General features: G+C 71.6%; 47 protein-coding genes and 1 tRNA gene (1 of these 48 only partly in view). 14 read left to right on the top strand and 34 right to left on the bottom strand.

Annotated features, from left to right (window positions below):
• Positions 1-351: 351 nt before the first annotated feature.
• Positions 352-1542: an FAD-dependent oxidoreductase gene (locus ACZ4XD_RS20340; protein WP_468043904.1), complete on the bottom strand. Its 1191-nt coding sequence runs from the start codon at positions 1540-1542 to the stop codon at positions 352-354.
• Positions 1543-1802: 260 nt separating this feature from the next.
• Between ACZ4XD_RS20340 and ACZ4XD_RS20335 the strand changes: the two genes are divergently transcribed.
• On the top strand, positions 1803-2423 hold the full coding sequence (locus ACZ4XD_RS20335; RefSeq protein WP_468043902.1) for a TetR/AcrR family transcriptional regulator: 621 nt from the start codon (positions 1803-1805) through the stop codon (positions 2421-2423).
• A 3-nt stretch (positions 2424-2426) separates the two neighbouring features.
• Here the strand turns inward: ACZ4XD_RS20335 and ACZ4XD_RS20330 are convergent, their stop codons facing one another.
• From ACZ4XD_RS20330 to ACZ4XD_RS20320, 3 genes are all read right to left on the bottom strand, one after another.
• On the bottom strand, positions 2427-3305 hold the full coding sequence (locus ACZ4XD_RS20330; RefSeq protein WP_468043900.1) for an alpha/beta fold hydrolase: 879 nt from the start codon (positions 3303-3305) through the stop codon (positions 2427-2429).
• A gap of 133 nt (positions 3306-3438) precedes the next feature.
• On the bottom strand, positions 3439-4614 hold the full coding sequence (locus tag ACZ4XD_RS20325; RefSeq protein ID WP_468043898.1) for an MBL fold metallo-hydrolase: 1176 nt from the start codon (positions 4612-4614) through the stop codon (positions 3439-3441).
• A gap of 427 nt (positions 4615-5041) precedes the next feature.
• A complete protein-coding gene (locus ACZ4XD_RS20320; protein ID WP_468043896.1) occupies positions 5042-6448 on the bottom strand; it encodes an NAD(P)/FAD-dependent oxidoreductase in 1407 nt (468 codons plus the stop codon).
• A 414-nt stretch (positions 6449-6862) separates the two neighbouring features.
• Here ACZ4XD_RS20320 and ACZ4XD_RS20315 point away from each other — a divergent pair, with 414 nt between their 5' ends.
• Positions 6863-7879: a carbohydrate kinase family protein gene (locus ACZ4XD_RS20315; RefSeq protein WP_468043893.1), complete on the top strand. Its 1017-nt coding sequence runs from the start codon at positions 6863-6865 to the stop codon at positions 7877-7879.
• A gap of 41 nt (positions 7880-7920) precedes the next feature.
• Here the strand turns inward: ACZ4XD_RS20315 and ACZ4XD_RS20310 are convergent, their stop codons facing one another.
• The 3 genes from ACZ4XD_RS20310 to ACZ4XD_RS20300 are packed head-to-tail and all read right to left on the bottom strand — an operon-like array spanning position 7921 to position 9974.
• Entirely contained in the window at positions 7921-8829 is a 909-nt protein-coding gene (locus tag ACZ4XD_RS20310; protein WP_468043891.1) for an SAM-dependent methyltransferase, read from the bottom strand.
• The gene (locus ACZ4XD_RS20305; protein ID WP_086718198.1) at positions 8826-9104 is read right to left on the bottom strand and encodes a DUF397 domain-containing protein; all 279 of its coding nucleotides are present in this window, start codon (positions 9102-9104) and stop codon (positions 8826-8828) included. Before ACZ4XD_RS20305 ends, ACZ4XD_RS20310 begins: the two co-directional genes overlap by 4 nt.
• A gap of 3 nt (positions 9105-9107) precedes the next feature.
• Entirely contained in the window at positions 9108-9974 is an 867-nt protein-coding gene (locus ACZ4XD_RS20300; RefSeq protein ID WP_468043889.1) for a helix-turn-helix domain-containing protein, read from the bottom strand.
• Positions 9975-10084: 110 nt separating this feature from the next.
• On the opposite strand from ACZ4XD_RS20300, the gene ACZ4XD_RS20295 reads away from it, so the two are divergent.
• Positions 10085-10573, top strand: a complete 489-nt coding sequence (locus ACZ4XD_RS20295) for an ATP-binding protein (RefSeq protein ID WP_468043929.1) — start codon at positions 10085-10087, stop codon at positions 10571-10573.
• Positions 10574-10640: 67 nt separating this feature from the next.
• On the opposite strand, the gene ACZ4XD_RS20290 is transcribed toward ACZ4XD_RS20295, so the two are convergent.
• The gene (locus tag ACZ4XD_RS20290) at positions 10641-11441 is read right to left on the bottom strand and encodes an SGNH/GDSL hydrolase family protein (RefSeq protein WP_042160982.1); all 801 of its coding nucleotides are present in this window, start codon (positions 11439-11441) and stop codon (positions 10641-10643) included.
• Between the two features lie 255 nt (positions 11442-11696).
• On the opposite strand from ACZ4XD_RS20290, the gene ACZ4XD_RS20285 reads away from it, so the two are divergent.
• The gene (locus ACZ4XD_RS20285) at positions 11697-12506 is read left to right on the top strand and encodes a tyrosine-protein phosphatase (protein ID WP_468043886.1); all 810 of its coding nucleotides are present in this window, start codon (positions 11697-11699) and stop codon (positions 12504-12506) included.
• A 15-nt stretch (positions 12507-12521) separates the two neighbouring features.
• On the opposite strand, the gene ACZ4XD_RS20280 is transcribed toward ACZ4XD_RS20285, so the two are convergent.
• From ACZ4XD_RS20280 to ACZ4XD_RS20205, 16 genes are all read right to left on the bottom strand, one after another.
• On the bottom strand, positions 12522-13688 hold the full coding sequence (locus tag ACZ4XD_RS20280) for a serpin family protein (RefSeq protein ID WP_468043884.1): 1167 nt from the start codon (positions 13686-13688) through the stop codon (positions 12522-12524).
• 22 nt (positions 13689-13710) lie between these two features.
• Positions 13711-15093, bottom strand: a complete 1383-nt coding sequence (locus ACZ4XD_RS20275; protein ID WP_468043882.1) for an aspartate aminotransferase family protein — start codon at positions 15091-15093, stop codon at positions 13711-13713.
• A 115-nt stretch (positions 15094-15208) separates the two neighbouring features.
• Positions 15209-16234, bottom strand: coding sequence for an adenosyl-hopene transferase HpnH (gene hpnH / locus ACZ4XD_RS20270; RefSeq protein ID WP_468043880.1), 1026 nt, complete (start codon positions 16232-16234; stop codon positions 15209-15211).
• A 5-nt stretch (positions 16235-16239) separates the two neighbouring features.
• Positions 16240-16908 (bottom strand): phosphorylase family protein, encoded by a 669-nt coding sequence (locus ACZ4XD_RS20265; protein WP_468043878.1) that lies wholly within the window; start codon positions 16906-16908, stop codon positions 16240-16242.
• Positions 16908-18926 carry a squalene--hopene cyclase gene (gene shc / locus ACZ4XD_RS20260; protein WP_468043876.1) on the bottom strand — a complete coding sequence of 673 codons (2019 nt, stop codon included), beginning with the start codon at positions 18924-18926 and terminating at the stop codon, positions 16908-16910. The genes ACZ4XD_RS20265 and shc overlap by 1 nt, the downstream gene beginning before the upstream one ends.
• A gap of 107 nt (positions 18927-19033) precedes the next feature.
• Complete coding sequence (locus ACZ4XD_RS20255; RefSeq protein ID WP_468043874.1) at positions 19034-20155, bottom strand: polyprenyl synthetase family protein; 1122 nt, start codon at positions 20153-20155, stop codon at positions 19034-19036.
• Positions 20152-21606 carry a hydroxysqualene dehydroxylase HpnE gene (gene hpnE / locus ACZ4XD_RS20250; protein WP_468043872.1) on the bottom strand — a complete coding sequence of 485 codons (1455 nt, stop codon included), beginning with the start codon at positions 21604-21606 and terminating at the stop codon, positions 20152-20154. The genes ACZ4XD_RS20255 and hpnE overlap by 4 nt, the downstream gene beginning before the upstream one ends.
• Positions 21607-21706: 100 nt before the next feature.
• The gene (gene hpnD, locus ACZ4XD_RS20245; protein ID WP_468043870.1) at positions 21707-22660 is read right to left on the bottom strand and encodes a presqualene diphosphate synthase HpnD; all 954 of its coding nucleotides are present in this window, start codon (positions 22658-22660) and stop codon (positions 21707-21709) included.
• Positions 22657-23523 (bottom strand): squalene synthase HpnC, encoded by an 867-nt coding sequence (gene hpnC / locus ACZ4XD_RS20240; protein ID WP_468043927.1) that lies wholly within the window; start codon positions 23521-23523, stop codon positions 22657-22659. Before hpnC ends, hpnD begins: the two co-directional genes overlap by 4 nt.
• Before the next feature lie 449 nt (positions 23524-23972).
• Complete coding sequence (locus tag ACZ4XD_RS20235; protein ID WP_468043868.1) at positions 23973-24776, bottom strand: ABC transporter ATP-binding protein; 804 nt, start codon at positions 24774-24776, stop codon at positions 23973-23975.
• Positions 24769-25698 (bottom strand): ABC transporter permease, encoded by a 930-nt coding sequence (locus tag ACZ4XD_RS20230; protein ID WP_468043866.1) that lies wholly within the window; start codon positions 25696-25698, stop codon positions 24769-24771. The genes ACZ4XD_RS20235 and ACZ4XD_RS20230 overlap by 8 nt, the downstream gene beginning before the upstream one ends.
• A 78-nt stretch (positions 25699-25776) precedes the next feature.
• Positions 25777-26649: a glycosyltransferase family 2 protein gene (locus tag ACZ4XD_RS20225; protein WP_468043864.1), complete on the bottom strand. Its 873-nt coding sequence runs from the start codon at positions 26647-26649 to the stop codon at positions 25777-25779.
• 14 nt (positions 26650-26663) lie between these two features.
• Positions 26664-27443, bottom strand: a complete 780-nt coding sequence (locus tag ACZ4XD_RS20220; protein WP_235467384.1) for a CDP-alcohol phosphatidyltransferase family protein — start codon at positions 27441-27443, stop codon at positions 26664-26666.
• Positions 27421-28482 carry an iron-containing alcohol dehydrogenase family protein gene (locus tag ACZ4XD_RS20215; RefSeq protein WP_468043861.1) on the bottom strand — a complete coding sequence of 354 codons (1062 nt, stop codon included), beginning with the start codon at positions 28480-28482 and terminating at the stop codon, positions 27421-27423. Before ACZ4XD_RS20215 ends, ACZ4XD_RS20220 begins: the two co-directional genes overlap by 23 nt.
• A complete protein-coding gene (locus ACZ4XD_RS20210; RefSeq protein WP_262042451.1) occupies positions 28470-29207 on the bottom strand; it encodes a phosphocholine cytidylyltransferase family protein in 738 nt (245 codons plus the stop codon). The genes ACZ4XD_RS20215 and ACZ4XD_RS20210 overlap by 13 nt, the downstream gene beginning before the upstream one ends.
• Positions 29204-31009: a DUF5941 domain-containing protein gene (locus ACZ4XD_RS20205; RefSeq protein WP_468043925.1), complete on the bottom strand. Its 1806-nt coding sequence runs from the start codon at positions 31007-31009 to the stop codon at positions 29204-29206. The genes ACZ4XD_RS20210 and ACZ4XD_RS20205 overlap by 4 nt, the downstream gene beginning before the upstream one ends.
• A gap of 547 nt (positions 31010-31556) precedes the next feature.
• Between ACZ4XD_RS20205 and idi the strand changes: the two genes are divergently transcribed.
• Positions 31557-32168, top strand: coding sequence for an isopentenyl-diphosphate Delta-isomerase (gene idi / locus ACZ4XD_RS20200; RefSeq protein ID WP_085922555.1), 612 nt, complete (start codon positions 31557-31559; stop codon positions 32166-32168).
• On the opposite strand, the gene ACZ4XD_RS20195 is transcribed toward idi, so the two are convergent.
• The 3 genes from ACZ4XD_RS20195 to ACZ4XD_RS20185 all read right to left on the bottom strand — a co-directional run bounded on the left by ACZ4XD_RS20195 (position 32143) and on the right by ACZ4XD_RS20185 (position 34653).
• On the bottom strand, positions 32143-32634 hold the full coding sequence (locus tag ACZ4XD_RS20195) for an ATP-binding protein (RefSeq protein ID WP_468043859.1): 492 nt from the start codon (positions 32632-32634) through the stop codon (positions 32143-32145). The genes idi and ACZ4XD_RS20195 overlap by 26 nt on opposite strands.
• Before the next feature lie 215 nt (positions 32635-32849).
• Positions 32850-32923, bottom strand: a tRNA-Met gene (locus ACZ4XD_RS20190).
• An 86-nt stretch (positions 32924-33009) separates the two neighbouring features.
• Positions 33010-34653, bottom strand: a complete 1644-nt coding sequence (locus tag ACZ4XD_RS20185; RefSeq protein WP_468043857.1) for an ABC-F family ATP-binding cassette domain-containing protein — start codon at positions 34651-34653, stop codon at positions 33010-33012.
• Positions 34654-34707: 54 nt separating this feature from the next.
• On the opposite strand from ACZ4XD_RS20185, the gene ACZ4XD_RS20180 reads away from it, so the two are divergent.
• On the top strand, positions 34708-35478 hold the full coding sequence (locus tag ACZ4XD_RS20180; RefSeq protein ID WP_468043855.1) for an enoyl-CoA hydratase/isomerase family protein: 771 nt from the start codon (positions 34708-34710) through the stop codon (positions 35476-35478).
• Positions 35479-35514: 36 nt separating this feature from the next.
• Here ACZ4XD_RS20180 and ACZ4XD_RS20175 read toward each other — a convergent pair whose 3' ends face one another.
• Together ACZ4XD_RS20175 and ACZ4XD_RS20170 are read right to left on the bottom strand one after the other, a co-directional pair.
• Positions 35515-36159, bottom strand: coding sequence for a DJ-1/PfpI family protein (locus ACZ4XD_RS20175; RefSeq protein WP_468043853.1), 645 nt, complete (start codon positions 36157-36159; stop codon positions 35515-35517).
• Between the two features lie 80 nt (positions 36160-36239).
• Complete coding sequence (locus tag ACZ4XD_RS20170) at positions 36240-37211, bottom strand: GlxA family transcriptional regulator (RefSeq protein ID WP_468043851.1); 972 nt, start codon at positions 37209-37211, stop codon at positions 36240-36242.
• Positions 37212-37346: 135 nt separating this feature from the next.
• Between ACZ4XD_RS20170 and ACZ4XD_RS20165 the strand changes: the two genes are divergently transcribed.
• From ACZ4XD_RS20165 to ACZ4XD_RS20145, 5 genes are all read left to right on the top strand, one after another.
• The gene (locus tag ACZ4XD_RS20165; protein ID WP_468043849.1) at positions 37347-38216 is read left to right on the top strand and encodes an SCO6745 family protein; all 870 of its coding nucleotides are present in this window, start codon (positions 37347-37349) and stop codon (positions 38214-38216) included.
• Between the two features lie 242 nt (positions 38217-38458).
• On the top strand, positions 38459-40900 hold the full coding sequence (locus ACZ4XD_RS20160) for a Tex family protein (RefSeq protein WP_468043847.1): 2442 nt from the start codon (positions 38459-38461) through the stop codon (positions 40898-40900).
• Positions 40901-41045: 145 nt separating this feature from the next.
• Positions 41046-42452, top strand: coding sequence for a DUF2201 family putative metallopeptidase (locus tag ACZ4XD_RS20155; RefSeq protein WP_468043845.1), 1407 nt, complete (start codon positions 41046-41048; stop codon positions 42450-42452).
• The gene (locus ACZ4XD_RS20150; RefSeq protein ID WP_468043843.1) at positions 42449-44347 is read left to right on the top strand and encodes an ATP-binding protein; all 1899 of its coding nucleotides are present in this window, start codon (positions 42449-42451) and stop codon (positions 44345-44347) included. Before ACZ4XD_RS20155 ends, ACZ4XD_RS20150 begins: the two co-directional genes overlap by 4 nt.
• Before the next feature lie 388 nt (positions 44348-44735).
• Complete coding sequence (locus ACZ4XD_RS20145; protein ID WP_468043841.1) at positions 44736-45995, top strand: Cmx/CmrA family chloramphenicol efflux MFS transporter; 1260 nt, start codon at positions 44736-44738, stop codon at positions 45993-45995.
• A 117-nt stretch (positions 45996-46112) separates the two neighbouring features.
• Here ACZ4XD_RS20145 and ACZ4XD_RS20140 read toward each other — a convergent pair whose 3' ends face one another.
• Positions 46113-46502, bottom strand: a complete 390-nt coding sequence (locus ACZ4XD_RS20140) for a DUF2267 domain-containing protein (protein WP_468043923.1) — start codon at positions 46500-46502, stop codon at positions 46113-46115.
• Positions 46503-46847: 345 nt separating this feature from the next.
• Complete coding sequence (locus tag ACZ4XD_RS20135; protein ID WP_468043839.1) at positions 46848-48857, bottom strand: FUSC family protein; 2010 nt, start codon at positions 48855-48857, stop codon at positions 46848-46850.
• Between the two features lie 268 nt (positions 48858-49125).
• Between ACZ4XD_RS20135 and ACZ4XD_RS20130 the strand changes: the two genes are divergently transcribed.
• Positions 49126-50133 (top strand): FAD-dependent oxidoreductase, encoded by a 1008-nt coding sequence (locus ACZ4XD_RS20130; protein WP_468043837.1) that lies wholly within the window; start codon positions 49126-49128, stop codon positions 50131-50133.
• A 166-nt stretch (positions 50134-50299) separates the two neighbouring features.
• On the top strand, positions 50300-51193 hold the full coding sequence (locus ACZ4XD_RS20125) for a D-alanyl-D-alanine carboxypeptidase family protein (RefSeq protein ID WP_468043835.1): 894 nt from the start codon (positions 50300-50302) through the stop codon (positions 51191-51193).
• A 109-nt stretch (positions 51194-51302) separates the two neighbouring features.
• Here the strand turns inward: ACZ4XD_RS20125 and ACZ4XD_RS20120 are convergent, their stop codons facing one another.
• The 3 genes from ACZ4XD_RS20120 to ACZ4XD_RS20110 all read right to left on the bottom strand — a co-directional run bounded on the left by ACZ4XD_RS20120 (position 51303) and on the right by ACZ4XD_RS20110 (position 56430).
• Positions 51303-53018 (bottom strand): BCCT family transporter, encoded by a 1716-nt coding sequence (locus ACZ4XD_RS20120; RefSeq protein ID WP_468043833.1) that lies wholly within the window; start codon positions 53016-53018, stop codon positions 51303-51305.
• 78 nt (positions 53019-53096) lie between these two features.
• A complete protein-coding gene (locus ACZ4XD_RS20115; protein WP_468043831.1) occupies positions 53097-54437 on the bottom strand; it encodes a M14 family metallopeptidase in 1341 nt (446 codons plus the stop codon).
• A gap of 76 nt (positions 54438-54513) precedes the next feature.
• Complete coding sequence (locus ACZ4XD_RS20110) at positions 54514-56430, bottom strand: Xaa-Pro dipeptidyl-peptidase (protein WP_468043921.1); 1917 nt, start codon at positions 56428-56430, stop codon at positions 54514-54516.
• 357 nt (positions 56431-56787) lie between these two features.
• On the opposite strand from ACZ4XD_RS20110, the gene ACZ4XD_RS20105 reads away from it, so the two are divergent.
• Positions 56788-57671 carry the 5' portion of a M1 family metallopeptidase gene (locus ACZ4XD_RS20105; RefSeq protein WP_468043829.1) on the top strand. 604 nt of this gene lie beyond the right edge of the window, so only the first 884 of its 1488 coding nucleotides appear in the window; it begins with the start codon at positions 56788-56790; its stop codon lies off the right edge, out of view.

Genomic DNA, 57671 nt, shown 5'->3' with positions numbered 1-57671 from the left:
CGTGGCAGTTCGCGGAGCACGCACGCTAGTTGTTGGCGGGGTGGGGTCCGGAGCCACTTCGGGGTTTCGCTACCCCACGCCACCTCCCTGAGTGGCCGCCACCCGCACGCCAGTACGGGTACCCCCGAACTTCCGTTCCCTCATGATGAGTTGAGGCCGCCGAGGGCGCCCCTTTCGATGACTTGCGAACGGCGCTCGGGGACGCGATGCGCGCCGGGGACATCGGTAAGAGCACGGGACTGGGCACCATCCCTCCAGGCGTCGGCGGGCTTCTCGCCCTGTGCCGGATCGGCGCCGGGGCCCGCGCGCCCGCCCGGCGTCTCAGGACCATGGCGGCTGACCCACACCCGCTCACCGGCTGCGATACGCGGCGGCTCCCTGCCGGTACTGCTCCTTGGCCCCGGCGAAGTCGGGGACATCGGAGCGGTCGCGGTCCCCCGGGCCGAAGACGCGCGCCAGGGCCTCGGCGCCGTCACCGACCGCGGCGGCGCGCGCCATCATGGTCCGTTCGTAGGCGGTGACGGCCTCGTCGGGGGTGTCATGGCGGGCGAGGGCCAGCGCGAGTTCGCACCCGTCGAGCATGGCGAAGTTGGCGCCGTAGCCACCCAGGGGAGCCATCAGGTGGGCGGCGTCCCCGAGCAGGGTGACGCCCGGGGTGTGGGGCCAGGCGTGCGGGGCCGGGAGGACGAACAGCGGCCGGTTGACGTACGGGCCGTCGTTGTCGGTGATCAGGACGAGAAGCCGCTCGTCCCATCCGGCGAAGGCCCGGAGCAGCACGGCGCGTACGGCGTCGGTGTCGGCCAGGTCGATACCGGCGGCGCGGTACCAGTCCGCGTCGTCACGGAGGGCGATGTACGCGCGGACGTGCTGGTTGCTGTTGCGCTGGCCGATCAGACCCTTGTGGTCGCCGGTGGCGAAGATGCTCCCGTGGCCGACGAGTTCGGCGACGGCGGGGTGCGCGGTGTCGACCTCGTCGTAGCGGGCCTCCAGGAAGGTCACGCCGGTGTAGACGGGCGTGGCATCGCTGACCAGCGGCCGCACCCGGGACCAGGCGCCGTCCGCGCCGATGACGAGGTCGACATCCCTGGTGACGCCGTGGTCGAAGGTGAGGCGGTGGGTGCCGGCCGGGCCCGGGGTGGCGGAGAGGAGGGTGTGGCCCCACTGGAGGGTGCCGGGTGCGAGGGAGTCCGCCAGCAGGGTGCGGAGTTGTCCGCGGTCGATCTCGGGGGCGGCGTCCTCGTCGCTGGTGGGGCGGTAGTCGACGAGCACCTCGCCATGGCGGGTGAGCATGCGCTGGGCCTGCCCCTCGGGACGGGCCAGGGCGTGGAAGTCGGCGAGCAGTCCGGCTTCCCGCAGGGCGATCTGCCCGGAGTCCGCGTGCAGGTCCAGGGTGCCGCCCTGGTTGCGGGCGTCCGCGGAGGTGTCCCGGTCGTAGACGGTGACGTCGATGCCGTGGCGCTGGAGGACGCGGGCGCAGGTCAGACCGCCGGGGCCGGCGCCGATGACGGCGATCCGCGGGGCGGGAGCGTGGGTGGTGGACATGGGTGATTCCTCCGCTGGGTGCGGTCGGGTGGGATGAGCGGGTGCACGCCGGACCGTCGGACCGTCGGACCGTCAGACCCGTCGGACCGGTCGAGGGCGTCAACGGGCCGGTGGCAGCGCTCGGTTCACCGGTGCGGTGGCTCCGGAGCCCGGTCGGGGCCCGGCCTGCGCTCCCGGCTCACCCAGAAGAGCACACCGATTCAAAAAGTGCAACGAGTCAACTTTTTCAATCGGGCAACCAGAGAGGGTAGGGTGAAGCCGTGAGTGAGACGACACAGCCCCTCGGCCGCCGCGAGCGCAAGAAGGCCGCCACCCGCCAGGCGCTGGCCGACGCGGCGCTTCGGCTGTTCCTCGAACGCGGCTATGACCAGGTCAGCATCAAGGACATCGCCGAAGCCGCCGATGTCTCCACCACGACGCTCTTCAAGCACTTCCCCGGTAAGGAAGCCCTGGTCTTCGACGCGGACAGTGACCATGAGGCCGCCCTCGTCGCGGCCGTCCGCGACCGCCCCGACGGCCGGTCCGTTCCCGCCGCTTTGCGTGACCACATCGTGCGCTGCCATCTCGGGACCGCCACCGACCCCGCGTTCGCCCGGTTCCGACAGCTCGTCATGAGCACACCGGCACTCCGCGACTACGGCCACCGCATGTGGATGCGGCATGAAACCGCCCTCGCACAGGCCATCGCCACCGACACCGGCGCCCCCGAGGACGACCCGGCCTGCGCCGCACTCGCGCACTTCGCCCTCGAAGCGCTCGCCCTCGCCCGCGGCCGGGACGACCCCCGCGCGGCCATCGACGCCGCCTTCGACCTGCTGGAACGCGGCTGGCAGCCACCTGCCCGGCGCACCGCCCGCACCTCGGAGCAGGGCACCGAATGAGCGTCAGACGGCGCGCCCGGCAGGCTCCTGGCCAATGGGCTCCTGGTCGAGGAACGTGGCGACGGTCCGGGTGAAGCGACGGGGGTCGTCGAGCCAGGGGTAGTGGCCGGCGCCCGGCTGGACGACCAGTTCGGCCCGGGGGATCAGCTGCGCGATGTCCGCCGCGATACGGGGCAGCGGGCCGCTGTCCACTTCACCGGCCAGCAGCAGGACCCGTGCGTCCATGCCCGCAAGGGCGGCGCGGGTCTGGTCGGGGGCGAAGGCGCCAGCGGACGCGTAGCTCTCCGCGGCCTCTTCGTGGGTCTGTGCCACGTCGGACGCGGCATGCGCCTGCGCGGCCGCGTCCCAACGGCCGTAGAAGAAGGGGGCGATGGCGTCCCAGTCGGCGTCGGCCAGGGAGCCGGCCCAGACCCGTTCATAGGCGTCGTACGCGGCACCGAACCAGGGCTCGGCGGTGCGTAGGGCCGCCGCCTCCCGGCGGTGTGCCTCGGTGAAGTCGACGCCGAGGGCGCGGGCGCGCGCGGTGATGAGGGTGAGGGTACGGATGCGCTGCGGGTGGCGGGCCGCGTAGAGAAGCGCGAGATCGCCGGCCGCCGAGTGCGCGAGGAGGTCGACCCGGGCCGGCCCGAGGTGCACACGGAGGGCCTCGACATCGGCGACCTGCCGGTCGCAGCGGTAGGTGGCCGGGTCGGCGGGGACGCCGGAGTCGCCGGTGCCGCGCAGATCGAGCTTGATCAGCCGGCGCCGCTCGGACAGTCCGCCGAGGTCGCCGAGGTAGTCGGACGCCCGCATGGGCCCACCGGGCAGACAGAGCAGCGGCTCGCCCTCGCCCACGACGTGATAGGCGAGGGGGGTCCCGTCCGGAGCGGCGAAGGCAGGCATGGCATCATCTTCATCGCCGTGTGCCGGGCGCGGCAAGGGGATTGTCGCCGGGGCGGGGCACGGCGAGCCCATTGCGCAGCGAACGAGTTGCCTCCGGGCCGGGCCCGGCAAGCGCATTGCCTCCGGGCCGGGCTCAACGGTCCGCGGCGAGGCCCACGTCGGTGGGGGACACCGCCGACGGCCAGGCCGGCCAGCCATGGACGGGCGGCACCGCGATCGCCCGCCACCACGGATAGACGGCCGCCGGGGCGTCCGGCTCGAAGGGCTCGCCGGGTCTGGGGTGGGCCGTGCCGACGCCGGACTTCCAGCCGGCGGCCAGGGTCCGTTCGGCAGGCTCCGCCCAGGGGTGCGGGGCGAGGTTGAACGTGCCCCAATGGATCGGCAGCAGCACCCCGCGCGGCTCGCCGCCCTGGAGGTCGAGGTGGGACCGGACGCCCTCTTCAGGCGTCATATGAATGTCCGGCCAGAAATCACTGTAGGCGCCGATCTGGATCATCGTGGCGTCGAACGGGCCGTGCGCCGCGCCGATCTCCGCGAAACCGGAGAAGTAGCCGGTGTCGCCGCTGTGGTAGATCCGGTGCTCGGGGCCCGCGACCACCCAGGAGGCCCACAGCGTGTGCTGCGGGCCGCGCAGCCCGCGGCCGCAGAAGTGCTGGGCGGGGGTGGCCGTGAGGGTCAGGCCGCCGACGCGGGTGGACTCGTGCCAGTCGAGCTCGGTGATCCGCTCCGCGGGCACCCCCCAGAATTCCAGGTCGGCGCCGACGCCGAGCGGTACGACGAAGGCGGCGCCGGTGCCGGCCAGACCCTGGACCGTCGCCATGTCGAGATGGTCGTAGTGGTCGTGCGAGATCACCACGGCATCGACCGGGTCCAGCTCGTCCAAGGCGAGAGGCACCGGGTGCAGCCGCTGGGGGCCGGCCCAGGTGAACGGCGAACAGCGCTCTCCCCAGACCGGGTCGAAGAGCACCCGCTGCCCGTCTATCTCGGCCAGCACGCTCGAATGGCCCATCCAGGTGAGCCGCAGCCCGGAAGCGGGCGGTTGGCCCCAGTCCGCGGCGGTCGGACGGTACACCGGAATCCGGCCGACCGGCGCCCGGCGCAGCCGGCCCTCCCGGCTCAGCTGGGTGCGCGCCATCGGCAGCGCGGAGCCGTGCAGCAGCTGCCTGGTCGGCACGGGATTGCGGAACTGGCCGTCCACGAACTGGGGCGACCTGCGCATCCTGGCCAGCCGCTCCCCGGTGGGTGCGATTCCGAAGCTCGCGGGCCGCAGCGCGGAAAGTCGAGTGCGGCGGGGTCGGGAACCGGTCACGGCACCTCCATGGTCAGGGCGGTCGCGAAGTGAACGGGCCGCATGAGCGGTGGGTTCCGGCACACCGCGCCACTCGGCACCGCCGTACGGTTTCCGCACCACGACACCCGGACTCAACACCATCACCCGCAGAGAGAAACCGCGCGACCGGCCGCCGCATTCCTGGCGGACGGTGTGACCTCTCCCGGCCTGCCGGGGAGGTCTTTCGGCGCGGCCACCGGGAAGCGCCCATTGCGGTGACGGGGGGCGGGGCGGGGGCCGGGGGCACGGGCGCGGGACGGAAGCCGGGCCACGGGGGCGGCGGATGGGCGGGAGCGCCCGCGGCCGCCGCCCCACTCCCCCTCCACACACACCCGAACCCGCCCCGCACCCTCCTACGGTCCCCCAGGCGGCCGCACCCCGCTCCCCCCCGGGGCCCGGCGGCGGATCAGACCGCCTCGATGACCGCGGGCGGGCCGGGCAGCCCGGGGCGGCGGGGCAGGAAGACGGTGCGCAGGAAGATCCGCGGGGCGACCAGACGCGTCGGCGGCGCGGTGAGGTTGAAGACGTCCCGGAAGGCCGCGCCGACGACCGGGTCGATGGCGGCGCGGGCGAAGAGCCGGTCGAGGTACCAGGTGGAGAGCCGCTCCCCGAGGCCCGCCTTGGTGTCGCCGGTGCTCACGTACGGGCGGTCCGCGCCGACCGCGGCGAGCCAGGCGGGCTCCGCGGCGCGGGCCACCGCCCGCTGCGCCTCGGCGGTGATCCCGGAGCGCAGCCCGCCGCCGTCCGCGAGCGTGCGGCGCACGGCCAGCGCACCGAGGGCGGCGACCGACATGCCCTGCCCGTACACGGGGTTGAAGGTGCACGCGGCGTCCCCGAGGACGAGCAGGCCGTCGGGGAGGGCGCCGGGCCGCTCGAAGTGCCGGCGGCGGTTGCGGGTGTCGCGGAAGCCGTGCACCGGAGACAGCGGCTCGGCCCGGTCGAGCAGTTCATGGATGTACGGGTCACCGATGGTGGCGCTGAAGGCGGTGAACTCCGCGGCGTCCGTGGGCGGATGGTGCCCGCGCACACCGGACATCGTCAGCAGCCACTTGCCGTCCTCCACCGGGACGTACACCGCGCCGCGCGGGCACTCGGGCCAGCCCGGGACGTTGATGCCCGCGTCCGGCGCCGTGGCCGGGTCCTTGGGGCGGTACATCCGGGAGGCGTAGGCGATCCCCGCGTCCACGGTCTCCTCGTGCGGCACGGTCCGGCCCAGCGCGGCGAGCCACTGCGGGGTGCGGGAGCCGCGGCCCGAGGCGTCCACGACGAGCACGGCCGGCAGCGCCCGCCCGGACCGCGCGCCCGTCGCCCCGTCCCGGGGCCGCACCCGGACCCCGGTCACCCGGCTCGCGTCCCCGGTCAGCCCGGTGACCTCGGTCGCTTCCAGGACCTCGACCCGGGTGGCCGAGCCGGCGGCCGCGCCCAGCACCCGCTCCCGTACGACCGCGTCCAGCACCGGCCGGGTGACGCTGAGGGTGAGATGCCGGCGCTCGTCGAAGCGGCGCTGCCAGCCGGTGGGGGTGCGGGTGAGGAGATCGCGGGACAGATACAGGCCGCGGGCGCCCGCCTCGCCGAGCGCGGCGACGGTGCCGGGCAGCAGCTCCTCCAGGGCGTGCCGGCCGCCGCTGAGGAGCACGTGCAGATGGCGGGCCTGCGGGACGCCCTTGCGGAAGCCGCGGCCCTCCGGATAGCGGTCCCGCTCGATGACGGTGACCGTCTCGACCTGGCCGAGCAGTGCGGTGACGGCCAGCATCCCCGCGAGCCCGCCGCCGATCACGATCGCGGTGCGCCCGCCATTGGAGTGCTCTGTCACCGTTGCCTCGCTCCCCCGACGGCGTGGTCCGGCCGCCGTACGGCCCGCTCGTTCCTGTCCCCGGCCCCCTGTGCCTGACCGGCATGGCACACCGTCCGCGGAAACTGATCACCGTCGGGCCCACACTTCAGTGCGCTCGGCGGCGGTGTCAACGGCCCTTTCCGCCAACCGATTCGCGGTGTCGGCATGGAGCCCGGCCACTCTCGCGGTCCTCCGCCGTCGCCCGTTCACCTTTGGCCACTGATCACCGGCCCGGCTACTTGTGCGTCCCTTCCTCCCTCGTGTCACCGGATTCCCTGACATCCCGTCATGGGACGAGCCTGCGTCTAGACTCCCGGCAGCGGATGCACCTCGTCCGCAAACGGTCTCACCAGCAAGGGATTCGTCTCACCAGCAAGGGATTCAGGGACGCTTGTGACATTCCAGCAGGTTTCTGAGCCGTATGACGCCTATGACGTCCTCGTCGTCGGCGGGTCGGGCGTGGACACCGTTGTGTCGGTCGGCGCGCTGCCGGTGCCGCTCGCCGATTCGTACGCGGTCCCGCCGCTGTACGAAGGGGCGGGGCACACGGGTACCGGCGTCGCGCTCGGCTGCGCGGCGCTCGGGCTCACCACCGGGTTCGTGGACTTCATCGGCGACGACCATGCGGGCACTCTGGTCCGCGAGCGGATGGCCGGCAGCGGCGTCGACTTCCGGCCGCTGATCTCTCCGCACGGCACCCGGCGGGCGGTCAACCTCGTCGCTCCCGACGGCCGCCGGATGTCGTTCTACGACGCCCGTGACCCGGCCGAGCTGCGGATGCCGCCGGAGCACTATCTGCCCCCGCTGCGCCGCGCCCGCCACGTCCATCTGTCGATCATGAACTTCGCCCGTTTCCTGTACGACGACATCGAGGAGCTGGGCCTCCCCGTCTCCACGGATCTCCAGGACTGGGACGGGCTGACGGACCACCAACGGGAGTTCGCCCTCCGCTCCGACCTGGTGTTCCTCAGTACGGCGGGGGCGGGTGAACGGATCGCGGCCGTGATGCGGGAGATCCTGCACGAGGGACGCGCCGAGGCGGTGATCGCCACGGCCGGTGCGGGCGGCGCCTATCTCCTCAGCGCCGACGACCGCACCCCACGCCCGGTGCCGGCCGCGGTCCCGCCCGGCCCCGTCGTGGACAGCAATGGCGCGGGCGACGCCTTCACCAGCGGCTTCCTCTACGGGCGGCTGGCGGGCCGGGGCCTGGAGGAGTGTGCCCGCCTGGGCGCCGTCGCGGGGGCGTACGCCTGTACCTCCCGGGGCACCCACACCGCCCTCGTCGGGCGGGAGGAGCTGCACGCGGCCCTCCGCGGCAAGGCGACGGCCCCGGCCACGGCGGCGCCGGGCGGTGACGGGCACCGGATCCCGGGCCCGCCGGATGCCCAGGCGTCGCCCACGCGGGCGTAGCCGGGGCGACGGAGCAGGGACCGGCCGGGCACCCCGGCCGGTCAGCTCGTGCGGCCCACTCCGCCGTAGAAAATGGTGTCGTTGAGCTCCTTCGCGCCGGGCACCGGGCCGTCCGGCCGCCACAGCGGCACCCGTACGACACCCGGCTCCAGCAGGGCGAACGGCCCGAAGAGCGACTCGACCCCGGCCTTCGACCGCAGATTGAGGGTGGCGGTGGCGCTCTTGTAGACGTTCACCACACCGTCGCGTGCCCGCTCGTCCGTGCGGCCCGCCGCGTAGTCCTCATAGGGCTCACCGGTCGCATGGGTCAGGACGAGATGGCTGCCCGCGGGGAGCGCCTCGGCGAGGGTGGCGATGAGCGCGGCGGGGTCCTCGTCGTCCCGGATGAAGTGGAGTACGGCCACCAGCAGCAGCGCCACCGGCCGGTCGAAGTCGATCAGCTCCCGGACGGTGGGGTGGTCCAGCAGCGCCTTGGGGTCGCGGACATCGCCGAGGACGAAGCCGGTGCCGTGGGCGTTGGTCAGCCGGGCCCCGGCGTGGGTGGCGACGATCGGGTCGTCGTCGACGTACACCACGCGGGTGTCGGGGGCGGTCTCGCGGGCCACCTCATGGGTGTTGGGCGAGGTGGGGATGCCGGTGCCGATGTCGATGATCTGGCGGATGCCGCCGGCGACCAGCTCGCGCACCGCCCGCCGCAGGAACGCGCGGTTGGCGCGGGCGCTGAGCCGTACCTGGGGGTGGACCTCGATGACCCGCTCCGCGGCCACCCGGTCGACCTCGTAGTTGTCCCAGCCGCCGAGGTAGTAGTCGTACATCCGGGCCGGGTGCGGCCGGCTGGTGTCGATCTCCGCGGCCGAGAAGCCCGAGTGCTCCGGCCCCTGGACGTACGGCCCCATCATCTCCGGGAACTCACCGTCCGGCGTCCCCTGCGACATGTCCTGCTCGCTCATGCCGTCCGCCGTTCGGTGCGCCGGCCCGGCGCCGCCGCGAGCAGGAAGTCGGCATGGCCGGCCTTCGCCCCCTCGATGAAGCTCACCATTTCGTGGTGGGTGTAGATCAGGGCCGGGCCGTCCGGGTCGGTCGACTGACGCAGCGCTATCCGGCCGTCCCCCAGCCGCATGGCCTCGACGCACTCGCCTCCGTTTCCGCCGCTCCACGGCTTGTGCCAGCCCTCTGTGCCCAGTTCTTTGGCGGGCATGCCGTTGTAGATGCGTATGCGATCCATGGTTCAGATCTCCTTGCGAAAGCCACCCAGAATGGCCTCGGTGGTGTGTGCCGGCGCGGCCTGTGCACACATCCGGTCCAGGGCCTCCAGGAACTGCGAGACGTCGTTGCGCTGGTCGAAGTACACGGCTCCGACGAGGCTTTCCGCGTATGCGATGTCCGGGAGTTCCGGGATCGGGAAGCGGAAGATGTGAAACGGGCCGTACATGGCGGGGTGCGGGCCCGCGGCGAAGGGCATGATCTGGAGCCGGACGTTCGGCAGCGCGGTGGCTTCCATGAGCCGGGTGACCTGGTCACGCATCACCTTCGGCCCACCGATCGGGCGCCGCAGCACGGTCTCGTCCATGACCACCCACAGCATCGGGGCGTGGTCACGGGTCAGCAGGGACTGGCGCTCCATGCGCAGCGCGACGATACGGTCGATGTCCTTGGCGGAGGCGTGCGGCATCCCGGCCTTCAGGACGGCGGCGGCATAGTCCTCGGTCTGCAACAGCCCGGGGATGTAGTGCGGTTGGTAGGCCCGGATGAGGTTGGCTTCGCTCTCCAGGCTGACGAACGCGCTGAACCACTCGGGCAGGACATCGCGGAACCGGTGCCACCAGCCGGGCTTGTTGGCCTCGCGGGCGAGGGAGACAAAGCCCTCGATCTCCTCGTCGTCGGTGACGCCGTAGGTCGCCAGCAGCTTCTCGACGTACGGGAGCTTGAGTCCGACCTCGGCCTTTTCCATCCGCCGTATCGTGGCGTGGGTCACATCGAGGGCCGCGGCGGCCTGCTCGAAGGAGAGGCCCGCTTTCTCACGCAGGTCCTGTAGCCGCTTGCCGAGCACCACCCGCAGGACGGTGGGCGCCCCTGCCGACCGTGGGTCCGCCACGTTCGATCGCCTCCAACTGACTTCAATGGTCAGCAGTGTGTCATGCCGTCAGCATCAACGAACAGACTGCACTTCCGATTCTGCAAATTACAGACTGATCCTTGCCATTGGTGACCGACATCGCACATAGTTACGGCGTGGCTTCCTCCAACAACGCTCCCTCGTTAGGGCGCTGTGGCGGCTTTGTCGCCCAGTACCCGCAGGACGCGTTCCACTTGCCGGCGCGACGCACGTCCGTTCCCGAGGCGCGCAGACGCGTCAGTGCGCTGCTGTGCGAGTGGGGCGCGGATCAACAAGTCCGCGACGACGTGGAGTTGGTGGTCTCCGAGCTGTTCACCAACGCGGTACGGCACACCGACAGTGAGAAGGTCGGCTGCGAGCTCGCGCTCTTCGGTGCGCACATACGCATAGAGATCACGGACCAGGGCGGCCCGCAGGACTCGGCGCCGCACATCCAGCCCGGCAGCGTGGACCAGGAGTGCGGACGAGGACTGTTCCTCGTCGGCGCGCTGTCCGAGAGCTGGGGGTCGCGGCCCACCGACAGCGGTCAGGGCCGGGTCGTCTGGGCCGACCTGCCGTACTCCTCCCTCGCCCACTGAGGCCCCGCACCGCATCCGCGGCATCGGGGCCTCAGTCATGCCAGGGCCCTTCCCGGCCCGCGGCCGCCTACAGCGGCAGCAGATCGGGCCGCTTGGGCTCGACATGATCGCCGGAGGACTCCCCGCGCAGCCGGCGTCCGATCCACGGCACGAGATGCTCCCGCGCCCAGTGGATGTTATCCCGCCGCGCGTCGGCGGCCGAGCGCTCCGCCTCCGGGGGCCAGGGCTGGTCCGGATCGGCCGGCACCCGCAGCCCGAGCACCTGCGCCGCGCGCAGCGCCACCCGGGTGTGCCCGTCGGCGGACAGATGCAGCCGGTCATCGCTCCACGCCCGCCGGTCCTGCACCGACTTGAGCGACCACAGGTCCAGGACCGGGCAGTCGTGCCGGTCCGCGATGGCCCGGACATGCGCCGTATACGTCGCGATCTTGCCGCGCAGATGCTTGAGGACGGGGACTCCGCGGGTGTCGAAGCCCGTGCAGAGGAGAACCGTGCCGACCGCCTCCCGCAGATCGGCGACCGCCGCCTCATAGCGCTCGGCGACCGCGTCCGGGTCCGAGCCCGGCCGCAGGATGTCATTGCCGCCGGCGCAGAACGTCACCAGCGCGGGGGCGAGGGTTTTCGCCCGGGGCACCTGCTCCTCCACGATCTGGTCCAGGAGCCGGCCCCTGACCGCGAGATTCGCATAGCGGAAGTCACCCTCCGCCTGTTGGTCCGAGAGCAGGACCGCGAGCCGGTCCGCCCAACCGATGTACGCCCCGTCAGGGCCGGGATCCCCGACCCCCTCTGTGAAGCTGTCCCCGACGGCTGCGTACGACCCGATGGCGCCAAGGGCGCCGTTGCTGAAGTACTTCGAATCGTCTGCCACGTCAGGACATACTTCACCTCAAGAAGTGACTTACGCCACCGTAACCAGGGGTTGACGAGGGGTGATTAATGCCACCAGGTCAAATTCTTCTCAAGTCGGAATAATGATCGATCGCACCTTGCTTCCCCGGCACTCCAAGGCGCGTCAGAACGTCACCGCAATGACCTGATTGCCTATTGCATCAATGTCGTATCGTCGGAGGTGCCCCGCCTCGTCGACGAGCAGCGTCGGCGGCCGAACCCGAGGAGCGCGCCCGTGACGCAGCAGACGCCGCAGGTCCCACAGGCCCAGCCCGAGCTCACGGAGGTCCGCAACTTCCGCGATGTGGGCGGTCTGCCGACCGTGGACGGGCGTCACGTACGGGAGGGCAGGCTGTTCCGTAGTGGCCACCTCGCCCATGCGACCGAGACCGACGCCGCTTTTCTGGCCGGTCTCGGGCTGCACACCATCTTCGATTTCCGCAATTCCTCGGACATCAAGCTGGAAGGCCCCGATGTCGCGCTGCCCGGCGTGCGCAATGTGAACATTCCGCTCACCGACCCGGCCGACGGTGCGGAATTCTGGGCGATGGTGCGCGACGGTGAACTGGAGCAGCTGCGCTCCGCACTCGGCGACGGCAAGGCCGCGGCCCGTATGGCCGCGACGTACCGCCACATCATCACCACCCGCACCGAAGACCACAGCAGGGTGCTGCATGCGCTCGCCGAGGACAGCGTCCCGGCACTGATGCACTGTGCGGCCGGCAAGGACCGGGCGGGGCTGTCCGTCGCCGTGACCCTGCTCGCGGTCGGAGTCGAGCGGGACGCGATCGAGGCGGACTACCTCAAGTCCAACGATCCCCACCGCCGCTACAAGATCCGCCGCTCGGACAACTCCGCGGTCGGGATGTCGCAGGAGGTCATGGAGCTGCTCTCGCCGCTGTTCGGTGCGCACACCGACTACCTCACGGCCGCCTATGACGCGATCCACCGGACCTGGGGCTCGACGGAGAAGTACCTCACCGACGGTCTGAAGCTGACGCCCGCCGTCCGCGAGCGGCTGCGTGCCCAACTGCTGACGGACTGACGGGGCGGCGCCCGCTCACGGCGTGGCCACCCACCCCGCGGCCAGCACCAGCCCCGAGGCCCGGTGCACCGCGAGGAAGCCGAAGGGCCGGTCGTACCGGGCCGAGATCCGCTGGGCCCGGTACGGCGGCGGCGGTGGCACGGAGCCCGCGGCGGCCGGCATGACCGTGACCGCGGCCGCCCGGAAACCCAGCGGGCCGAAGGTCGCGGTCGCCGACTGCCGGGCGGCCGACACCGCGAGCGGCTGTTCGCTGATACCGGGGAAGTGCCCACGGGAGGTGTCGGCGGCGGTGGCGAGCCCGAAGAGGTCCGCCCGCTCCAGCAGATCGTGCTCGGCGCCGACGGTGAAGCCGGTGGTGGTGAGGTGCAGGCTCGGGGCCGTGTCGTAGCTCGGCACGGTCGTCACCCGCAGACCCGGACCGGCGCCGTCGGTCAGCGCCGTACCGGACACCGTCGGACAGCCGCCGCCCAGCGCCACGACACCGTGGTGCAGCACCTCGCCGCCCGGCACATCCGTCCCGCCGAGCAGCAGATGGACATCGAGTCCGTTGTCACCCGCGACCCGCACCGCGGTCAGCGGACCGGCCGGGGTGTCGTGCACCCGCACCTGCTCCACGTCCCGCCCGGAACGGCTCAGCACCGTCAACTCCCGCCCCGCCCACGGCCCTTCGGACGGCCGGGCGGGGAACTCGTCGAACGGCTCCGTCCAGGTCGTGCGCACCAGCAGCGCACTGGCCAGCAGGAACAGGGTGTCCCGGGTGAGCCGGGCCGGCATTCGCTCGATCAGTCCGTCGGTGTGCTGCCGCGCCCACCCGTCCAGCGCGCTCTGGTCCGCGTCGGGGTCCGCGGTGAGCTCCCCGTGCGCGGTGGGCGGCAGGCTGCTTAGCCACTCGGGGTGCAGGGTCAGCGTGCGACGGGCCCACAGGCCGACCGCGGCATCGACGCCGTCCGCCGCCGTCAGCGCGGCGAGCAGTTCCCGGCCTTCGCGTACGGCGTGCTCCGCATCGGTGCCGAGGGCTTCGGCCAGCTCCTTGCGGGCGGGGCCGGTGGCCGGTCCGGCGAGCAGTGCCAGCAGCGGCCAGACGCCCGCCGCGGTCAGCACGGTGTCCCGCTCCCCCACTGCCGCGCGCGCCCAGCGCGCCGTCATGTCGTTGACGGCCCGCGCCGTCGCCTCGGCCACCATGTGCGATCCCCCATCGGCGTGGTCAGCGGTTGGCGACCGCCTGTTTGACCAGCGTCCGCCCGAAGTCCCACATCAGGCCGCCGCCCCCATGGGCGTCGTCCATGACGGCCGTGAACGCCTCGACGAAGCGGTCCACTTCCCGCTCGCCGATGACCAGCGGCGGAAGCAGCTTAATGACCTCCAAGTGGTCACCGGAGACCTGGGTCAGGATGCGGTGCCGCTGGAGCAGCGGCACCACGACCATCTGCGCGAACAGCCCCTTGCGGGCCGTCTGGAGCATCGTCCAGCGGCTGCGCAGACCGAGGGACTTGGGACGGCCGAACTCGATACCGATCATCAGGCCGCGGCCCCGCACCTCGTGCAGCAGCTCGTAGCGGGGGATCAGCTCCGCCAGCCGGGAGCGCAGCAGTTCGCCGGTGCGCCGGGCGCCGGCCACCAGCTGCTCGTCCTCCAGCACCGCGAGCACCGCCAGACCGGCCGCCATCGCCTGGGCGTTGGATCCGAAGCTGGCGGAGTGCACCAGCACCCGGTCCATGGACGAGTAGACCTTCTTGAAGATCCAGTCCTTGCCGAGCGTCGCCCCGATCGGCACATAGCCGCCGGACAGCGCCTTGGCCACACACACCAGATCCGGCTCGACACCGTCCTCGTGCTGGTAGGCGAAGAAGTCCCCGGTGCGGCCCAGGCCGGTCTGCACCTCGTCGGCGATCAGCAGGGCCTTGTGCCGGTGCAGCAGTTCCTGGGCGGCGCGCAGGAAACCCGGCGGGGTCGGGTGGACGCCCTTGCCCTGGATGGGCTCGATCACGAATGCCGCCACGTCGCCGCGCTTCAACTCCCGTTCCAGCGCGGCCAGATCACCCATCGCGACGGCGGTGTCCGGCAGCAGCGGGGCGAAGCCGTCCCGGAAGCCGTCCTCCCCGTTGACGGAGAGCGAGCCGGTGGTCAGGCCGTGGAAGGCATGGGTGCAGTAGAGGACGCGGGGACGGCCGGTGGCGTAGCGGGCGAACTTCAGCGCGGTCTCGACGGCCTCGGTGCCGCTGTTGCCGAAGAAGACCCGGTCGAGATGGGGTGCGTGGGTCAGCAGCTTCTCGGCGAGCAGGCCGGGCAGCGGCTGGCAGTCGAAACGGGTGAGATCGGCCAGCTGGGCGTCCAGGACGTCGTGCAGCGCCTGCCGGACGACGGGGTGGTGCCGGCCGAGGCCCATCACCCCGAAGCCCGCGAGCATGTCCAGGTAGTCCTGGCCGTCGGCGTCCCAGAAGTAGGCGCCCTCGGCCCGTTCGTAGACCTTGTCGAAGCCGATGGTGTGCAGCATCCGCGGCAGTTGGTGGTTGAGATGGCGGGTGTGCAGGTCGTAGCGCTCGTCGCCGCGCTCGGCGAGCAGCTTGGTCAGGTCGAATCCGGTCACGGCTGCTTCTCCTTACGGGACCGGCCCGGTCCGGCTCACCCGTCGTACGGCGGATGAGCCGGACCGGACCGGTACACCGGGGAGCCGTGGCGATGGGCTCCCCTCACTCGACGGGTCAACTGCGGTTTCCCGCGACGGCGTCCCTGGCCGCCCGGAGGGACTCCTTCAGCGAGCCCATGGTGGCGAGGACGGCGGTCGGCTCGTAGCCGCAGTGCGCCATGCAGTTGGCGCAGCGCGGGTCCTTGCCGCGGCCGTACTTGTCCCAGTCGGTCTCGTCGATGAGCTCCCGGTACGTCGGGACGTAGCCGTCACTCATCAGGTAGCAGGGGCGCTGCCAGCCGAACAGCGAGTAGTTGGGGATCGCCCAGGCCGTGCACGGGAAGTCCGCCTTGCCCTCCAGGAAGTCCAGGAAGAGCGGACTGTGGTTGAGCCGCCAGCGGCGCCGGTTGCCGCCGGCGAAGGCCTTCTTGAACAGCTCCCGGGTCTGTTCCACGCCGAGGAAGTGCTCCTGGTCGGGGGCCTTCTCGTAGGCGTAGGCGGGCGACAGCATCATTTCGTCGACCTGGAGGTCGTCATTGAGGAAGTTGAGGACCTCGATGATGGTCTGCGGGGTGTCGGTGTTGAAGAAGGTGGAGTTGGTGGTGACCCGGAAGCCGCGCCGCTTGGCTTCCTTGATCGCCGCCACCGCCTCGTCGAAAACACCTTCCTTGGCGACGGATTCATCGTGGCGTTCCCGCATGCCGTCGATGTGCACCGCGAACGCGAAATACGGCGAGGGGGTGAACTTCTCCAGCTTCTTGCGCAACAGCATCGCGTTGGTGCACAGGAACACATATTTCCGCTTCGCCACCAACTGCTTGACGATCTCGTCGATCTGCGGGTGCATCAAGGGCTCGCCACCGGCGATGGAGACCATCGGAGCGCCCGACTCCAGCACCGCCCCGACCGCCTGCGCCACCGGCATCCGCTGCTTGAGCACACCCGCCGGATGCTGGATCTTCCCGCAGCCCTCGCATTTGAGATTGCAGGCGAAGAGCGGTTCCAGCTCGACAATGAGCGGGAATTTCTCCCGCCGCCGGATCACCTTCTGTTCAAAGAGATAGGTACCGACCCGGATGGACTGACGGAGCGGCATGGCCATCTGGCTCACCTCCAGGGGAGCAGCAAAGAACGGTGCCATTCGTGGAAAACGGGGAGTACGGAGCGCAGCACTCGGAAGGCCGATATTCCACCGCGCACGGTGCCGATTCGTACGAGTTCATGTTCTGGAGCGTCCACGACCACCCGGACGGCCGCAACCGGACGGCGCCCGGCGGCCCGGGCGGCACCGAGGGTCGCGGCGGACTCCATGTCCACCGCGACCGCACCGGCGGCGTGCAGCTCGGCCCGCTCCGCACCGCGTACGACGTGGTCGGAGCCGCACAGCAGCCCGCTGTGCACCGTCAGACCGCGCTCCCGCAGGGCCCGGACCAGCGGGCCGTTGTCATGGCAGGGCGTCTCCGGTGCGGCGGCGTGGTGGCCGCGGGTGGCCTCGGCGACGACCACGTCCCCGGGGCGCATCCCGCGGGCGAGGCCGGCGCAGAAGCCGCTGGCAATGACGGGGGAACGTTCGGTGACCGACCCTGCACGCAGCGCTTCGGTGAGGGCACGTTCGGCCGCCTGGGGGCCCATACCGGTGCGGAGCGTGACCACACGCGGACCGGCTTCCCCCGCCGCTCCCCCGCGGCCCCCGCGGCGCAGCGCGAACCGCTCGATGCCGAGCGCACAGGCGATCAGCAGCGGCGGTTCCGCGTCCATCGGGGGCCGGCCCGTCATCAGGACTCCACCGGCGCGCCGGCCGGTCCCCCGTTGAGGTAGCGGCCCAGGGCCGTCAGTGGGAAGACCTGGCGGTACAGGTGATAGTTGATGGAGAAGTCCCAGGGGAAGCCGGTGCCGGTGAAGTACGGCTCGTCCCAGGATCCGTCCTCGCGCTGGGTCGCGGCCAGCCGGCGCACCCCGCGCCGTACCGTCTCACTGTCCCGCTCCCCGGCCGCGAGCAGCGCCATCAGCGCCCAGGCGGTCTGCGAGGCGGTCGAGGCTCCGCGCCCCGCCCACCGCTCCTTGTCCTGGTAGGACCGCTGGTCCTCACCCCAGCCGCCGTCGTCGTTCTGCACCCGCTCCAGCCAGCGCACGGCCCGGCGGACCGCGGGGTGCGAGGCGGGGACGCCGGCCGCGGCCAGCGCGGGGAGCACCGATCCGGTGCCGTAGAGGTAGTTGGTGCCCCAGCGGCCGAACCAGGAGCCGTCGGGCTCCTGCTCGGCCAGCAGCCAGGCGAGCCCGCGGCGGGTGCGCGGGTCGTGGGTACGGCCGACGTCGGCGAGCATCTCGACGACATGGGCGGTGACATCGGCCGACGGCGGGTCGATGACCTCCCCGAAGTCACAGAACGGCAGCCGGTTGGGAAACGGGCTGGTGTTGTCGACGTCGAAGGCGCCCCAGGCTCCGTTCTTGGACTGCATCCCGAGGTTCCAGCGCACCGCGCGCCGGACCGCGGCCTCGACCCGCCGCGGATCGGGGTGCCGGACCCGGCGCAGCGCGAGCACCACCTCCGCGGTGTCGTCGATGTCCGGGTAGTTGTCGTTCTCGAACTCGAAACCCCAGCCCCCGGAAGGGAGTTGGGGCCGCTTGACGCTCCAGTCGCCGGGCCGGTCGATCTGCTCGGCGAGCATCCACTCGGCGGCCTTGACCAGCTGCGGGTGGTCGGCGGGCACTCCGGCGTCGGCCAGCGCGATGGTCGCCAGACAGGTGTCCCAGACCGGGGACTGGCAGGCCTCGATCATCCGGCTGCCGTCCTCGCGCCAGACGGCGAACCGGTCGAGGGAGTCCAGACCGGCGCGCAGCACGGGGTGGTCGAGGTCGTAGCCGCAGAGGTGCAGGGCGATGACGGAGTAGACGGCGGGGGGCTGGATGCCGCCCCAGCAGCCGTCGTTCTCCTGGCGTTCGATGATCCAGCGGGCGGCGGAGCGCATCGCGGCGGCGCGCAGCGGGCGCAGGGCGACTTTGTGGTAGACGTGCAGCGCTTTGTCGAGGCGCTGGAAGACCCCGTCCCAGCTGGTGGCGGGGGCGAGCGGCCGCGGCGGGTTGGGGCGGCGCGGATCGGTGTGCAGCTCGTCGAGGGCGAACGGCGCCGGGCGGACCGGGCGCTTGGCCGAGACGATGGTCAGCGGCACGATGGTCTGCCGCGCCCAGCACCCGAAGTCATAGATGTTGAGCGGGAACCACTTGGGGAAGTAGAGGAGCTCCGGCGGGAGTTCGGGCAGGTCGTCCCACTTCCACCAGCCGAAGAGCGCCAGCCAGATGCGGGTGAAGACCCGGGCGGCGGCGATCCCGCCCTCCGCGCGCACCCATGCGGCGGCCCGGGCCATGTGCGGTGCGTCCGGGGCGTCCCCGGCGAGCCGCAGGGCGACATAGGCCTCGATGGTGGTGGAGAGTTCACCGGGCCCGCCGTAGAAGGTGGCCCAGGTGCCGTCCGCGCCCTGTTGCCCGCGGATGTGGCGGGCGGCGGCTTCGGTGAGCTTCGGGTCCTGGATTCCGAGGAACTGACGGAGCAGCAGGTCTTCGGCGTCCATCGTGACGTTGGTCTCGAGGTCGCCCTTCCACCAGCCGGCGGGGTCCTGGACGGACAGCAGATAGTCGGTGGCGCGTGCGGTCGCGCGCCGGGCGGCGTCCACCGTGTCCTGCCGTACGGCGGTGCGCGTGGGCGCTTGTGTGGCGGTCTTCTCAGCGGTGGCATCGCTGGCCGAGGGGGCCCGGGGCGGCAGTGCCCCGGTGCTTCCGTCGGTCGTCGCTGTCATGGCTTCCCCTTCGGCAGTGAACTGTGAAAAGCGTGCTCAGGGATTCCGTCGGCCGGCGCCCGGCTGGCGCCGGCCGGCGACTGCGAACTATTCGGTGTCGATACTGCTCATCTCTGTCGTACGACGACGAAGTCCGCGAGCGCGACGAGCTGTGCGCGGACCTGCTCCGGCATGTCGATCTCGTCCAGTGCGGCGATGGCGGTGGCGTGCTGGCGGCGGGCCTCCTGGGAGGTCCACTCGCGGCCACCGGCCTCCTCGATGAGGGCCGCGCGGGAGGCGAACTCTTCCTCGGTGAAGTCGGCAATCTCGGTCTCGCTCTTCTTCGCGTCGGCCGCCAGGATCTGGGCGAGACGCTCGGAGGCCGGGCCACCGGCCGCCAGCGCGGCGACGACCGGCAGCGACTTCTTGCGCTGCCGCAGGTCGCTCCAGGTCTTCTTGCCGGTGGCGTCCGGGTCGCCCCAGATACCGAGCAGGTCGTCGACGGCCTGGAAGGCGAGGCCGAGGTGGTAGCCGTACTTCTCCAGGGTGTCGGCGGTGTGGTCGTCGGCGCCGCCCAGGACCGCGCCGATGGAGACGGCACAGGCCAGCAGCGCGCCGGTCTTGTTGCCCTCCATCTCCAGGCACTCCTCGACGGTGACCCGCTCGCGGTGCTCGTAGGAGATGTCCTGGGCCTGACCGTCGATCAGCTTACGGGTGGCCAGGGTGAGCCGGCGGGTGGCGCGGCCGGCGTCGACCGTGCCGAGCTCCAGCAGTATTTCGTTGGCGAGCGCGAACAGCGCGTCACCGACGAGGATGGCCTGCGCGGGGCCGTGCACCTTCCAGACCGTGTCGCGGTGCCGGCGCTGCTCGTCGCCGTCCATGAGGTCGTCGTGCAGCAGCGAGAAGTTGTGCACCAGCTCGACGGCGACCGCCCCGGGGATACCGACCTCGGGGGCCGCACCGGCGGCCTCGGCCGACAGCAGCGCGAGCGCCGGCCGCACCGCCTTGCCGCTGTCACCCGCGGTGGGGTGGCCCTCGGCGTCGATCCAGCCGAAGTGGTAGGCGGCGACGGTGTCCATGGGAGGAGCGAGCCGGTCCACGGCCGCGCGCAGCACGGGGGTGGCGAGTGTCCGCCCGCGCTCCAGCAGAGCGGTGACGCTCTCGGTATCGATAGCTGGGGAAGCCGGGTTCACGGTTTCTCCTCTGTTTCCGACGCTCGTGCTCGTGCGAGCGCTCGTACTCGTAGTCATGCCGCCTCCTGAGGCAACTGGCCCTGGGGGAAGCCGAGTTCGTTGAGTGCCTCGCGAGCGGCGGCAGTGCCGCTGCGAACAGCGCTTTCCATGGTCGCGGGCCACCCGGTGGCGGTCCACGCACCGGCCAGGAACAGGCCGGAGGCTTGAGTGCGGGCGGCGGGGCGGAGCCTGCCGACGCCCGGGGCGGGCGCGAAGGTCGCGGTGCGCTCGCGGGTGACGAAGAAGTCGCGGATCCTGGCGCCCCGGGCGGCGGGCAACAGCCGCTCCAGCTCGGGCAGATAGCGGGCGCGGAGCTTGGCGACCGGCTGGTCGATCTCCTCCTGCGCGGCGGACTGCGAGACCGCCAGATACTGGCAGCGCTCGTTCCCGGCGATCCGCGTCAGTCCCGAGGCGTCGGTGCGGTCGAAGACCCACTGGACCGGCGAGCCGACCGCCGCGAAGAAGGGGCGGCGCAGCACCTTGCGGTCGTAGACGACATGGAGGTTGAGGATCGGGGCGGTGCCGATGTCCAGCAGCCGGTCCTTGCCGTCCAGCGCCCCGTCGGGCAGCAGGCCGTGGGCCTCGCGCTGGGGTACGGCGAGGACGACGGTGTCCGCGGTGAGCTGCTCGGTGCCGTGCGGGCCGTTCTCCACCGACACCTGCCAGCCGCCGTCCCGGCGCGTGACGGCTCCGGCGCGGGTGCGCAGGGCGATACGGACGCCGGCCTTCTCCAGGGCCGTACGGGCGAGGGTGTCGTGGACGTCGCCGAGCGGGACGCGGGACCAGCCGATGTCGGCGGCGCCGGGGGCGGACAGCAGCCCGGTCTTGAAGACCTTGGCGGCCAGGCCCAGCGAGGCGTCACCGGCCCGGGCGTTGAGGGTGGCGATGCCGACCAGGTCCCACAGCGCCTCGACCGCCCGGGCCGACTGGCCGTACCGGCGCAGCCAGCTGCCGAAGTCCAGACCGTCCAGCGCGGGGTCGGCCGGGTCGAGGCCCTTGAGCGCGAGGGTGGCCCGCACGACCCCGGCCCGCTCGGCGGGGGACAGATGCGGGTAGCCGGCGAGGCTCCGGGCGAGGTGCAGCGGGACGGGCAGCGCGGTGCGGCGCAGTCGGCCGAGCCGCATCCGGTCGGCGTCCAGGACCGGGACGTCCATCCGCTCCTGGAGGGGCACCAGATGTGCGGCGTCCATCCGCTCCAGCAGCCTGCTGTAGGCGGTGCAGCAGCGCAGATAGACATGCTGGCCGTTGTCGACGGACAGTTCCCCGGCGGTGGAGTCGCGGCGGAAGGAGAAGACCAGGCCGCCGAGGCGGGGCCGGCCCTCGATCAGGGTGACCCGCAGTCCGGCGTCGGCCAGGGCGAGCGCCGCTGTCGTGCCGGCCAGACCGCCCCCGACGACCACCGCAGCCGCCCCTTCGGGACGGCCGGGCAGCGCACGGTGCCGGTCGGTTCGGGTCGCTCCCGATGTCATGTGATCTCCCCCTGTACTGCTGTCTCGGACGCAGCCGGCCCGGGGAGGGTTGCCCGCCGCGCTGACGCGGGATCACCGCTGTCGTTCGCCGCCCGGCACCTCATCCGCGCCTCCGGACGGCCTGCCGCCGGCCGATCGCCCGCGCGTCGAGCCCGGAGAGCCCGCGCACCGCGACAAAGGCCTTCTCCCGGCCGGGCAGGGAGACCCGGCCGCGCAGCACGGCCTCGGGGTCGGCGGCGATCCGCGTCAGCAGACGGTGGTAGATGCCGGCCATCGCGGCCACACAGGCGCCGCTGCGCCGGTCGAGCATCGGCAGCAGCCGGAAGCCGTCGGCGAACAGCGCACGGGCCCGCTTCACCTCGAAGTGCACCAGTCCGGTGAAGTCGGAGCCGGGCGGCGGGACGGAACGCTCGAAGCCGGCCGCGCAGCCGAACTTGGCGAGGTCCTCGGCGGGCAGGTAGGTACGTCCGTTGCCGGCGTCCTCGCGAACATCCCTGAGAATGTTGGTCAGTTGGAGGGCCAGGCCGAGGGTGTCGGCGTACTCGGCGGCGCGCTCGGCGTCCTGCGCGCCCGGGACCGTGCCGAACACGCCCAGCGAGAGCCGGCCGATGGCGCCGGCGACGCAGCGGCAGTAGACCTTCAGCTCGTCCCAGGTCTCATAGGTCGCGCCGCGCACGTCCATCAGCACGCCGTCGATCAGCTCGTCGAGCCCCTCCAGCGGCAGCGGGAAGCGGCGGGCGGCGTCGGACAGCGCGACGGCCACCGGGTCGGTGTCGTCCTCGTCGATCCGGCCGTCCTTGATACGCGCCAGCAGCGCCCGGGTGTCCTCCAGGCGCCCCTGCTTGGCGGCGGGCTCCAGGGTGCCGTCGCCGATGTCGTCGATCCGGCGGGAGAAGGCGTAGAGCGCCGACATGGCCTGCCGCTTGTCGGCCGGCAGCAGCCGGATGCCGTAGGCGAAGTTGCGTGCCTGCTGCCCGGTGATGGCCTCGCAGTAGCGGTACGCAGCGAGCACCGGCGCGGACGCGTGTGCAGATGCCTCCACGGTCCGACTCACCCCTCTCTTCGCAATGTCGCCCTTACCTCGCGCAGCAGGCTGAGCTTGGTCGGCTTGGGCGGTCCAGGGAGTACGTCGTGATCGGCGGCCGCGACCGCCTGGAGTGCAGCGCGTCCACCGGCCACGAATCCGGCCAGCAGCAGCTTGAGTCTGCCGTGGACGCTACCCACCAGCGAGGTGCCTTCATTCAGCAGGTCACGGGCGCGTTCCGCCTCGTAGGCGATCAGCGCGCGCACCGATGCGCCCCCGCTGGGCGCGGCCAGATCCGCCTCGGTGACACCAAAGCGTTTCATGTCCTCGGCGGGGAGGTAGATACGGTCCCTCCCGAGGTCCTCGGCCACGTCCTGGACGTGTTCGACGATCTGCAGGGCGGTGCAGACCGCGTCCGAGCGGCGGATGCGTTCGGGGCTCGCGGTGCCGGTGATCCCGAGGACGAGGCGGCCGACGGGGTTGGCGGACAGCTCGCAGTAGGCGGCGAGGTCGTCATAGGTGCCGTAGCGGCTCACCCGCTGGTCCTGCCGGTTGGCCTCAATCAGCCTGAGGAACGGCTCGGGGGTCAGCGCGCAGCGGCGGACGGTCGGGCCGAGCCGGCGCAGCAGCGGATGCCGGGGGCCGGGCGCCCGGTCGCTGAAGACCCGGTGGAGGTCGGCTTCGAGGGCGTCCAGCAGCGCAGGCCTGTCGTCGTACTGTCCGCGCTCCAGCCCGAGGAGTACGGCATCGCCGCCGCCGGGTGCGAGATCGCCGTCGCCGATGTCGTCGACGAGCCGGGCGAAGCCGTAGACGGCCATCAGATCGGTCCGCCAGGCGCGGGGCAGGAAGAACGGTGCGACCGGGAAATTCTCGTGTGCGGCCTGATCGAGCACGGTGCGCGTCTGCTCCCGCCCGTCACCCGCCGCCCCCCTTCGGAGGATGGCGCGACGCGCCTGCTCGTTGTCTCGGCTCACCGGGGGCTGCCCGGCGCATTTCGGTGCCGGAGCGAACCAGTAGCCATTGCCGTCACGTCTCCCGTTCTACACCGCCAAGCTAAAACATCCTATTTCGGACACGCCGCAGCGGGCGACGCGCCTTGATCGAGCCCACATCGCCCGCTTGGGTGAGCATTGCCCGACATATACCACTTGTGCTGTTCGGTACCCGTACAGCTTACGTCGTACGTCTCACCCACGTCCGAGCGGGTCCCGAAGCGTGAGACAACGATCAAGCCGGCGCCCCATACGTCCGAACTGATCCCGGGACCGCTGGAGTTGACCTGTCCGCACGCTGGAAGGCCCCCGCGAGGCGGACTCGCGGAGGCCTTCGAGTGCGGAGCGGACTACTTGCCCGTCTCCTTTTCGTACGCCTTGATGACCTCGTCCGTCGGACCGTCCATCAGCAGCTCGCCGCGCTCCAGCCACAGCACGCGGTCGCAGGTGTCGCGGATGGACTTGTTGTTGTGGCTGACGAGGAAGACCGTGCCGGCTTCCTTGCGCAGCTCGCGGATGCGGGCCTCGGAGCGCTTCTGGAAGCTGCGGTCACCGGTGGCCAGCGCCTCGTCGATCATCAGCACATCGTGGTCCTTGGCCGCGGCGATGGAGAACCGCAGCCGGGCCGCCATACCCGACGAGTAGGTGCGCATCGGCAGCGAGATGAAGTCGCCCTTCTCGTTGATGCCGGAGAAGTCGACGATGCCCTCGTAGCGCTCCCGGACCTGCTCACGGGACATGCCCATCGCCAGCCCGCCGAGAAGGACGTTCTTCTCGCCGGTCAGATCGTTCATCAGGGCCGCGTTGACGCCCAGCAGCGAGGGCTGGCCGTGCGTGTAGACCTTGCCGCGCTCCGCGGGCAGCAGTCCGGCCACCGCCTTGAGCAGCGTCGACTTGCCCGAGCCGTTGGAACCGATCAGCCCGATCGACTCACCCCGGTAGGCGGTGAAGGAGACACCCTTGACCGCGTGCACCTCACGCACGCCCGAAGACGGCTTGCGGCGCACGATGCGGTTGAGGGCCGCGGTGGCGCTGCCCTTGCCCGCACCCGTGCCGTAGACGCGGTAGACGATGTGCAGATCGTCCGCGATCACCGTCGGGACCCGCTCCGCGGCCGCCTCGGTCGGCTGGACACCGTTCTTCTGCTCAGCCACGTCCGTACCGCTCCTCAGCCTTCCAGAAGTACACAAAGCCCACGACGCCCATCACCAGCGCCCAGCCCCCGGCGAACGCCCACACATGCGGCGGCAGCTGCTTCGAGGTGAAGCTGTCGATCAGCGCGAACCGCATCAGGTCGATGTAGATCGCGGCCGGGTTGGCGTTGAGCAGGATTTCCACGAACGCCGGGACGTGCTTGCCCTTGAGGATCAGGTCGATGCTGAACATCACGCCGGAGGCATACATCCACGTCCGCATGATGAACGGCATCAGCTGCGCCAGGTCCGGGGTCTTCGAACCCAGCCGCGCCATCACCATCGCCAGCCCCGTGTTGAACACGAACTGGAGCGTCAGCGCCGGCACGACCAGCAGCCACGACCACGTGGGCAACTGCCCGAAGCCGAGCAGGATGAGGACCAGCACACCCATGGAGAAGAACAGCTGCTGGAGCTGCATCAGGCAGAACGAGATCGGCAGACAGGCCCGCGGGAAGTGCAGCGCCCGTACCAGGCCGAGGTTGCCGGAGATCGCCCGCGTACCGGCCATCACCGAGCTCTGCGTGAAGGTGAAGATGAAGACACCGGTCACCAGGAACGGCACGAAGTCGGGGACGCCCTTCCTCGTGCCGATCAGCAGGCCGAAGATCAAGTAGTACACGAGCGCGTTCAGCAGCGGCGTCGCCACCTGCCAGACCTGTCCCAGCTTGGCCTGGCTGTACTGCGCCGTCAGCTTGGCACTGGCGAAGGCGGAGATGAAATGCCGCCGGTCCCAGAGCTGCCGGACGTACTCCGGAAGGCCGGGACGGGCCCCGCTCTGCGAGAGCCCGTACTTCTGGGCCCGCTGGGCGGCCGTGAGCCCTGCGTCGGAAGTTGGCGGGGCACTCATGGCGACCGCACTGTCGTGCGTGGTCTCGCTCACAGTTGACACTTTCGTCCTCAAGGTGCGCTGCCGGGGCCACGCCCCGGCTCGCGCCTGATGCTCTCAGATACGAGCTTGTCAGATGACGGGAGGGCGGCCCAGTCGGGTCAGTCGCCAAACGGTAGCCCACTTCATGGGGCGCCTGGGACCGCACGGCGTGACGCAGCCCTCCTTGAAGCCGCCCAGCCAGGCCCGCAGCGCCGGTCGCGACGGCCGCCGGGCGAGGGTGAGCAGGAACCAGACACCGAGATAGACCGGCACCAACAGCGCGGGGAGGTTGCGGCGGGCCAGCCACACCCGGTTACGGGCCACCATCCGGTGGTAGACCGCGTGCCGGGCCGGTGCCGTCGTCGGGTGGAAGAGGACCATGTCCGACCGGTAGTCGATCTGCCAGCCGGCGTCCAGCGCCCGCCAGGCCAGATCCGTCTCCTCATGCGCGTAGAAGAAGTCGTCGGGCAGCCCGCCGACCTCCTCGAAGACATGGGTCCGGACCGCGTTCGCCCCACCGAGGAAGGTGGTGACCCGCGACGACCGCATCGGGTCCGAGGCGCGCAGCCGCGGCACGTGCCGGCGCTGGGTCTCGCCGGTGTCCGGGTCGGCGATCCGGAAGCTGATGATGCCGAGCTCCGGGTCAGCGGCGAATGCCTCGCGGCACAGTTCGGCGGTGTCCTCCCTGGCCAGCAGCCCGTCGTCGTCGAGGAAGAGCAGTACATCGACCTCGCTGCCGCCGGGGCCGAAGGCCTCGATGCCGACATTGCGGCCGGCCGGGATACCGACGTTCTCCGGCAGCTCGACGGTCCGTACGCCCTCGGGGAGCTCGGGCAGCGGCGAACCGTTGCCCACGACGACGGTCTCGATCGGGTCGCCGTGCTGCTTGGCGACCGAGTCCAGCAGCGCGCGCAGCTCCTCGGGGCGGTTGCCCATCGTCAGGACAACCGCACCGATCCGCATTCGGGACGCCCCCGTCACTTGAGCCTGCTGGAGGCGAGGATGGACACGAGGTGGAGCACCGTCTGGAGGAGCGCGATGCCGGCGAGCACGGCGACACCGAGACGGGAGAAGAACAGGTCGCCCCTGATCGAGTCCACGATCGCCAGGACCAGGATCAGCAGGGACGCCTCGATACCGAGGATGAGCCGGTGGAACTTCAGCGCCCCGGCCGCCTTGCGGGCCAGCGCCATACCGGAGGACCGCGGCTCGGAGGCCGCCTCCTTGACCGGCGGCAGCCCGCCCTGGTGCCGGGCGACACCGACGAGGTCGGTCTCGGCCTTGATCAGGATCGCGCCCAGGGCGGCGAGGGTGCCGAGGAAGGCCCACAGCCAGTCGATCCGGCCGGAGCCCCACAGGTCGGCGGCGCGCAGGCCGAAGCCGACCAGTACCGCGGCGTCGCACAGGTAGGCGCCGACCCGGTCCAGGTACACCCCGCCGAGCGAGAACTGCTTCTTCCAGCGGGCGACCTCGCCGTCGACACAGTCGAGCAGCAGGTACAGCTGGACCATCAGCACACCGAGCACGGCGCCCGCGATCCCCGGCACCAGCAGTGCCGGGGCCGCGAGGACGCCGAAAACGGTCATCAGGTAGGTCAGCTGGTTGGGCGTGACCTTCGTGTTCACCAGGTGCCGGTCGATGCGCAAGGAGATCTCGCGCATATAGAGGCGACCGCCCCAGTGCTCACCGCTGCGCCGGTCCTTGACACCCTCGGGGTGCACGACCGGGCGGAGTTCAGCTACTGACGGCTTCTGCATAGTCGGCGTATGCGTCCCTGATCTGATCGGCGGACAGGTCGAGGTGCTCAAGGATGGTGTAGCGGCCGGGGCGGGTCTTGGGCGCGTACGCGACGGCCTCGACGAACTCCTCGTCGGTGAAGCCGATCTCGCCCGGTGTGACCGGCAGACCGTGCCTGCGCAGCACCTGAACCATCAGGTCCCGGGTTTCCTTGTCCCCGCGCAGATGCGTGGCGAAGGCGGCGCCGAGGCCGCACTGCTCGCCATGGCTCGCCGCACGCTTGGGATGGAGGATGTCCAGGGCGTGGTTGATCTCGTGGCAGGCACCGGACGCCGGGCGACTGTCGCCGGCCACCGACATCGAGATGCCGGTGAGGACCAGGCCCTCGGCCAGCACCTGGAGGAAGTTGTCGTCGCCGACACCCCCGGGGTGGCGCAGCACGGCCTCGCCGGCCTGGCGCGCCATGGCGGCCGCCAGTCCGTCGATGTCCTCACCTGTCTCGCGGTGCGACAGCTCCCAGTCCGCGACCGCGGAGATGTTGGAGATCGCGTCGCCGATGCCGGAGCGGACGAACCGGACCGGGGCCTCGCGGATGATGTCGAGGTCGATCACCACGGCGATCGGGTTCGGCACCCCGTAGGAGCCACGGCCCGCGTCGTTGTCCAGCGTGGCCACCGGCGAGCACAGACCGTCGTGCGACAGGTTCGTCGCGACGGCGACCAGCGGCAGACCGATACGGGCCGCGGCGAACTTGGCACAGTCGATGATCTTGCCGCCGCCCAGGCCCACGACCGCGTCGTAGTGCCCCTTCTTCATGGCGTCGGCGAGCTTGATCGCGTCGTCCAGGGTGCCGCCGCCGACCTCGTACCACTCGGCGCCCGGCAGCGCGGGGGACAGCCGCTCGCGCAGCCGCGCCCCCGAGCCGCCGCTGATCGCGATGGCGAGCTTGCCGGACGCGGAGATGCGCTGATCGGCCAGCAGGCCCGCCAGGTCGTCCAGGGCGCCGGCGTTGATGTCAACGACGACCGGGGACGGGATGAGGCGGGTCAGTACTGGCATGCGATGTCACGGCCCTTCGCCAGGTCGTCGTGGTTGTCGATCTCGACCCACTTGACGTCGCCGATCGGGGCCACGTCCACCTGGAAGCCGCGGTTGACGAGCTCCTGGTAGCCGTCCTCGTAGTAGAGGTCGGGGTCCCGCTCGAAGGTGGTCTTCAGGGCGTCGGCCAGCTCGTCGGCCGCCGAACCCTCGATGAGGGTGACGCCGATGTACTCACCGGTCGCCTCGGCCGGGTCCATCAGCTTGGTGATCTTCTGGACGCCCTTGGCGGGGTCCACGATGACCTTCATCTCCTCGTCCGCCAGCTGCTTGACGGTGTCCAGCGCGAGGATGATCTTCTGGCCGTTGCCGCGGGCGGCGAGCAGGGTCTTCTCGACGGAGACCGGGTGCACGGTGTCGCCGTTGGCGAGGATCACATCGTGCTTGATGGCGTCACGGCCGCACCACAGGGAGTAGGCGTTGTTCCACTCCTCGGCCTTGTCGTTGTCGATGAGGGTGAGCTTGAGGCCGTACTTCTGCTCCAGGGCCTCCTTGCGCTCGTAGACGGCTTCCTTGCGGTAGCCGACGATGATCGCGACCTCGGTCAGGCCGATCTCGGCGAAGTTGCCGAGGGTCAGGTCGAGGATGGTCGTGTCCCCGTCGACCGGCACCAGAGCCTTGGGCAGGGTGTCGGTGTAGGGGCGCAGACGCCGTCCGGCGCCGGCAGCCAGCACGAGGCCGATCATGCGGGTTCTCCTTCATCGTGTACGGCGGGTGCTTGGGAGGACACCCAGAAGCGGATGCTCTCGATGAGCACCAGCAGCGCCAGGGCCACAGCAAGGGCCGTCAGCGCGATTGTGAAACCTGAGGGGGACAGCGCGGCGGCGAGGACCGTGATCACGAGGATCCGTCCCTCATGTCCGCCGGTCGCCCGGACCAGCCACCGCGGAGGGGCTCCGGTGCCACCGCGGATGCGGTAGACCGTGTCGTAGTGATGGTAGGCGACCGCCGCGACCAGCCCGTACGCCGCGGGCAGTGCTCCGGGGGCGTCCGCACGGGCGGCCAGCACCAGGATGGTGACGTACTCAGCGGCCCGGAAGAAGGGCGGTACGAGCCAGTCGAGGGCGCCCTTGAGCGGCCGGGCCACGGCCGCACCGGCCAGCAGCGCGGAGCAGACGGCGACGCCGACGGTGAGCCACGAGGTGGGGTCGTCCTGGAAGATCACCCAGACCAGCAGCACGGCGGCTGAGAGAAATGCCATGACGGGGGCCAGGAAGGAACCGGTCCGCCCGCGGCCCCGGGCGCCGCGGGCGATCAGCTCGGCGAACGGCCCGGAATCGGCGAGGTCGGCCAGCGCCTGGGCGGCGCGGTCGGTGCGCCGGGCCCGGCGGGTCAGCGAGCGCAGCACCCGGCCGGCCGTGGTGTAGCAGGCGGCCAGCGCACAGCCGATGAGCAGGGCGTAGAAGACGATGCGCGGGGTGGTCAGCGCGGTGAGCACGGCGATCATGGCCCAGCGTTCGCCGATCGGCAGCACGATCATCCGGCGCGCCCAGACCGTCCAGCCGACGCTGTCGAGCTTGCCGGAGAGGGCGGCGGTGGGGCTGGTGTTGGCCGTGGCGTCGTGGTTCGCCTCGTTGAAGGAGAAGTCGACGACATGGCGGCAGGTCATCAGGACCATCGCGCCGAGCGCCAGCGCCCAGACGTCGTCCCCGCCACGGGCCGCCCCGAGGGCGAGGCCCGCGTAGTACGCGTACTCCTTGGCCCGGTCGAAGGTGGCGTCCAGCCAGGCGCCCATCGTCGAGTACTGCAGGGAGTAGCGGGCGAGCTGCCCGTCGGTGCAGTCCAGGACGAAGGAGAACAGCAGCAGGAAGCCGGCGGCGATGAAGCCGCCACGGGTTCCGGTGGCCGCGCAGCCGGCCGCGATCAGTGCGGTGAACAGCGACGCGGTGGTGACCTGGTTGGGGGTGAGCCCGCGCCGCGCGCACCAGCGGGCGAGGTAGCGGGAGTACGGGCTGATGCCGAACGTGGTGAAGAAACCGTCGCGGGACTTCACGGCGGTGCGCAGCCGGACGGCCTCGTCGTCGACGGCGGCGACGGCCTCCCGGGCGTCCTCGCGCTGTGCCGGGGTGAGCGCGACGGTGGCGACCAGGCTGCCCAGCTCGACGCGGTGCAGACCGATCTCGTCGCGGTCGAGGGACTCGGTGAGGGTGTCGGTGAGGACATCCGTGAGGTGGGCGGTGCCGGCGCCGACCGGGATCCGGCCGACCGCGCGGGCCAGCGCGGCGCGGGCCGCGGGCTGCGCGGTGAGCGCGCCGGGCACGGCCGCGGCCGGGAAGCGGGGGTCGGTCAGCGCCAGCCGCAGGGCGTGCAGATGGCCGACGAAGCGGGGGTCGACGACGGCGACCCGCTCTCCTGCGGGCACCGCGTTGATCAGCTCGGCGGCGGCCGCGGGATCGTTCGCCGTGCGGACGTCAAAGCCCAGCGTGCGCAGGTCGGCTTCGAGCGGCGACCCGGCGACCGGCGGACCGGTGAGGATGGCGGTCGACAGACGAACTCACTCCTTGGATGCTGACAAGGCAGCGCCGGTCGGTCCGCATTCGATACGAACTACCCGGGCAGCGGGCGTGGCACACCTCGCCCCTGGGAGGGCCGGGTGGCACGTCGGCAGAGGCTATCGGATCGCCGGATGCGGCCGTTCACCGCGCATTCACCGCACGATCGAGTGACCGACGGCTGCGCCTGCCGCGATCATCATGGTGGATCGGGTGGCCCATGAACAACTGGCCCGCAGGTCCGGGCCACGATCCGGTGCCGGTTATGAGAGGGCTGGTCACAGGGCGGGCGGGTTGTGCCGGGGCCGGTGTGGTGAGAGCCATCCCAGGTCCGGGGCGCCCGCCGTCCGCCGGTGGCGCCACGGCCGCCGGCCGGTGTCCACCGCGCCGGGAGCCGCGCGGCCCAGGGCGGGTGTGGACCATCTCACGGCAGGCGCGACGGGTGACCGGTGCGCGGGGTTGTTGCGCCGCGCACCCGCTGTGCCGGTGATGCGGACCCGGCTAGGGCAGACTTGGCGTCGAAGACCGACGACAAGGATGGGCATGCCGATCACACCTGCCAACGGACAGACCGCCGGGGACCCGGCGGTGAGCACACCGGGCGGCACCGCCGAACCGATCATGCTGGAGCTGGTCGACGAGGACGGTACGACGATCGGCACCGCGGAGAAGCTCGCCGCCCACCAGCCCCCCGGGCAGCTGCACCGGGCCTTCTCGGTCTTCCTCTTCGACGAGAAGGGCCGGCTGCTGCTCCAGCGCCGGGCGCTGGGGAAGTACCACTCCCCCGGTGTGTGGTCCAACACCTGCTGCGGGCATCCGTACCCGGGTGAGGCGCCGTTCGCGGCCGCCGCCCGCCGGACCGCGGAGGAGCTGGGCCTGGCGCCTTCCCTGCTGGCCGAGGCCGGCACGGTCCGTTACAACCATCCCGACCCGGACTCCGGCCTCGTGGAGCAGGAGTACAACCACCTGTTCGTCGGGCTGGTGCGGGCCGAGCCGGCGCCCGACCCCGAGGAGATCGGCGAGATCGCCTTCGTGACGCCGGAGGAGCTGGCCGAGCGGCATGCCGAGGCGCCGTTCTCCGCCTGGTTCATGACCGTGCTGGACGCGGCGCGGCCGGCGGTGCGCGAACTCACAGGAGGAGCGGCGGGCTGGTAACCGGCGGGATGAGCGGCAGCTCGGCCCAGATGGCCTTGCCGCCGTTCCTCGTGTGCTCCACACCGCATTTGCCGCCCACCTCCGCGGTGAGCGTTTTGACCAGCCACAGTCCGCGGCCGCCGACATCACCCTGGTCCGCCTCCAGTGCCTTGGGGCGGTAGGGGTGATCGTCCTCGACCGCGACCCGTAGCCAGTTCGCCCCGAGGGTGACCTGTACGGCGATCTGGGGCGAGAGCAGGGCGGCGTGCCGGACGGCGTTGGTGACGAGTTCGGAGACGATGAGCAGCAGGCCGTCCATGATCGCGGCGGCGACGGGTACACACTGTTCGGCGAGCAGATCCCGTACCGCGTGCCGGGCGTGCGGCACCGAGGCCTCCAGTGCCGGGGCGGTGAACCGCCAGACACCTTCGTACGCGAGCGGGGAGGTCAGCTCTTCGGGGGGTTCTGCGGGGGGTCCTGAAGGCATCCTCACAGGAAGAGTGTTGGGAATGCATTGGTCCGGACCGGCCTGCTGACCACAAGTCAGCGTCTATCGACGGCTTCTGGCCGATTCCGAGTGGTTGGCCGGACCCGGGGACCGGACCTGTTCCCTTTGTGCCGCGTTCCCGGACCGCCGCGCCCTGGGCCACCAAGAACAGCAGGTCCGGTGCCTGAGCACCGGACCTGCTGTTCTGTCTTCAGTAGCGGGGACAGGATTTGAACCTGCGACCTCTGGGTTATGAGCCCAGCGAGCTACCGAGCTGCTCCACCCCGCGTCGGTGAACACCACAGTACGGGTCGGCGGCCTCAGGGCCAAATCGATAATCACCACGGGTGCCGCGGGCCGCCGCTCCCTGGGTCCTCACACCGCCCGGTCGGTGATCCGTCCCCCGGCGACCTCGATGCGGCGGGTGGTGTGCACGGCTTCGAGCATCCGGCGGTCGTGCGTGACCAGCAGCAGGGTGCCCGGGTAGGAGGCGAGCGCGGACTCCAGCTGCTCGATGGCCGGCAGGTCGAGGTGGTTGGTCGGCTCGTCCAGGACGAGGAGGTTGACCCCGCGGCCCTGGAGGAGGGCCAGCGCGGCCCGGGTCCGCTCCCCCGGTGACAGGGTGCGCGCCGGGCGCAGCACATGTGCCGCCTTCAGGCCGAACTTGGCGAGCAGGGTGCGCACATCGGCGGGCGACAGATCCGGTACGGAGGCCCGGAAGGCGTCCATCAGCGGATCGTCGCCGAAGAACAGCCCGCGCGCCTGGTCGACCTCGCCGACCACCACGCCGGGGCCGAGCGACGCCTGCCCGGCGTCCAGGGGGAGCCGGCCGAGGAGGGCGGCGAGCAGAGTGGACTTGCCGGAGCCGTTGGGGCCGGTGATGGCGACCCGGTCCGCCCAGTCGATCTGGAGGTCCACCGGGCCGAAGCGGAAGTCGCCGCGCCGCACGCCGGCACCGCGCAGGGTGGCCACGACCGCGCCGGCCCGGGGTGCGGCGGCGATCTCCATCCGCAGCTCCCACTCCTTGCGCGGCTCCTCGACGACGTCGAGCCGCTCGATCAGGCGCTGGGTCTGCTTGGCCTTGGCGGCCTGCTTCTCGGTGGCCTCCACCCGGCCCTTGCGGGCGATCTTGTCGTTGTCGGTGGCCTTGCGGCGGGCGTTCCTGACGCCCTTCTCCATCCAGTTGCGCTGGGTGTGGGCGCGGGTTTCCAGAGCGGCCTTGGTGTCGGCGTACTCGTCGTACTGCTCCCGCGCATGGCGCCGGGCCCGCTCGCGCTCCTCCAGGTAGGAGGTGTAGCCGCCGCCGTAGGTGTTGACCTGCTGCTGGGCCAGGTCGAGTTCGACGACGCGGTTGACCGTACGGGTCAGGAACTCGCGGTCGTGGCTGACCAGGACGGTGCCGGCGCGCAGCCCGGTGACAAAGTCCTCCAGCTGTCCGAGGCCGTCCAGGTCGAGGTCGTTGGTCGGCTCGTCGAGCAGGAAGATGTCGTAGCGGGAGAGCAGCAGGGAGGCGAGCGAGGCGCGGGCGGCCTGGCCGCCGGAGAGCGTGGTCATCGGCTGGTCGAGGCCGATGGTCAGGCCGAGCCGGCCGGCGATCTCCTCGGCGCGCTCGTCGAGGTCGGCGGCGCCCAGGGCCAGCCAGCGCTCCAGCGCGGTGGCGTAGGCGTCGTCCGCGCCGGGGCGTTCCTCGACCAGCGCCTGGGTGGCGGTGTCCAGCGCGAGCTGGGCGCCGGCGACGCCGGTGCGGCGGGCGAGGAAGGCCCGTACGGTCTCTCCCGGGCGGCGGTCGGGTTCCTGCGGGAGGTGGCCGACGGTGGCGGTGGGCGGGCCGAGTGTGAGGGTGCCCTCCTCCGGGGTGTCCAGGCCGGCCAGCAGGCGCAGCAGGGTGGACTTGCCCGCCCCGTTGGCGCCGACGAGGCCGATCACATCCCCGGGAGCGACGACCAGATCGAGACCGGAGAACAGGACGCGCTCGCCGTGGCCGGCGGCGAGGTCTTTGGCGACGAGAGTTGCTGACATCAGGCCGCCGATCGTATCGGGCCGGGAACTGGCCGGCGCTCTAATATCCGGGGCATGGAACCCGGTCTGAAGACGCATGTGAGCGACGGCACCGCGACCGTCACCATCAGCAACACCGGCAAGCGGAATGCGATGACGGTGCAGATGTGGCGGGATATGCCGCCGTTGCTGGAGCGGCTGGCGGGTGATCGTTCCGTCCGGTCACTGGTGCTGACCGGCGAGGGCGGGACGTTCTGCGCGGGGGCGGACATCGGCACGCTGCGGGACGGGGCGGGTGAGTCGCAGGGCCTGGCGGTGGCGGCCGAGGAGGCGCTGGCGGCGTTTCCCGGGCCGACGCTGGCGGCGATACGTGGCTACTGCGTGGGGGGCGGCGCCCAGTTGGCGGCCGCGTGCGATCTGCGGTTCGCGGAGGAGGGCGCGCTGTTCGGGGTGACGCCGGCCAAGCTCGGGGTGGCCTATCCGGCGTCCGCCACCCGGCGGCTGGTCCGGCTGGTCGGGCTCTCCGCCGCCAAGTACCTGTTGTTCTCCGGGGAGTTGATCGACTGTGCGCGGGCGCTGCGGACGGGCCTGGTGGACGAGGTGCTGGCCGAGGGCGAGCTGGGGAAGCGGGTGGCGGAGTTCTCGGCCGTCCTCGCGAGCCGGTCGCTGCTGACCCAGACCGCGGCGAAGGAGCTGGCCAACGGGACGTGGGACGTGCCGCCCGCCGAGGCCGAGGAGCGCGGCGCGTACTGGGCCGCGCAGGCGCGCGCGAGCGGCGACACCGCGGAGGGTGCCGCCGCCTTCCTGGAGCGCCGGGCGCCGCGGTTCACGTGGCCCACGGGCTGAGGCCGCGGGTCGGAGGTGGCGGCGGTCGGCCCGCCCCTACTTCTCGCCGGTCAGCACGAAGCGGCTGAGCTCCCGCATCGCCGCGGTGACCTCGGCCGGCGCCTTGTCCGGGGAGCCCGCGTCATAGGGCGGCTGCGGGTCGTACTCGATGCCGAGCTGGATCGTCTGCGCCGCGGTGTCCCCGGCGATCCGGCCGGCCAGCGCCAGCCCCATGTCGATCCCGGACGAGACCCCGGCCGCCGTGACGTACTTGCCGTCGAAGACCACCCGCTCCCCCGTCGGCTCGGCGCCGAAACCGGGCAGCTGGTCGAGTGCCAGCCAGTGGGAGGTCGCCCGGCGCCCACGGAGCAGACCGGCGGCGCCAAGGATCAGCGAACCGGTGCACACCGAGGTGGTCCAAGTGGTGTGGGCGTCCACGGCGCGGATCCACTCGTGCAGCGGGCCGTCCGTCATGTGCGCGAGCTGCCCGGGGCCGCCCGGCACGACGAGGATGTCCGGCGCGGTGACCTCGTCCAGCGTGGCGTCGGCGACCAGTGCGAGCGACCCGAGGTCGTTGCGGTACGGGCCGGTGCGCTCGCCGACGAACACCGTCTCCGTGTCCGGCAGCCGGCTGAGGGTTTCGTAGGGGCCGACGGCGTCCAGCGTGGTGAAGTGGTCGTAGAGAAGGATCGCGAGCTGCATCTTCGGTTCCTGTCGTCGGTGGAGGGTGCCGGCGCGGTGAGTTCGTGCCGGCGCGGTGAGTTCGTGGCGGCCGGTGGGTTTCAGGCCGTGGGGACGGGCGGTCCGGCCGGCTGGAACCGGCGGCGGTATTCGGCCGGGGAGGAGCCCAGGACGCGGAGGAAGGCGCGGCGCATCGCCTCGGGGGTGCCGTAGCCGCAGCGGCGCGCCACCTGCCCGATGCCGTCGGCGGTGTCCTCCAGGCAGCGGCGGGCGGCCTCCAGCCGTACCCGGTCGACATAGCGACCCGGTGTCATGCCGGTCTCCTCGCGGAAGGCCCGCGCGAAGTGCCGCGGGGAGAGCCGCGCGCGGGTGGCGAGGGCCTCCACGGAGAGATCCGCCTCCGGGTTCTCGGTGATCCACTGCTGGACGTCACGCAGCGGCCGGCGCTGCGCGGTCTGGGCGGCGAGCTGGGCGCTGAACTGGGTCTGGTTGCCCGGCCGGCGCAGGAAGACGACCAGGTGGCGGGCGATGGCCAGCGCGAGGTCCCGGCCCAGGTCCTCCTCGACCAGCGCCAGCGCGAGATCGATCCCGGCCGTGACGCCCGCCGAGGTGGCCAGATCCCCGTCCCGTACGTAGATCGGCTCAGGGGCGACCCGGACGGCGGGATAGCGCGCGGCGAACTCGTCGCACAGCGCCCAGTGGGTCGTCGCCCGGCGCCCGTCCAGCAGCCCGGCCTCGGCCAGCAGGAGCGCGCCGCTGCACACCGAGACCTTCCTGCGGGCCCGGGGGGCGTGCGTCCGCAGCCAGTCGATCAGCCGCGGGTCGGGCTGGCAGGTGCCTTCGCCGCCGGGTACCAGGAGGGTGTGCTGCGGTGCGGTGTCGGTGAGCGCGAGGTCCGGGGTGAGCGCCAGGCCGCTGGAGGTGCGGACCGGGCCTCCGTCCAGGCTCGCGGTGCGGATCCGGTAGGCGCCCGGCACGCCGTGGTTCGCCCCGGCGAAGACTTCGACCGGTCCGGTCAGATCGAGGCTCTGGAGGCCGTCGAAGAGGACGACCAGCACATCGCGCTGTTCCATGCCCTCCATCCTGGAGAGCCGGGCGAAAGGCGGCAATGACGAATTTCCCACCTTTGCTGCCATCGAACGGGATCCCCGAGCCACCGGAGGCACCCTCCCCCTAGCCTCATACCGAGCGGTCGGTAACCTGCTGCCATGACTGCTACGAGTGCACTGCCCGAGAAGGCCGGCCGCACCTGCCACAACGTCGTCAACCCGTTCCACTCCACGCACTACTTCGCGCCGGAGCTGTCCGAGGAGATGGCGAAGCTGGGCCTCGACAACCGCAGCGCTGCCTACTTCGCCTGTCGTGGCGCGGCCATGGGTGCCGTGGGCCCCGGCACGATCACGGCCACCTTCTACAACTTCAACCACGAGCTCATCACCCAGCACGTCCCGCACATCTGGTCCGTCACCACGCCGCAGCAGGTGCTCGACGCCCGGCTGCGCGCCACGGACGCCACGCTGCGCCGGCTGCTCGGCACCGAGGCCGTCGAGTCGCCGGAGATGGCGGAGGCGGCGAAGCTGGCGCTGCACGCCGCCGAGGCCTGCACCCGCCGGGCCCGGCCGCTCTACGCCGCGCACGCCGATCTGCCGGTGCCCGAGGCCCCGCACCTGGCCTACTGGCACGCCGCGACGCTGCTGCGCGAACACCGCGGCGACGGCCACCTGATAGCGCTGCTGGACGCCGAACTCGACGGCCTGGAGGCGCTGGTCACCCACACCGCCACCGGCCGGGGCATGAGCCACCGGGGCATCATGGCGACCCGCGGCTGGACCGAGGAGGACTGGCAGGCCGCACAGGAGCGGCTGCGGTCGCGGGGGCTCCTGGACGACGGGGGCGAGCTGACCGAGGCCGGAGTCCTGCTGCGCAAGGAGCTGGAGCGGACCACCGACCGGCTGGACCGGGCCCCGTACGAGCACCTGGGCGCCGAGGGCGTGGCCCGGCTCACCGAGCTGGCGACCGGCTTCACCACCACCGCCATGAACGCCGGGGCCTTCCCCGCGGTGCTGTTCGGCAAGTGATCCGGAGCGTATCGGTACGTTCCGGTGCGTAACGCACCCTCAGAAGCGGTGCCCCCCGGTCGCCGGGGTGTGCGGACGTCTTCGCGCACCCCGGCGCCAGGGGTGTCAGCGGATCCCGCCCGCTTCCGGGCGGACGAGGTGACGCCACGGACACCCCCGGCGGCTGGGCGGCGCGACAGTCCGGCCCGCCACCCGGCACAATGCAGGCTCAAGCAAGCGCTGGAAGGCGGGTCTGGATCAACGTGACGGCATCCACTGAGCCCATCGGGGCCCTCGGGTCCATCGAAGCGAGGATCGCCGGGGAGCTCGGCGTCAAGGAGCGGCAGGTGAAGGCCGCGGTCGAACTGCTCGACGGCGGCTCGACCGTCCCGTTCATCGCGCGCTATCGCAAGGAAGCCACCGAGATGCTCGACGATGCGCAGCTGCGCTCGCTCGAGGAACGGCTGCGCTATCTGCGGGAGCTGGAGGAGCGGCGGACCGCGATCCTGGAGTCCGTACGGTCCCAGGGCAAGCTGGACTCCGCCCTGGAGGCGCAGATCCGCGGCGCCGACTCCAAGGCGCGGCTGGAGGACATCTACCTCCCGTTCAAGCCCAAGCGGCGCACCAAGGCACAGATCGCGCGGGAGGCGGGCCTGGAGCCGCTCGCCGACGGGCTGCTGAGCGATCCGTCGGTGGAACCGGCCGCGGCGGCCGCGGCGTTCGTGGACACAGACAAGGGAGTCGCCGATCCGGCCGCCGCCCTGGAGGGCGCGCGGGCCATCCTCACCGAGCGGTTCGGCGAGGACGCGGACCTGATCGGTGAGCTGCGCGAACGGATGTGGTCGCGCGGGCGGGTGGCGGCGAAGGTACGTGAGGGCAAGGAGGAGGCCGGCGCGAAGTTCGCCGACTACTTCGACTTCGCCGAGCCGTTCACCGAGCTGCCCTCGCACCGGGTGCTGGCGATGTTCCGCGGCGAGAAGGAGGAGATCCTCGATCTCAACCTGGAGCCGGAGGACCCGTCGGCGGCCACCGAGGGGCCGAGCTCCTACGAGCAGTCCATCGCGCACCGCTTCGGGATCACCGACCGGGGCCGGCCGGGCGACAAGTGGCTGCAGGACACCGTCCGCTGGGCCTGGCGCACCCGCCTCCAGGTACACCTCGGGATCGATCTGCGGCTGCGGTTGCGGCAGGCCGCCGAGGACGAGGCCGTTCGGGTCTTCGCCTCGAACCTGCGCGATCTGCTGCTGGCGGCGCCCGCCGGTACGCGCGCCACGATGGGCCTGGACCCCGGTTTCCGTACGGGCGTGAAGGTCGCCGTGGTGGACGCGACCGGCAAGGTGGCCGCCACGGAGACCATCTACCCCCACGTGCCGCAGCAGAAGTGGGACGCCTCGCTGGCCACGCTGGCGAAGCTGGCCCGTGAGCACGACGTCGAACTGATCGCGATCGGCAACGGCACCGCGTCCCGCGAGACCGACAAGCTGGCGGCCGATCTGATCGCCGCCCAGCCGGAGCTGAAGCTGACGAAGGTGATGGTGTCCGAGGCCGGCGCCTCGGTGTACTCCGCCTCCGCGTTCGCCTCGCAGGAGCTGCCCGAGCTGGATGTGTCGCTGCGCGGCGCGGTGTCCATCGCCCGCCGGCTGCAGGACCCGCTGGCCGAGCTGGTCAAGATCGACCCGAAGTCGATCGGCGTGGGCCAGTACCAGCACGATCTGTCCGAGGTGAAGCTGTCGCGTTCGCTGGACGCGGTGGTCGAGGACTGTGTGAACGGGGTCGGGGTGGACGTCAACACCGCGTCCGCGCCGCTGCTTTCGCGGGTCTCCGGCATCGGCTCCGGCCTCGCCGAGAACATCGTGGCCCACCGTGACAGCAACGGCCCGTTCCGCTCCCGCAAGGCTCTCAAGGACGTGGCGCGGCTCGGCCCGAAGGCGTACGAGCAGTGTGCGGGCTTCCTGCGGATCCGGGGCGGCGACGACCCGCTGGACGCCTCCAGCGTGCACCCCGAGGCGTACCCGGTGGTGCGCCGGATGGTGAAGTCGGCGGATACCGCGGTGGGTTCGCTGATCGGCAACACGGCGGTGCTGCGCACCCTGAAGGCCGCGGACTTCGTCGATGACTCCTTCGGACTGCCGACGGTGAGCGACATCCTTCAGGAGCTGGAGAAGCCGGGCCGTGACCCGCGCCCGGTCTTCAAGACCGCGACCTTCAAGGAAGGCGTGGAGAAGATCGGCGACCTGGCGCCCGGGATGCTCCTGGAGGGCGTGGTGACCAATGTCGCCGCCTTCGGGGCGTTCGTGGACGTGGGCGTCCACCAGGACGGTCTGGTGCATGTCTCGGCGATGTCGAAGAGCTTCGTCAAGGACCCGCGGGACGTGGTGAAGCCGGGCGACATCGTGCGGGTGAAGGTGCTCGATGTCGACATTCCGCGCAAGCGGATCTCGCTGACGCTGCGGCTGGACGACGAGCACGGCAAGGGCGCGTCGGCGGGTGGCGGCGAGCGGCGCGCCGGCGGCGAGCGCCGGGGCGGCAACGGCGGCGGAGCGCGCGAGGGCGGCCGGGGCGGTGCGCCGCGGCAGCGGCAGGGCGGCGGCGGACCGCGCGGCGGTGACCGCCGGGGCGGCCGCGACGCCGGACCGGCCAACGACGCGATGGCGGACGCCCTGCGGCGGGCCGGGCTCCTGGGCAAGGACCGCGGCGGCCGCTGAGGCGGCCGCCCGGTGTCCGGCGGCAGCGGGCCGGTCCCGCTGCCGCCGGTCCCACCCGCCGTCGCTCCCCTCGTAGCACCTCCCGCCGTGCTCCGTTGTCAGTGCCTCCTGATACGAAAGGAGGCAGCTGAGAACGGGGGCGGGCATGGCGTACGACACGACAACGGTGGGGCACCGGCCGGTGGTTGATCTGACCGACCGGCGGGCCCTGGAGGGCTGGCGGCCGGCGGCACCGGACGTGATCGCGGAGGCGCGGCGGCTGAAGGAAGCCGCGCTGCTGGATTTCGGGCTGACGGAATCCGTGGTGGCGTCCTGGATCTACGCCAAGTGCCACCACCAGATCCCGACGACGGCCGTGGCGACCGCCGCCGTGGTGGCCTCCGGGGACGGCAGCTGTCCGCTGCTCTACAACCCCGACTTCTTCGTCCGGCTGGGCCTGGAGGGCGTGAAGTTCGTCCTCTTCCATGAGGCGCGGCATCTGGTGCACCGCCATCTGTTCGCCGATCCCGAGCTGCGCGCGGACCCGGTCTTCACCCTCGCCGCCGAGGTCGCCATCAACCATGTCGCCCTGGTCCGGCTCGGCCGCAAGGAGCTGCCGCAGCTCGACGGCCGGCCCACGGGGGTCGACCCGCGCGAGATCCACCGCGACTACACCGACGATCTGACGGCCCAGGGACTCGAACCGCTCGGCTACGACGCCTTCGTCGAGACGGACATGACCGTGTTCTCCGAGCTCAAGCGCATGCGGCAGCCGCCCGTCCCCGCGGTGCCCTGCATGCATCTCACGGACCCGGAAATGACGGACGGCGATCAGCCGACCCTCGCAGAGACGGTGTCCTCCGCGCTGGTCAACGCCGTGCTGGCGGCGCGGCGCGGACACCCGGGCGCGGAGCGGGAACTGCTCGATCTGATGGACCGTACGGACGGCACCTCGGAGCATGCGAGCCGGGTGTGGGGGCGGCTGGGCGCGGGGGCGCTGCGCGGCGCGACCCCGCGGACGGGGAAGGTCGACTGGTGGCAGCGCTGGCTGGTCGATGTCCTCGCGTCCAAGCTGCGGGAGGGCGAGCGGCTGGTCTATCCGAAGAAGCGCGGCGCCCTGCTCGCCGCGCTGGGCCACGATCCGATGCTGTCGCGGAGCGGCCCGGTGCGGGAGAAGAACCTCGTGATCGCGTACGACACCTCGGGGTCGATGCCCGCTGCGGTGGTCGACTGGCTGACGGAGCTGGTGGGCTCGATCGACGGGGTGGCCGCCCACTGGCTGTCGTTCGACGGTGTGGTGATGCCGTTCCGCCCCGGGGAGAAGGTGTACGGCGGCGGAGGCACGAGCTTCCAGGCGGTGGCCGACTACGTCGAGGGCCGCAGCACGGTCGACGGCCGCGGCTTCGACGAGATACCGGACGCCGTGGTGATCCTCACCGACGGCTACGCCCCGCACATCACCCCCGCCGAGCCGGACAAATGGATCTGGCTGATCACGGCGGGCGGCGACGACTGGCCCGACCACCACACCCCGCCGATGGCCTGCCACCGTGTGACGACAGGAGACCGATGAGCACGACCACGCCGACCGCCGCACCTCTGGGCACCGCGGCGAGCGCGCAGACCCCGCCGCCCCGCCCCGCGGGATGGCGGCCCAGCGCCACCTACCCCGAGCCCCCGGAGGGCCGGCCGGGGGTGTCCCGGCTGGAGTCGTTCATCGACGCGATGATCGACATGGGCCAGACCGGCCAGATCTTCGGCGAGCACGGCATCGGCAAGACGGCCACCTTCTTCTCCCATCTGCCCGCGGCGTACCCCGACGCCGAGCTGGTCTTCGTGCCGGCCGCCAATCTCACCCCGGACGATCTGCTCGCCAACGCTCCGGTGCGCGATGCCAAGACGGGCGAACTGGTGCTGCGGCAGCTGGTGATGAGCCAGTTGCGGCCCGGCAAGCCGTTCGTGCTGCTGATCGACGACTCGCTCCAGGCGGGTGCCACGATCCAGTCACAGCTGATGCAGATCGCCTGCAACTGGACGCTGGGCGAGTACGACCTGCGGGAGCTGGGCTGCATCGGCGTCTTCCTGACGGACAACGAATCGCTGGCGGAGACGGCGGCCCGGCGCAGCGATCTGGCCGTACTGGACCGCATGGTGACGATCCGGATCACCGCCAACGACACCTCCTGGCGGCAGCAGCTCGCGGCGAAGTACCGCGACTGGAATCTGCGCGAGGTCTTCACCCTCTGGGCCAGCCTCTCCCCGGCCCTGCGCGAACTGCTCTCCCCGCGCACCCTCGACCACCTCCTGGCCAATGCCCGGGAGGGCTTTCCGCTGCGCTGGGGACTGCCGCTGGTCAATGGCGAGCGGCTGCGACTGGCCGAGCAGAAGGACAACGGCAGGCCGGGCAAGGACCGTACGACCGAGGTGCTGGACCGGATCGCGGCGGCGGTGGGCGCCGCCAACCCCGCCACCCTCCCCGATCCGGTACGGGCCGTGGTGCGCGCGGCGCTGCGCAACCGCTGGTCGGTGCTGTTGCAGGGGCCGCCCGGGTGCGGCAAGACGGAGCTGGTCCGCGAGACCGTCCGCGAGGGCCTCGACGGGCGCGAGCCGCTGTATTTCTCGATGCCGGTGACCAATGTCGAAGACCTCTGCGCACCGATCCCGACCACCGACGGCTCCCTGGACAACCTCCTCGCCGGTTCGTTCCTGGGTCCGGAGCCGAAGGCGATCGTCTGGGACGAGTACAACCGCCCCAAGGACAAGGCGGCTTTCGCCAAGCTGATGGAGATCACTCAGGAGTGGTCCCTGGCGGGGCGCCGGATCGAGAATCTGCGGGCGCAGATCGCGGTGCAGAACCCGCCGTACCACCTCGGCCGCAAGCTTCTGGTCGCCCGGAACAACATCGCGCAGGCGACCCGCTTCACCGTCTCGCTGACCGTCGAGCCGGGCGACATCCCGGCCAACGAGTGGCTGATCGAGAAGTACGGTGCCGTGGCCGAGACGGTCCTGGAGTGGTGGAAGCACGACATCGACGAGGACGGCCGGGCCTGGATCACCAAGCGCACCATGGAACGGCTGATCAAACTCCACCAGCGCGGACTGCCGTTGGAAATGGGCACGGTCTACCTCGGTGACGGTGAATACGCTCCGGTGTCGCTGACCGCTCTCCTCGACCGGCTCAGCAACCGCCCGGTCACCGGTCTGCGCGAGCTGGCCCGGGAGGTCGATGCCTGGGAGGCGCGGCTGCGGACGGCGGCACGGGCGTCGAGCGAAGGCTCCAACGACAGTGATCTGGTCCACCAGGTCCTGGCCAACGCGGAGTTGTCGCAGCTGAAGCAGCATCAGGCCGCGGTGGCCCGACTGGTGGCCCTGCTCCCGCCGAAGCTGCGCTCCACCTACCTGGTGGGGGCGTCGAGCGAGGTCCAGCGCTTCTGGATCGAGGTCTTCGCACTGATACCCCGCGGCTGAGCGACAGCGCGAGGCAGCCGGCGGGTCGCCGCCGGCTGCCGCAGCCGAATTGCGTGGACGGGGCCGCATGGCTCGGTTAGTCTGCGCCCATGTCCAGCCCCGAGGCATCAAGACGCTAGCCACCGGCCGTCCGGTGGCTCCTAGCGCTGTCTCGCGGTCGCGCCGTCGCCTCGTCGTCGCACACCACCCGGGCACGTCTCCTGCCACCGGATCGCCGTAGTGCGGACTGTTTTGACCTGATGCGGCGTCATTTCCCGGACGCTCCAGGTCCTTTCGCGCGGTAGTCACGCGTGCCCGGCCGGACGGTCGCTCCCTTCACCTCCCCACGGGCACCGCTGCGTCTGCCGTCGCGCCGTGTCGATCCACCCTGTGGTTGCGGAGTGTTGCTGTGCCTTTCGTTCTCTATCTGCTCGGCCTTGCGGTGTTCGCCCAAGGCACCTCCGAATTCATGCTGTCCGGCCTGCTGCCGGACATCGCCCGTGAGCTGGATATCTCGCTCTCCGCCGCCGGAGCGCTGACCTCGGCCTTCGCCGTGGGCATGGTGGTCGGCGCGCCGCTGCTGGCGCTGCTGAGCCTGCGCTGGCCGCGGCGTCGCGCGCTGCTGGCCTTCCTGGTCACGTTCCTGCTCGTCCATGTCCTCGGGGCCGTCACCCCGGACTACGGAGTCCTGCTGGCCACCCGGGCCGTCGCGGCGCTGGCCAATGCCGGGTTCCTGGCGGTGGCCCTGGCGACCGCGGCCTCGATGGTCGCCCCCGACGCCAAGGGCCGCGCCACCGCCGTCCTGCTCGGGGGCACCACCATGGCGTGTGTCGCGGGTGTGCCCGCCGGTGCGCTGCTCGGTGAACTGTGGGGCTGGCGCTCGGCGTTCTGGGCGGTGGCGCTGGTCTCGGTGCCTGCCGTCCTCGCGATCCTGTGGTCGGTACCGGCCACCCCCGCCCCGCGGTCGGTTGCGGAGGGCCCGCGCGCCGGGGCCGAACTGCGTGCTCTGCGCAGCCCCCGGCTCGTGGTGCTGCTGCTCCTCGGCGCCCTGGTGAACGGCGCGACCTTCTGCGCCTTCACCTATCTCGCGCCGCTGGTCACCGAGGTCACCGGACTCGGCTCCGGCTGGGTGCCCGTCCTGCTGGCGCTCTTCGGCCTGGGGTCGTTCGCCGGGGTCAGCGGGGCCGGGCGGCTGGCCGACACCCGCCCCCGCCGCCTCCTGGCGCTCGGCGGACCGGCCCTGCTCACCGGATGGATCGCGACGGCGCTCGCCGCCGGGAACCCCGTGGCCGTGCCGGTGCTCCTCCTCGTTCAGGGGGCGCTGTCGTTCGCCGTCGGCTGCACCCTCGTCTCACAGGTCCTCTACGCGGCGACCGGGGCACCGGCCCTGGGCGGCGGGTTCGCCACCGCGGCGCTCAACGTGGGCGCGGCGCTCGGCCCCTGGTGCGGCGGCGCCGCGCTCACCGCGGGGCTCGGCTACCGCTCGCCGCTGTGGGTGAGCGCCCTCCTGACGGCGCTCGCCCTCGTCGTCGGGGGCCTGGCGCTCGTGCCCTGGCGCCGGCCGGCCACGGCCCCGCACCGGGCGGCGCGGCCGTCCCGTACGGCGGAGAACTCCGCAGCCCCCTCCACCACAGCGGGCGAACCGGCGGACGGCCGACGGGTGCGGTGAGCCGCCGGCCGCCCGCCCGGAGCGGAGGGGCGGCTCCCGCCCACGAGGATCTCCTCCCCGTCAGTGGGGAGGAGGTCCTCACCAGGAGATCCTCACGAGGAGATCCTCACGACGTGGTCATGCCGACCGAGGGTGGCCGAAGAGGAGGTCGAAGTCCGGCGGCAGTTGCAGCAGGACGCGCTGCATGAGGTCTTCGCCGGCGGCGTCGGCGACGACGCTGAGCACGGCGCCGACATCCCACTTGGCGGTCTCCTCGGTGGCCCCCTCGATCCAGGCCGCCGTGGCGCGGACGAACCGTGCGGGGTCCAGCGGCTCGGCGGCCTGGAGCGGGTTGAGCAGGATCAGGGCGAAGGTCTCCGGCAGATCCGCGGCCAGCTCGGCCCGTTCCTCGCCGACCAGATGCGCGCCCAGCAGGGCCAGGACGACGCGGGCCGCCCGTTCCGCTTCCTGTGGTGAGTCGTACTCGCCGCGCTCCTGGACCTGTGCCAGGAACGTCTCCCATCGCATGGGCGCCACAGCTGCCTCCTTCTCGTCGGAGCGCGGAGGGCGGAACCGGAGGGAGGCTTTCCCGTCCCCGCCGACGCGGGCGCGGTCCCGCTCAGCCGCTGATCTGCTTCTGCCCAGTGTCCCCGCCCATGGCGGCCTCGCGGGGCTCGGCACGCTCGGCGATCGGGTCCGTGGGCTCAGGACACCCGCCTCGTCGTCGGCCTCGGCAGCCGGCCGGCACTCGGCCCGTCGGCCCGCTGACCAGCACCCGCCCGCATCCGGGCCGTCCCCCTCCGGCTCCATGACCGGCTCACGCCCGCCTCCCAGTACGGTCCCGGCCCCCCGGCACACCCCGCAGGCCCCGGCTCAGCCCGTCCCCGCGTACCCCCGGATCCGCTCCAGTTCCACGGCCACATCCGTGAGCGTGGCGCAGTCCGGAACCGGCGGGAGGTCAGGGGCGGACGGGCCGGGCTCGGGCCGGCGGCGCGGGTCCTCAAGGGCGTCGGCCATCGCCGCCAGCGCCTGGCACAGCCCCTCGGCCTCGGCCCGGCTCGGGCGGTGCGCGCCATGGTCGAGGCGTACCGCACAGGCGGTCGCGGCGTCCACGATGCGTTCGGCGGCGGTGACGACGGTCAGCCAGTCGGGGTTGCGGTCGCGGGCCGCGAGGAGTTCCGCGGCGGCGGTCTCCGCCGCGGCCCTGGCCTCCCCCAGCGCCCGGTAGGCGGCGCGGCGCAGCGCCAGCCGCCGGGTGGGGTCCGCGCCCGGCTCCGCCTCCAGGACGTGCCGCAGGAACTGCTCGGTGCTGCGCAGCGCCGAGGTGACACGGTGCCCGACCCGGCGGCGGGGGTCGGCGAGGCGGGGCAGATGTCCGACGACGAGGACGATGCCGCAGGCGATGGAGGTGTCCACGATCCGCTCGGCGGCGGCCTGCGGATCCCCGCTGACATGCACGAACGACAGCACCATGAGGGTGATCGCGACGGTCTGCAGGGCGAAGTGGCGGGTGGCGAACGGCAGCAGCGCCCCGCCCGCGCCCGCCACCAGTGCGGGCCACCACGCACCGGTCAGCAGCAGCCCCGCCCCGGCGAAGACCAGCACGCCCGCGACGGTCCCGGCGAAGCGGTTGACCGTACGGGAGAAGAGCGGGCCCAGGTCCGGCTTGACGAGGAAGGTGACGGTCGCCGGGAGCCAGTACCAGTGGTCGGCGCGGAGCAGCAGCGCGACGGCGACGCTCGCGGCGATGCAGACGGCGACCCGCAGGCCGTAGTCCCGCCCGGCCGGACCGAACAGGCCGCGCCCGCGCCGCGTCCGTCCCCCGACGGCGCCCAGCGCCCCGCGGAACAGGGCCTCGGGCCGGGCCATCCAGGCGGGACGGCCCGACGGGGACGGTGCGGACTCCGCTCCCGGCGGCAGCTCCGGCTCCCGCCGGGCGAAGGCGACCGCGGCGTCCAGCAGGGCCTGGTCGAAGGCGCCGCGCGCGGCCGTGCTGGTCTCCGGGGCGGACAGCCGGCCCGGCGAGCGCCCGGTGCGCAGGGCATCGGCGAACCTGCGGGGGCTCTCCGCCACCCGGGACGGCAGCGGGCGGGCCTCCCACAGCAGCGCCACGCTGGCCTCGCAGAGCGCGGTGGCCGCGGCGAACCGCTCGGTGAGCAGCAGCTCTTCCGTACGGGCGGACCGGCGCAGCAGCCGACTGGTGAGGAGGCGCAGCCGCACGGCCTCGTCGGCGCGGTCCAGGGCGGCGGTGAGCCGGCGCCGGGCGGGCTCCGCATCGGGGCCGCCGACCGCGCCCAGGGCGTCGGCGAGCGCGTCGAAGACCGTGGCGACCGCGGCCCGTTCGCCACTGAGCGCACCGCCGACGGGGCGGGGCGGGCGCAGCACGAGCCGCAGCAGAAGCAGCCACAGGCAGCCGGCGAGGACATAGAGGGCCTTCGCCCACGGCGCGCCGGGCAGCGGCATCCCGGCGCCCAGGATCGTCGTGGCCAGCATCTGCATCCCGGCGTTGGAGCGCACCGGCCCGGCCACGCTGCCCGCGCCGGAGACGAAGCCGACGGCGAACAGCGCCGGAAGGAGCCACCAGCCCGCGTCGGCCGCCCGGAGCGAGGCGCCGATCAGCATGCCGAGCGCCGAGGCGAGGGCGGGCAGGCCGATATGGACGATGCCGGTGCGCCGGGTGCCGGGGCGGTCGTTGACCCCGGCCAGCATCGAGCCGAGTCCGGCCAGGACGCCGGGCGCCGGATGGCCGGTCGCGATACCCGCGCCCAGCAGCGGCCCCGCACACAGCGCACCGCGGGCAACGGCCGCCCAGGGTACGGGCAGCCGCTGCCAGCGGAAGGGGTGGGCGAGCCAGGCGGGCACGGCGCGCGGCGCGCGGAGCATGGGCCTCCTCAGACGACGGCGTACGGACGGCGACAAGCGGTTCCGAGGGGCGACATCGGCCGACGGTGCTGCTACCAGCCTACGGTCCGGGAGGGTCCACTCCGCTGCCCCGGGGTTACCACAAGATCACGAACGAATGGCGAGCAGCCAACCCGGCCCGCCTTCCGGTTCCCGCGGCCCGTGCGCGCCGCCGCTCCAGCCGGGCAGGCCGCCACTCCCCCGCTGTCCTCCCCTTTTCCCTGCCCGCGCCAGCGGTTAGCGTCCCGGCATGACGAGCAAGACGGGTGGCCTGGACGTACGGGTGGTCGGCGGCGGGGTGATCGGGCTGACGTCGGCGATCGCGCTGGCCGAGGACGGGCACCGGGTGCGGGTACTGAGCCGGGACGCGGCCGACGGGACGACCTCGGCGGTGGCCGGCGGGCTGTGCTGGCCGTACCGCATCCAGCCGTACGAGCGGGCGGTGGCGTGGTCGGTGCGCTCCTTCCAGGTGCTGACGGCGCTCGCCGCACGGCCGGCGGAGACCGGCGCCCGGATGGTGACGGGCACGATGACGACCACCACGGGCGGCGCCGAGGACGGCCTGGCCGCCTGGTACGACGCGGTGCCCGGATTGCGGCGGGCGCGGGCGGCGGAGCTCCCCGAGGGCAGCGCGTGGGGGTGGCGGGCCCGTACTCCCCTGGTGGACATGCCCACCCATCTCCGCTATCTGGAACGGCGGTTGGCGGCGACGGGCGGGACCGTGGAACGGCGTGAGGTCACCTCGCTGGAGGAGGCCGGAGCGGCGGCGGACGTGGTCGTCAACTGCTCGGGGCTCGGCGCCCGCACTCTCGTACCCGACCCGGAAGTCCACCCGGTCCAGGGGCAGTTGGTGATCGTGGAGAACCCCGGCATCGAGGAGTGGTCGGTCGCCGCGGACGCGGGGGCGACGGACACCACGTATCTGCTGCCCCAGCCGTACGGCCTGGTGCTGGGAGGCACGGCGCGGGAGCACGCCTGGTCCCGGGAGCCCGATCCGGCGGTGGCGGCGGCCATCGTGGCGCGCGCCGCACGGCGCTTCCCGGAGCTGGCGCGGGCCCGGGTCCTGGCGCACAAGGTGGGGTTGCGCCCGGCCCGCCCGACGGTGCGGCTGACGGCGGAGCGGCTGTCCGGCGGCATGCCCTGCGTGCACAACTACGGGCACGGGGGTGCGGGCGTGACCGTGGCGTGGGGGTGCGCGGACGAGGTGCTGCGGCTGGTGCGGGAGCTCCAGGAGGGCCGCGGACCGGTACGCGGGTAAGTGCGGCGCGTCCTTCCCGGGCCGGAATCCGTCCTTTCGGTCCGGCGGCATGCGGACGAGCGGAATTCACCGGCCGGAGGGCGCATCCATTCGCCCGTCTCATGCGTCCTATGAGCAAGCGCCATTTCTATATGGCCGCACTTCAGGGATATTTGGAGTATCCATTTTGAAAAACGGCATTAAGGGCATTCGTCGTGTATCCGCGGTCGCCGTCACCGCGGGAGCCGTTCTGACGGCCGGGGCGTTCACCGCTCCCGCGCACGCCGCTGCGCCCAAGACTCCCACGATCGCCGCCAAGGGCGGCTTCGTGATGAACAACGGCACGGGGAAGACCCTCTTCACCAAGGCCGCGGACACCCGTCGCTCCACCGGCTCCACCACCAAGATCATGACGGCCCGGGTGGTGCTGGCGCAGCCGAACCTCAACCTTGACTCCAAGGTGACGGTCCAGAAGGCGTACAGCGACTACATCGTCGACAACAACTGGGCCTCCTCGGCCAAGCTGATCGTCGGCGACAAGGTCACCGTCCGCCAGCTGCTGTACGGGCTGATGCTCCCGTCCGGCTGCGACGCGGCGTACGCGCTGGCCGACAAGTTCGGCAGCGGCTCCACCCGGGACGCCCGGGTCAAGTCGTTCATCGGCAAGATGAACTCCACGGCCAGGTCGCTCGGCATGACGAACACGCACTTCGACTCGTTCGACGGCATCGGCAGGGGCGCGAACTACTCGACTCCGCGCGACCTGACCAAGCTCGCCTCCAACGCGATGAAGTACTCCACGTTCCGTACGGTCGTGAAGACGAAGTCGACCACGCAGAAGGTCACGACGAAGAGCGGTGGCTACCGCAACATGTCGTGGACCAACACCAACGCGCTGCTCGGCAGCTACTCGGGCACCCTCGGCGTCAAGACGGGCTCCGGCCCGGAGGCCAAGTACTGCCTGGTCTTCGCCGCCACCCGCAATGGCAAGACGGTCATCGGCACGGTTCTCGCCTCCACCTCGGTGACGGACCGCACCGCTGACGCGAAGAAGCTGATGGACTACGGCTTCAAGAAGTAACCCGGGACAGGCGTGGGGCCTGCGCACGACCTTCCGGTCGCGCGCAGGCCCCTTCGTCATCCGGCCGCCGGCACCACACCGGGGCCGTTCGACACCGCTCCGGAGTCGGCTAACCGCCGCTCTTCACTTCGACGCCGCTGCCCTCGCCGGGGCCGCTGCCGTCACCCTCGTCGTCCCCGTTGCCGTTGCCGCCGGGGCCGATCTGGATCTCGAAGTCACCGTCGTACTGCTCATGGCCCGCGATCACGGCCAGCTCGACGACCTCCGCGCCCTTCTGGCCACGCACGATCAGCGGATCGCTGCGCAGATCACGCATCAGCGCCCAGCACATGGCGATCATCACGACCATGAACGGCACCGCGACCAGAATCGTCAGATTCTGAAGTCCGGTCAGCGCATCGCCCGAGCCACCGCCGATCAACAGCATGATCGCGGCGACCGCACCGGTCACCACTCCCCAGAAGATCACCACGAGCCGGGTGGGCTCGAAGGTCCCCTTCTGCGAGAGGGTGCCCATGACAATGGACGCGGCATCGGCACCGGACACGAAGAAGATGCCGACCAGGATCATGACGAGAACGCTCATGACCGTGGCGAGCGGGTACTGGTGCAGCACATCGAAGAGCTGGCCTTCGGGAGTGCTCGACCCGCTGAGCTTCTTGGACTCCTGGAGCTTCATGGCCGAGCCGCCGAACACCGCGAACCACGCCAGGCTGACCACGCTCGGGACGAGGATGACCCCGCCGATGAACTGGCGGATGGTCCGGCCCCGGCTGATGCGGGCGATGAACATGCCCACGAACGGCGTCCAGGAGATCCACCACGCCCAGTAGAAGACCGTCCAGCTGCGCAGCCAGCCGCCCACGTCGTCACCGCTGCTGGCCTCCGTACGGCCCGCCAGCTGCGGCAGCTCGCCGATGAACGAGCCGAGGGAGGTCGGCAGCAGATTGAGGATGAGGATGGTCGGCCCGACCACGAACACGAAGACCGCCAGGATGACCGCCAGCACCATATTGATGTTGGACAGCATCTGGACGCCCTTGGCGATACCGGAGACCGCGGACAGGATGAAGGCAATGGTCAGCACGGTGATGACACCCACCAGCAGGGTGGTGCTGACGCTGTCCATCCAGCCGAGGACCTTGATACCGCTGCCGATCTGCAGCGCACCGAGCCCCAGCGAGGCCGCCGAACCGAAGAGGGTGGCGAAGATGGCCAGGATGTCGATGACCCGGCCGCCCCAGCCGTTCGCCCGCCGGGTGCCGATCAGTGGCGTGAACACCGCGCTTATCGTCTGCCGCCTCCCCCGCCGGAAGCAGCTATAAGCGATGGCCAGACCCACGACCGCATAGATCGCCCAGGGGTGCAGCGTCCAGTGGAACATCGTGGTGGCCATCGCGGTGTCCATCGCCTGGGCGGCATCCTTCGGATCGGTGCCCGGCGGTGGGGTGCTGAAGTGCCCCAGCGGCTCGCTGACGCCGTAGAACATCAAACCGATGCCCATGCCCGCGCTGAACATCATCGCGATCCATGACACGGTGCGGAATTCGGGCTCCTCGCCCTCCTTGCCGAGCGTGATCCGGCCGTACTTGCTGACCGCCAGCCAAATCGCAAAGATCACAAATCCGGAGGCGGAGAGCACGAAGGCCCAGCCGCCGTTGTCGATCACCCAGTTCAGCATCGAGGTCGATGCGTTCTTGAGGGATTCGGTGGACGACGCTCCCCACGCGATGAAGGCGAGGGTGAGCAACGAGGTCACACCGAAGACCACACGGTCGGTCTGCGGGGGCCCATGGTGCTGCGGCTCATCGGGGACGTCCGTCACGGAGGGCGTGCCACCCCCGTCTCCGGCTTCTCTGACTGTGTCCGACACGTGTCAACCTTTCAATGGGCCATATTTTCCTTACCCGTTACCCCCTACCACACGACGGCAGACGTTGAGGGGCGTCGCGACCGTAAGGTGATAACCGGCCCTCCGGTCCAACAGCAGCGGAACGAGCTTCCGCAGCGGTTGGCGCAGCGGCACGACGACGCCGTCACGGTCCCGGCGCCACACCACTCCGTGCCTCACCAGTTCTTCCCTGACCTGCGCAAACTGTCCCTCTTCGAGGCGATAGGCGCAAGGTGGGTCGGACAGGATCTGGTCTTCGGTGGCCGGTTCGTTATCCGCGCCGCCGAGATACACCGGACCGTGATCGGTGTAGCCCGCGAGCCGGGCGGCGGTGGTGGCCGCCTCGATCCGTGACCGGTGCCGGTCGAGGAAGGTGAAGGCGCCGTCCAGCGCGGCCAGCTGGGAGTCCACCCGGCGGCGGTTGTTGAGCGCGGGGTCGGCCTTCTCGGCCTCGGTGAGCGCGTCGACCCGGGTCTCGACGAGCAGTCCGACCGAGCCCTTGACACCCGCGGTGTTGCGCAGGATCCGCTCCTGGCCGTCGCCCGCGACCTGCTTGACGGGATCGCCGGTCTCCGGGTCGGTCCAGATGCCGTAGACACCGGTGGAGAAGCCCGCCCGGTGGACGGCGGGCCGCACGAAGTCCTGGGAGAGCGCGGCCGCTTCCCGGTGCACCCCGTCCGAGGTGTTGAGGTTGCGCGGCCACAGCGACAGCACGTCCTTCATGTAATACGGGACCGTGGGGCCGTACTCGTGCAGGTCGTAGATGGTGTCGGGGCGGTAGTCGCGGATGACCTCGGCAATCGACCGGCCCTCGGCGGTCCGCAGGGCGATGTGATCGCGGTTGATGTCCGTGCCGTCGGCGTTGCCGCGGGTGTCCGCGGCCCGGCCGTCGGGGTTGGCCGTCGGGACGACCAGCACGCTGGTGTGTTCCAGGAAGCGCCGGGTCGCCGGGTCCTTGGCGTAGGCGAGATTACGGACGGTGGTCAGACATGCCTCGCGCCCGGAGGGCTCGTCACCGTGCTGGGAGCAGATCAGCAGCACGGAGTTGCCGCGGCGGACCTGCGCCGGGCGCTCGGGGGCGGGGCCGCCGATCCGGACGAGCCGTAGCGGGCGGCCCTGCCCGGTGGTGCCGATCCGGTCGATCCGTACGCGCACCGAGCCCCGGTCGACCGCATTGAGGAATTCCTGTTCCTCGCTCTGGCCGGTCCAGCGGGCGCCATGGCTGATCTCGAATCCCGTACGGGGTGCGGGGGTTGCGGTCGCGGCGGCCGCGGGCGGCGGGGTCGCGCCGAGGGTGGCCGTCAGCCCGATGGCCAGCGGCCCGGCTGCGAGGCGGTGGGAGCGGGGTATCACGAGGAGGAGCCTCCCTTGGGTGAGCGGTGGAGAGGGGGACCGGGTGGGGCCGCCGCGAGGCGACGGCCCCGGGTGGTCAGCCCACGGCCGGCAGCCGGCTGACCGAGCGCGGCGGGGCGATGCCGTCCAGCGGTGCCGCGGCGTCCGGATGCCTCGGTGCGCCCGCGGTGGCCCGTGCGAAGGCCGCTGCGCCGCCGGTCAGCGGCAGTTCGGCGGAGGTGCGGGACAGGTCGAGGGTGAGCTTCGGCGTGGACGGGGGCGGGTCGATCAGACCGGCGTCGGTGCCGGCCACGAGGAGCGCGAGCCGGTGCCCGGCGGGCACGATGTGATCGCTCGCGGCCAGGTCCAGGGTGAGGGTGTAGGGCGTGCCGGGGGTGAGCGGGCGGCCTTTGTGGGGGTCGGCGTAGTTGCCGAGGTCGGCCCAGCCGCGGCTGAAGACGGTGTGGGCGACCTTCCGGGTGTCGGCGGCGGTCTCCTTGAAGCAACCGGTGTCGCCCGTGTTTCCGGCGCCCCAGCAGGTGCGCCGGTCGAGGGTGGTGATGCCCTCGCCGTCGGCCGCGTAGTCGCGGATGGTGTCGGGGCCGAGGTCGGCCAGGACGGCGGAGAGATGGGCGGTCGAGGTGCTCGGGGTGACGGTCACGGTCACCGTGCCGGAGCCGGACAGCCGCAGCGGCGCGCGCAGCGGCCCGGTGCGGAACCCGGCCTTGGCGGCGGTCGGGGTATCGATGGCGGCCGCCCAGTCGGCCTCGCTCAGCTTCGGGTCGTCGGTGAAGGTCTCGGTCGCGCCCTGCGGCGCCTTACGGGTCCCCAGCAGGCCGACGCCGGGCGCGGTGCCGCCGCGCGGCCGCAGTGTGGTGGGCGCGGTGCCTGGAGCGGGCCACTGCGGGTCGGTGGACCACACGCCGGGCGAGCGCTCGATATCGGCCATCGGGGTGCGCTCGATGCCGTTGTCGTAGCCCAGCAAATAGTGGTCGAACCAGTGGTGCAGGGTCTTGACCCAGGCGCTGCGCCGGTAGTCGAACGGGTCGACATGCCCGGTCTGGGAGAGCCAGATCTTGCGCTCGACGCCGTGCCGGGCGAGCGCGTCCCACCACTGCCCGGCGTGCCGGGTCCGGACGTTGAGGTCCTGCATGCCGTGCACCAGGAGCACGCTGGCCCGCACCCGGTCCGCGTGGCGGACGTAGTCGCGCTCGCGCCACAGCCGGGTCCAGTCGCCGGTACGGGGCGCCCCGTCGGCGAGCTTCTTCTGCACGGCGGCGCAGCGCTTGCGCGCGTCGGGGCTGTCGACCACATCGGCGAGGGAGTCGGGCCCCGAGTCGTAGAGCGGGGCGCCCTTGGCGAAGTAGTAGTCGTACCAGGAGGAGATGCCGGCGATCGGGACGATGGTCTTCAGCCCCTTGACGCCGGTGGCCGCGACGCCGTTGGCGATGGTGGCGTCCCAGCTCTTGCCGATCATCCCGGTGCTGCCGTTGGACCAGCCGGCCGTGACGGGTTCCCCTCCCGTACGGGCGGTGTAGGCGCGACCTCTGCCGCCGAGCCAGTCGACGACGGCCCTGGCGGACCGGATGTCGGAGCGGCCGCCGACGTCGGAGCAGCCGTCCGAGCGGTTGGTGCCCGCGAGGTCGACCAGGACCGTCGCATAGCCGCGTGGCACGAAGTAGTTGTCGTAGAAGAGCGGGAACCCGACCGGCCGGCCGCGGTCGTCATAGGTCTTCTTCTGGCTCTCGTTACCGCGTCCGCAGCACGAGTAGTACGGACTGGCATCCATGATCACGGGAATCCGCCGGCCCTGTTGCGCCGGTTCGGCGGGCCGCACGATGTCGACGGCGACGCGGTCGGTTCTCCCGTCCGCGTCGCCGTCCAGCCGTGTGTCCACCCAGACCGATTCGCGTATCGCGCGGTCGTAGGAGTAGACGGGTCTGCTCTCGGCGGGCGCCGCCTGCGCGGCGGCCGGCCCGATCAGGGTGGACAGCAGGGCGGCGACGGCTGCCATCACGAGCGCTGTGAAGGGGATGCGGGGGATCCGCGCAGGATTCGTCACGGGCGGACGGTAGCGCGGCCCAACTCCCCTGCGTAAGGGCATGTCCGGGCACCGCGGGGCGGTCGGCGGCCGAAAACAGGTCCATCGGTAGCTTTTCCGTCCCGCGGGCGGTCCGGAATCCCGTGCCGGGGTCGCGGCGGCACCCACTGCGGGCCATGAGGAAGAGGGGGACGGCGGAGCACGGCGGACGGCAGGGACGGATGAGGGTTCATGTCGGTCATGTGTCAGATCAGGCCATGTACATGACGCTGGCCGGGCGCAGTACATAAGGTCTGAACAGAGCCATCCCCCCTACGAGTTGGAGGACTCGTGCGTCACAGACTCCTCGTCCCCGGCGCGGTCGCACTCAGCCTGCTGCTGGCCATCCCGGCCTCGGCTGCCGACTTCACACCGGGCGCGCCGGGTGTGGGCGACACCTACTACCCCGAGAGCGGAAACGGCGGATACGACGTTTCCCACTACGATCTGCGGCTCAAGTACCAGCCGAAGACGGACCTGCTGGAGGGCACGGCCACCCTGCTGGCCACCACCACGCAGGATCTCTCCCGCTTCAACCTGGACTTCGGCCTCAAGGTCAGCGAGATCCGGATCAACGGCAAGAAGGCATCCTTCGCCACCTCCGGCAAGCACGAGCTGGAGGTCACTCCGGCCACGCCGCTGGAGAAGGGCAAGCAGATCAGCGTCGTGGTGCGCTACGCGGGCAAGCCCTCCGAACTCAAGATAGACAACTACAGCGCCTGGGCCCGCACCCCCGACGGCGGGGTGATCGCCCAGGAGCCGGACTCCGCGGTGTGGTGGTTCCCGAGCAACGACCACCCCACGGACAAGGCCACCTACGACATCTCGGTGGCCGTCCCGGACGGCACCCAGGCGCTGAGCAACGGTGTGCTGGCCTCGCAGTCCTCCAAGCTCGGCTGGACGCGCTACAACTGGCGCTCGGACAAGCCGCAGGCGACGTATCTGACGACGCTGGCCGTCGGCAAGTTCGACATCACCACCGACAAGACCGCGAACGGCCTGCCGGTGATCAACGCCGTCAGCAAGGACCTCGGCGCGAACGAGGGCTCGGCGAAGGCCAGCATCGAGCGCACCACCGAGATCACCGAGTGGCTGGAGAGCGTCTTCGGTCCCTACCCGTTCAACGCGGTCGGCGGTTATGTCCCCAACGTGCCGGCCGGGTACGCGCTGGAGAC

Source organism: Streptomyces sp. NPDC029466 (assembly GCF_055574515.1).
This window is presented reverse-complemented; position numbering and strand designations above follow the sequence as displayed.

Bases quoted from the DNA above. Each gene is read 5' to 3' on its own strand.
- ACZ4XD_RS20340 (WP_468043904.1), bottom strand. From the start codon at position 1,542: ATGTCCACCACCCACGCTCCCGCCCCGCGGATCGCCGTCATCGGCGCC.
- ACZ4XD_RS20330 (WP_468043900.1), bottom strand. From the start codon at position 3,305: ATGCCTGCCTTCGCCGCTCCGGACGGGACCCCCCTCGCCTATCACGTC.
- ACZ4XD_RS20310 (WP_468043891.1), bottom strand. From the start codon at position 8,829: ATGAGCGAGCAGGACATGTCGCAGGGGACGCCGGACGGTGAGTTCCCG.
- ACZ4XD_RS20305 (WP_086718198.1), bottom strand. From the start codon at position 9,104: ATGGATCGCATACGCATCTACAACGGCATGCCCGCCAAAGAACTGGGC.
- ACZ4XD_RS20280 (WP_468043884.1), bottom strand. From the start codon at position 13,688: ATGGTGGCCGAGGCGACGGCGCGGGCCGTCAACGACATGACGGCGCGC.
- hpnH (WP_468043880.1), bottom strand. From the start codon at position 16,234: ATGGCCATGCCGCTCCGTCAGTCCATCCGGGTCGGTACCTATCTCTTT.
- ACZ4XD_RS20265 (WP_468043878.1), bottom strand. From the start codon at position 16,908: ATGACGGGCCGGCCCCCGATGGACGCGGAACCGCCGCTGCTGATCGCC.
- shc (WP_468043876.1), bottom strand. From the start codon at position 18,926: ATGACAGCGACGACCGACGGAAGCACCGGGGCACTGCCGCCCCGGGCC.
- ACZ4XD_RS20255 (WP_468043874.1), bottom strand. From the start codon at position 20,155: ATGACTACGAGTACGAGCGCTCGCACGAGCACGAGCGTCGGAAACAGA.
- hpnE (WP_468043872.1), bottom strand. From the start codon at position 21,606: ATGACATCGGGAGCGACCCGAACCGACCGGCACCGTGCGCTGCCCGGC.
- ACZ4XD_RS20225 (WP_468043864.1), bottom strand. From the start codon at position 26,649: ATGCGGATCGGTGCGGTTGTCCTGACGATGGGCAACCGCCCCGAGGAG.
- ACZ4XD_RS20220 (WP_235467384.1), bottom strand. From the start codon at position 27,443: ATGCAGAAGCCGTCAGTAGCTGAACTCCGCCCGGTCGTGCACCCCGAG.
- ACZ4XD_RS20215 (WP_468043861.1), bottom strand. From the start codon at position 28,482: ATGCCAGTACTGACCCGCCTCATCCCGTCCCCGGTCGTCGTTGACATC.
- ACZ4XD_RS20210 (WP_262042451.1), bottom strand. From the start codon at position 29,207: ATGATCGGCCTCGTGCTGGCTGCCGGCGCCGGACGGCGTCTGCGCCCC.
- idi (WP_085922555.1), top strand. From the start codon at position 31,557: ATGCCGATCACACCTGCCAACGGACAGACCGCCGGGGACCCGGCGGTG.
- ACZ4XD_RS20195 (WP_468043859.1), bottom strand. From the start codon at position 32,634: ATGCCTTCAGGACCCCCCGCAGAACCCCCCGAAGAGCTGACCTCCCCG.
- ACZ4XD_RS20185 (WP_468043857.1), bottom strand. From the start codon at position 34,653: ATGTCAGCAACTCTCGTCGCCAAAGACCTCGCCGCCGGCCACGGCGAG.
- ACZ4XD_RS20180 (WP_468043855.1), top strand. From the start codon at position 34,708: ATGGAACCCGGTCTGAAGACGCATGTGAGCGACGGCACCGCGACCGTC.
- ACZ4XD_RS20175 (WP_468043853.1), bottom strand. From the start codon at position 36,159: ATGCAGCTCGCGATCCTTCTCTACGACCACTTCACCACGCTGGACGCC.
- ACZ4XD_RS20170 (WP_468043851.1), bottom strand. From the start codon at position 37,211: ATGGAACAGCGCGATGTGCTGGTCGTCCTCTTCGACGGCCTCCAGAGC.
- ACZ4XD_RS20165 (WP_468043849.1), top strand. From the start codon at position 37,347: ATGACTGCTACGAGTGCACTGCCCGAGAAGGCCGGCCGCACCTGCCAC.
- ACZ4XD_RS20155 (WP_468043845.1), top strand. From the start codon at position 41,046: ATGGCGTACGACACGACAACGGTGGGGCACCGGCCGGTGGTTGATCTG.
- ACZ4XD_RS20150 (WP_468043843.1), top strand. From the start codon at position 42,449: ATGAGCACGACCACGCCGACCGCCGCACCTCTGGGCACCGCGGCGAGC.
- ACZ4XD_RS20140 (WP_468043923.1), bottom strand. From the start codon at position 46,502: ATGCGATGGGAGACGTTCCTGGCACAGGTCCAGGAGCGCGGCGAGTAC.
- ACZ4XD_RS20135 (WP_468043839.1), bottom strand. From the start codon at position 48,857: ATGCTCCGCGCGCCGCGCGCCGTGCCCGCCTGGCTCGCCCACCCCTTC.
- ACZ4XD_RS20130 (WP_468043837.1), top strand. From the start codon at position 49,126: ATGACGAGCAAGACGGGTGGCCTGGACGTACGGGTGGTCGGCGGCGGG.
- ACZ4XD_RS20110 (WP_468043921.1), bottom strand. From the start codon at position 56,430: ATGGCAGCCGTCGCCGCCCTGCTGTCCACCCTGATCGGGCCGGCCGCC.